43 protein-coding genes (1 of these 43 running past the window's edge) are annotated in these 57,671 nt (G+C 70.6%); 30 read left to right on the forward strand and 13 right to left on the reverse strand.

Annotated features, from left to right (window positions below):
• Window positions 1-105: 105 nt before the first annotated feature.
• Window positions 106-5,334, reverse strand: coding sequence for a hypothetical protein (locus M2283_RS45920; protein WP_280882557.1), 5,229 nt, complete (start codon window positions 5,332-5,334; stop codon window positions 106-108).
• Window positions 5,335-5,530: 196 nt separating this feature from the next.
• On the opposite strand from M2283_RS45920, the gene M2283_RS45925 reads away from it, so the two are divergent.
• From M2283_RS45925 to M2283_RS45945, 5 genes are all read left to right on the forward strand, one after another.
• Window positions 5,531-5,869 (forward strand): sortase-dependent protein, encoded by a 339-nt coding sequence (locus M2283_RS45925; RefSeq protein WP_280882558.1) that lies wholly within the window; start codon window positions 5,531-5,533, stop codon window positions 5,867-5,869.
• A complete protein-coding gene (locus M2283_RS45930) occupies window positions 5,866-6,474 on the forward strand; it encodes a class F sortase (protein ID WP_280882559.1) in 609 nt (202 codons plus the stop codon). The genes M2283_RS45925 and M2283_RS45930 overlap by 4 nt, the downstream gene beginning before the upstream one ends.
• Window positions 6,475-6,597: 123 nt before the next feature.
• On the forward strand, window positions 6,598-7,089 hold the full coding sequence (locus tag M2283_RS45935) for an RNA polymerase sigma factor (protein ID WP_280882560.1): 492 nt from the start codon (window positions 6,598-6,600) through the stop codon (window positions 7,087-7,089).
• Window positions 7,073-7,588 (forward strand): hypothetical protein, encoded by a 516-nt coding sequence (locus tag M2283_RS45940; protein ID WP_280882561.1) that lies wholly within the window; start codon window positions 7,073-7,075, stop codon window positions 7,586-7,588. The genes M2283_RS45935 and M2283_RS45940 overlap by 17 nt, the downstream gene beginning before the upstream one ends.
• A 53-nt stretch (window positions 7,589-7,641) precedes the next feature.
• Window positions 7,642-8,163 carry a hypothetical protein gene (locus M2283_RS45945; protein ID WP_280882562.1) on the forward strand — a complete coding sequence of 174 codons (522 nt, stop codon included), beginning with the start codon at window positions 7,642-7,644 and terminating at the stop codon, window positions 8,161-8,163.
• Here the strand turns inward: M2283_RS45945 and M2283_RS45950 are convergent.
• A complete protein-coding gene (locus M2283_RS45950) occupies window positions 8,156-9,331 on the reverse strand; it encodes a serine hydrolase domain-containing protein (protein WP_280882563.1) in 1,176 nt (391 codons plus the stop codon). The genes M2283_RS45945 and M2283_RS45950 overlap by 8 nt on opposite strands.
• Before the next feature lie 269 nt (window positions 9,332-9,600).
• On the opposite strand from M2283_RS45950, the gene M2283_RS45955 reads away from it, so the two are divergent.
• Entirely contained in the window at window positions 9,601-11,271 is a 1,671-nt protein-coding gene (locus M2283_RS45955) for an RNA polymerase sigma factor (protein ID WP_280882564.1), read from the forward strand.
• Between the two features lie 14 nt (window positions 11,272-11,285).
• Here M2283_RS45955 and M2283_RS45960 read toward each other — a convergent pair whose 3' ends face one another.
• Genes M2283_RS45960 through M2283_RS45970 form a run of 3 tightly spaced genes read right to left on the reverse strand, consistent with a single transcriptional unit; the run spans window position 11,286 to window position 13,323 of the window.
• Window positions 11,286-11,978, reverse strand: coding sequence for a glycerophosphodiester phosphodiesterase (locus M2283_RS45960; protein ID WP_280882565.1), 693 nt, complete (start codon window positions 11,976-11,978; stop codon window positions 11,286-11,288).
• A gap of 26 nt (window positions 11,979-12,004) precedes the next feature.
• The gene (locus M2283_RS45965) at window positions 12,005-13,066 is read right to left on the reverse strand and encodes an adenosine deaminase (protein ID WP_280882566.1); all 1,062 of its coding nucleotides are present in this window, start codon (window positions 13,064-13,066) and stop codon (window positions 12,005-12,007) included.
• Between the two features lie 41 nt (window positions 13,067-13,107).
• Entirely contained in the window at window positions 13,108-13,323 is a 216-nt protein-coding gene (locus M2283_RS45970; RefSeq protein WP_280882567.1) for a hypothetical protein, read from the reverse strand.
• Between M2283_RS45970 and M2283_RS45975 the strand changes: the two genes are divergently transcribed.
• Window positions 13,322-14,119 carry a DUF4190 domain-containing protein gene (locus tag M2283_RS45975; protein ID WP_280882568.1) on the forward strand — a complete coding sequence of 266 codons (798 nt, stop codon included), beginning with the start codon at window positions 13,322-13,324 and terminating at the stop codon, window positions 14,117-14,119. The two genes, M2283_RS45970 and M2283_RS45975, sit on opposite strands and share 2 nt — an antisense overlap.
• On the opposite strand, the gene M2283_RS45980 is transcribed toward M2283_RS45975, so the two are convergent.
• Window positions 14,071-14,706: an NADAR family protein gene (locus tag M2283_RS45980; RefSeq protein WP_280882569.1), complete on the reverse strand. Its 636-nt coding sequence runs from the start codon at window positions 14,704-14,706 to the stop codon at window positions 14,071-14,073. The two genes, M2283_RS45975 and M2283_RS45980, sit on opposite strands and share 49 nt — an antisense overlap.
• Before the next feature lie 210 nt (window positions 14,707-14,916).
• Between M2283_RS45980 and M2283_RS45985 the strand changes: the two genes are divergently transcribed.
• From M2283_RS45985 to M2283_RS46020, 8 genes are all read left to right on the forward strand, one after another.
• Window positions 14,917-16,455: a gamma-aminobutyraldehyde dehydrogenase gene (locus M2283_RS45985; RefSeq protein ID WP_280882570.1), complete on the forward strand. Its 1,539-nt coding sequence runs from the start codon at window positions 14,917-14,919 to the stop codon at window positions 16,453-16,455.
• Between the two features lie 83 nt (window positions 16,456-16,538).
• Window positions 16,539-17,786, forward strand: coding sequence for a polyamine ABC transporter substrate-binding protein (locus M2283_RS45990; protein ID WP_280882571.1), 1,248 nt, complete (start codon window positions 16,539-16,541; stop codon window positions 17,784-17,786).
• Window positions 17,783-18,943, forward strand: coding sequence for an ABC transporter ATP-binding protein (locus M2283_RS45995; protein WP_432423232.1), 1,161 nt, complete (start codon window positions 17,783-17,785; stop codon window positions 18,941-18,943). The genes M2283_RS45990 and M2283_RS45995 overlap by 4 nt, the downstream gene beginning before the upstream one ends.
• The gene (locus M2283_RS46000; RefSeq protein ID WP_280882573.1) at window positions 18,943-19,866 is read left to right on the forward strand and encodes an ABC transporter permease; all 924 of its coding nucleotides are present in this window, start codon (window positions 18,943-18,945) and stop codon (window positions 19,864-19,866) included. Before M2283_RS45995 ends, M2283_RS46000 begins: the two co-directional genes overlap by 1 nt.
• A complete protein-coding gene (locus tag M2283_RS46005) occupies window positions 19,866-20,666 on the forward strand; it encodes an ABC transporter permease (RefSeq protein ID WP_280882574.1) in 801 nt (266 codons plus the stop codon). The genes M2283_RS46000 and M2283_RS46005 overlap by 1 nt, the downstream gene beginning before the upstream one ends.
• Window positions 20,667-20,695: 29 nt before the next feature.
• Window positions 20,696-22,114 carry an NAD(P)/FAD-dependent oxidoreductase gene (locus M2283_RS46010; RefSeq protein ID WP_280882575.1) on the forward strand — a complete coding sequence of 473 codons (1,419 nt, stop codon included), beginning with the start codon at window positions 20,696-20,698 and terminating at the stop codon, window positions 22,112-22,114.
• 127 nt (window positions 22,115-22,241) lie between these two features.
• Entirely contained in the window at window positions 22,242-22,694 is a 453-nt protein-coding gene (locus tag M2283_RS46015; protein ID WP_280882576.1) for a hypothetical protein, read from the forward strand.
• A gap of 117 nt (window positions 22,695-22,811) precedes the next feature.
• On the forward strand, window positions 22,812-24,605 hold the full coding sequence (locus M2283_RS46020) for a chitinase (protein WP_280882577.1): 1,794 nt from the start codon (window positions 22,812-22,814) through the stop codon (window positions 24,603-24,605).
• On the opposite strand, the gene M2283_RS46025 is transcribed toward M2283_RS46020, so the two are convergent.
• A complete protein-coding gene (locus M2283_RS46025) occupies window positions 24,544-25,146 on the reverse strand; it encodes a phosphatase PAP2 family protein (protein WP_348538983.1) in 603 nt (200 codons plus the stop codon). The two genes, M2283_RS46020 and M2283_RS46025, sit on opposite strands and share 62 nt — an antisense overlap.
• Before the next feature lie 398 nt (window positions 25,147-25,544).
• Window positions 25,545-26,879, reverse strand: a complete 1,335-nt coding sequence (gabT, locus tag M2283_RS46030) for a 4-aminobutyrate--2-oxoglutarate transaminase (protein WP_280882579.1) — start codon at window positions 26,877-26,879, stop codon at window positions 25,545-25,547.
• 267 nt (window positions 26,880-27,146) lie between these two features.
• On the opposite strand from gabT, the gene M2283_RS46035 reads away from it, so the two are divergent.
• The 3 genes from M2283_RS46035 (at window position 27,147) to M2283_RS46045 (ending at window position 32,724) form a co-directional block, all read left to right on the forward strand.
• Window positions 27,147-29,264 carry an ATP-binding protein gene (locus M2283_RS46035; RefSeq protein ID WP_280882580.1) on the forward strand — a complete coding sequence of 706 codons (2,118 nt, stop codon included), beginning with the start codon at window positions 27,147-27,149 and terminating at the stop codon, window positions 29,262-29,264.
• Between the two features lie 134 nt (window positions 29,265-29,398).
• A complete protein-coding gene (locus tag M2283_RS46040) occupies window positions 29,399-30,994 on the forward strand; it encodes a PucR family transcriptional regulator (protein ID WP_280882581.1) in 1,596 nt (531 codons plus the stop codon).
• A 284-nt stretch (window positions 30,995-31,278) separates the two neighbouring features.
• A complete protein-coding gene (locus M2283_RS46045) occupies window positions 31,279-32,724 on the forward strand; it encodes an aldehyde dehydrogenase family protein (RefSeq protein ID WP_280882582.1) in 1,446 nt (481 codons plus the stop codon).
• Between the two features lie 109 nt (window positions 32,725-32,833).
• On the opposite strand, the gene M2283_RS46050 is transcribed toward M2283_RS46045, so the two are convergent.
• Complete coding sequence (locus tag M2283_RS46050) at window positions 32,834-35,686, reverse strand: glycoside hydrolase family 3 protein (RefSeq protein WP_280882583.1); 2,853 nt, start codon at window positions 35,684-35,686, stop codon at window positions 32,834-32,836.
• A 290-nt stretch (window positions 35,687-35,976) separates the two neighbouring features.
• Here M2283_RS46050 and M2283_RS46055 point away from each other — a divergent pair, with 290 nt between their 5' ends.
• The 7 genes from M2283_RS46055 (at window position 35,977) to M2283_RS46085 (ending at window position 47,039) form a co-directional block, all read left to right on the forward strand.
• Window positions 35,977-37,662, forward strand: a complete 1,686-nt coding sequence (locus tag M2283_RS46055) for an extracellular solute-binding protein (RefSeq protein WP_280882584.1) — start codon at window positions 35,977-35,979, stop codon at window positions 37,660-37,662.
• 27 nt (window positions 37,663-37,689) lie between these two features.
• Window positions 37,690-38,724: an ABC transporter permease gene (locus M2283_RS46060; RefSeq protein WP_280882585.1), complete on the forward strand. Its 1,035-nt coding sequence runs from the start codon at window positions 37,690-37,692 to the stop codon at window positions 38,722-38,724.
• Window positions 38,721-39,674 carry a carbohydrate ABC transporter permease gene (locus tag M2283_RS46065; protein WP_280882586.1) on the forward strand — a complete coding sequence of 318 codons (954 nt, stop codon included), beginning with the start codon at window positions 38,721-38,723 and terminating at the stop codon, window positions 39,672-39,674. The genes M2283_RS46060 and M2283_RS46065 overlap by 4 nt, the downstream gene beginning before the upstream one ends.
• A gap of 129 nt (window positions 39,675-39,803) precedes the next feature.
• On the forward strand, window positions 39,804-42,020 hold the full coding sequence (locus tag M2283_RS46070; protein ID WP_280882587.1) for a sialidase family protein: 2,217 nt from the start codon (window positions 39,804-39,806) through the stop codon (window positions 42,018-42,020).
• Window positions 42,020-44,011, forward strand: a complete 1,992-nt coding sequence (locus tag M2283_RS46075) for a beta-galactosidase (protein WP_280882588.1) — start codon at window positions 42,020-42,022, stop codon at window positions 44,009-44,011. Before M2283_RS46070 ends, M2283_RS46075 begins: the two co-directional genes overlap by 1 nt.
• A complete protein-coding gene (locus M2283_RS46080) occupies window positions 44,008-46,290 on the forward strand; it encodes a glycosyl hydrolase family 95 catalytic domain-containing protein (protein WP_280882589.1) in 2,283 nt (760 codons plus the stop codon). The genes M2283_RS46075 and M2283_RS46080 overlap by 4 nt, the downstream gene beginning before the upstream one ends.
• A 35-nt stretch (window positions 46,291-46,325) precedes the next feature.
• Window positions 46,326-47,039 (forward strand): glycoside hydrolase family 12 protein, encoded by a 714-nt coding sequence (locus tag M2283_RS46085; RefSeq protein ID WP_280882590.1) that lies wholly within the window; start codon window positions 46,326-46,328, stop codon window positions 47,037-47,039.
• A gap of 52 nt (window positions 47,040-47,091) precedes the next feature.
• On the opposite strand, the gene M2283_RS46090 is transcribed toward M2283_RS46085, so the two are convergent.
• The gene (locus M2283_RS46090; protein WP_280882591.1) at window positions 47,092-47,997 is read right to left on the reverse strand and encodes a hypothetical protein; all 906 of its coding nucleotides are present in this window, start codon (window positions 47,995-47,997) and stop codon (window positions 47,092-47,094) included.
• Between the two features lie 51 nt (window positions 47,998-48,048).
• Between M2283_RS46090 and M2283_RS46095 the strand changes: the two genes are divergently transcribed.
• Complete coding sequence (locus M2283_RS46095; RefSeq protein ID WP_348538984.1) at window positions 48,049-48,474, forward strand: MarR family winged helix-turn-helix transcriptional regulator; 426 nt, start codon at window positions 48,049-48,051, stop codon at window positions 48,472-48,474.
• Window positions 48,475-48,562: 88 nt separating this feature from the next.
• On the opposite strand, the gene M2283_RS46100 is transcribed toward M2283_RS46095, so the two are convergent.
• Together M2283_RS46100 and M2283_RS46105 are read right to left on the reverse strand one after the other, a co-directional pair.
• Entirely contained in the window at window positions 48,563-50,620 is a 2,058-nt protein-coding gene (locus M2283_RS46100) for a glycoside hydrolase family 31 protein (protein ID WP_280882592.1), read from the reverse strand.
• A 94-nt stretch (window positions 50,621-50,714) separates the two neighbouring features.
• Window positions 50,715-51,731: a LacI family DNA-binding transcriptional regulator gene (locus M2283_RS46105; RefSeq protein ID WP_280882593.1), complete on the reverse strand. Its 1,017-nt coding sequence runs from the start codon at window positions 51,729-51,731 to the stop codon at window positions 50,715-50,717.
• A 370-nt stretch (window positions 51,732-52,101) separates the two neighbouring features.
• Here M2283_RS46105 and M2283_RS46110 point away from each other — a divergent pair, with 370 nt between their 5' ends.
• Window positions 52,102-54,045, forward strand: coding sequence for an acyl-CoA dehydrogenase family protein (locus tag M2283_RS46110; protein ID WP_280882594.1), 1,944 nt, complete (start codon window positions 52,102-52,104; stop codon window positions 54,043-54,045).
• A 45-nt stretch (window positions 54,046-54,090) separates the two neighbouring features.
• On the opposite strand, the gene M2283_RS46115 is transcribed toward M2283_RS46110, so the two are convergent.
• On the reverse strand, window positions 54,091-54,540 hold the full coding sequence (locus M2283_RS46115) for a lamin tail domain-containing protein (RefSeq protein WP_280882595.1): 450 nt from the start codon (window positions 54,538-54,540) through the stop codon (window positions 54,091-54,093).
• 185 nt (window positions 54,541-54,725) lie between these two features.
• Here M2283_RS46115 and dxr point away from each other — a divergent pair, with 185 nt between their 5' ends.
• The 3 genes from dxr to ispG form a co-directional block, all read left to right on the forward strand.
• On the forward strand, window positions 54,726-55,988 hold the full coding sequence (dxr, locus tag M2283_RS46120) for a 1-deoxy-D-xylulose-5-phosphate reductoisomerase (protein ID WP_280882596.1): 1,263 nt from the start codon (window positions 54,726-54,728) through the stop codon (window positions 55,986-55,988).
• Between the two features lie 8 nt (window positions 55,989-55,996).
• A complete protein-coding gene (locus M2283_RS46125; RefSeq protein WP_280882630.1) occupies window positions 55,997-57,289 on the forward strand; it encodes a M50 family metallopeptidase in 1,293 nt (430 codons plus the stop codon).
• Window positions 57,290-57,458: 169 nt separating this feature from the next.
• Window positions 57,459-57,671 carry the 5' end (the start) of a flavodoxin-dependent (E)-4-hydroxy-3-methylbut-2-enyl-diphosphate synthase gene (ispG, locus tag M2283_RS46130; RefSeq protein ID WP_280882597.1) on the forward strand. 945 nt of this gene lie beyond the right edge of the window, so only the first 213 of its 1,158 coding nucleotides appear in the window; it begins with the start codon at window positions 57,459-57,461; the stop codon falls past the right edge of the window.

Below are 57,671 nucleotides of genomic sequence, written 5' to 3' on the forward strand. Positions count from 1 at the left end.
CGGGGACGGGCCCTGGACACTGGCCCGAAGTTCAGCCGATCGATACCTCCTTCACGTGGCTGTCCTTACTTACCTGGAGCGACTTCGTGTCGCACCCCGAGGGCTCTAGTTGCCGGACGGCGGTGGCGGGGGCGGAGCCACCGTCGCGCCGAGGCCCAGAAGGTTGTCCGGGTCCTGGAGCCCCGCCCCCTCCGCCAGCAGCATCCGGCGGACCATCGGCTCCGGCATCCGGATCACCACCGGCCGGGCGAGGGTCGTCTCGCGTTCCACCGTCTCGGTGCGGCCGGTGCGGACCCGGTTGGTCAGTTGGGCCACCACCCGGACGTCCAGCGTGAACTGGACCAGGACCGACTTCATCTTCGGTTTGTGCAGCGGCATCGAGCCCGCCGAGTTCGCCGTGGCGTCCGCCGCGCCGCCCGAGCCGCCGGTGTTGCCCATCAGCTGGTTGAGCCGGAACTCGTCGGCGTTGAGCAGCCCCGCGCCCCCCATCGGCCGGGCCGCCCTGCTCTTGTCGGTGGAGCTCTGGCCGTCCGTCTGGGTGGGGCGCGGCGCCTCCAGATGGCTCTGGCCCACCGTCTCGAAGGTCATCTTGTCGCCGACGCCCAGCACCCGCCCCTGGCGCAGCCGCGCGTGCAGCGAGGCCCGCAGGTCCTGCCCCTCCGCGCCGGAGGCGTGCACCGGCGGCAACTCGGCCCCGGCGGAGGTGAGCAGCGGCAGCGCGGCGATCATCCACTCGGTGGAGACCGCCTCGTTCAGCGCGTACGCGGCGGCCTGGCCCCTGTCCCGGAACCTGTCTCCGCCGCCCGCCTGCCGGACCGCGGAGTCCAGCAACCGCCGTACCTGCGTGACCCCTTGGAACCCGTTGACCTGCGCCTCCATCGGCAGCCGCACGCCGCCCGCGCGCCAGGCGCCGAGCCCGGCCGGGGCCCGCCCGGCAGCTGGCTGCCGCTGGGCCACGGGGGCGACCACCCGGTTCAGCGCCGCCAGGTCGTTCTTCAGGACGCGCTGGGTCAGCGACATCTTCTTGTCGCCGAGCTGGGCGAGCCCCAACCGCCGGTCGCCCTTGTACAGTTCGAGGCTCGCCCGGATCGGCACCCGCATCTTCGCCGACTGCGCGGCGCTCGCCTCGGCGACCGTCTTCATGCCGAGCTGGCCCCGGCCCGCGGTGCCGGTGCGGCGCGAGTCGCCGGACGCGTAGCCGAGGCCCACCGAGCCACCCGTGCTCTTCAACTGGCCGAGCCCGCCCTCGGGTTTGCCCGATCCCGCGACAATGCCCTCGACGCCGGTCATCGCGCCCTCGTCGTGGGAGCCGGCGCTCTGGGAGACGGCCGAGGTGATGTACTCCATGTCCCGGCCGTCGTCCACGTCACCCTCGTAGGTGCCGGGCCCGCTGCGGGTGATCTTGAACACCGCCCAGTAGGGCGTCCTGCGGCCGTCCAGCAGTTCGACGGTGACCCCGCCGTCCATGGCGCTCGACAGCAGCCCGGCGGATCCGTCCCGGTCCAGTACACGCAGCAGCCGCTGCACGTTGTCGTTGCGGTCCTTGGTCTGCTGCCGGGGCAGCACGGCGTCGGCGACCCCCTGCTGCCCGGCCGCCGCGAGGCTCGCCCGCAGCCGCGCCAACAGCGGCACGAAGTCCGGCAGATCCTCGATCGTGCCGAAGCCGAGCGCCGAGTCGACGCCGAGGGTCGGACCGGTGGCGCGCGTCGGAGCGGACCCGGACACCCCGGACGAGCCGCCCGCGTCCTTGGCCGCCGGATCCCCGACCTTCTGGTCCCGGGCCTCCTGTCCCTTGCCCGCAGGCTCCCCGACCTTCGGTTCCTCGACCGCCGGTTCCCGATCGGCCCGCTCCTGCGCCATCCGCGAGCTCTCCGCCGGACTCTCGCCCTGCACCCCCGACGACGCCGTGGTGGCCGTCGCGGTCTTCGTGTTGGGCGGCTCCGAGTCCAGCCCCAACTGCCGTCGTATGCGCGGCGGGAGCTGCGCCTCCGTCAGCCACACGCCCGCCGCGGCCGGCAGGGTCCGCGCGCCCTTGGTCACGTAGGGGCCGCCGCCGGTCACCTTGACCTCCGCGACCATGTTCACCAGCACATCGCACTGGACCAGGTACAGCGGGGCCTTCTTCGGCGTGTGGGTGTTGCGCTCGACCGTGCCGGACACGGCGGCGGCCTGCGTATCGCCCTCGCCCCAGGTGCGGTACCCCGACAGGCCTTGGCCGGTGCGCCACTCGGGAGCGTTCCCCGTGACCGTGGCGCCGATCTGCACCGTGTTGGTGGTGCCCTGGCCGACCTGCCCGGCCGACTGGTGGCCACCCAGCACGAAGGTCTCCGTACCCGGGCCCGAACCGGTGTGCAGGAACTTCGGGTTGGCGAGGGCGATACGGGTGCCGACCGCGCCGTTGAGAGCCGCGAGACGGCGCGGATAGCGGAGGTTCTTCACCACCCAGCCCGAGGACGCGGCCTGGCGCAGCGCGCCCTGGATCGACCGCTCGCCGAACCGCTCCTCCAGCGCCTGCCGGGGCGCGAGCCCCTCCGACTCCAGCGCGGTGTCCCGGCGCAGTCCCTTGTCGCGGGCGGCGGCCCGGGCGAGCAGCTCGTAGGCCAGGGCCCGCACGGGCTCCCCGTCGAGGCTCTCCACCAACTGCCAGTCCCGCAGCACCCGTCCGGCCGACGGCCTCGGGGTGACCGAGGCCAGGTCGCCGATGCCCTCGGCGGCGAAGCCGTAATCGGGCCTGGACGCCTGGGCCTTGCGGGCCTCGACCACGGCGTCGAGCCGCTCCTTGCCCTCCTGGTCCAGCGTGAACTCCGTGGGAGTGAGCAGCCGTACGTCCTGTTCCGGCAGGTGCAGCCCGCCCAGCGGCCGGGACGCGGGCCCGTCCTGGCCCGGGGAGCCGGGGGTGACGGTGCGGGCCAGCTTGCGCGGCCGGGACGTCATGGTGACGTCCACGTCCAGGCGCAGGGGCGCCGCGAAGGCGCTGGCCGACTCGGAGCCGTTGGCGACGATGTCCGAACGGCCGGTGGGACCGGCCTGGTTGCGCCGGTTGCCGGTGCTGTGTCGCTCGTAGCGGGCCGCGCCGGTCAGCACACCGGGGACCAGCCGGGCCTGGCCGAGCACCAGACCGCCGATCGAGCGCGAACTGCTGCGCCCGCTCTGCGAGTTGCTGGTGACCCCGGAGTGGGCGCGCACCAGCCAGTCCTTGATGTCGCCCTGGTAGGTGGTGTCGCCCAGGTCGCCCTTGACCCGCAGGTGCACGTCGTGGGCGTGCATGGTCGTCTTGCGGCGCAGCCGGACCGTGAGGCCGGTGGACAGCAACTGGTCTTTGTTGACACGGAGGTTGGTCTCCGAGAGGGCGGTCATCAGCTCGCGGTGGTTGCGCCGCTGGACCTCGGCCTCCTCCCTGCTGACGTGCGCGCCGGGCGGGCTGGTGCCGAACGCGGGGAGATAGCCGGCCAGTCGGGGATCGGTGGCGAACATCTCGCGCACGGCCCGCACCATGGGCCCGGTGTCGATCTGACTGAGCGCGACGTTGGATCCCTTGCCGCCGTAGGCGAGATGGCGCTCGACATCCACCTCGTCGCCGTTGTCGTCGGTCCGCTTCGGCTTCTCGACGAACTCCCCGGCCGCCATCCCCGGCGGCAGCGGCAGCCCGAGCGCCTGGGCCTCGTCGGCCCGCAGGCTCATCCACACCTTCATCGAGTGCGTGGCGACGCGGCGTTCGGGATGCAGGACCATCTCGGCCGACCGCGGACCCGTACCCTCCGCGCTGATCGTCACGGTCCCGAAGTAGAGCGCCTTCTCGCCCCGGACCTCCGCGCCCTGCCGGCTGGAGACGGTCTGTTCGGTCGTCGTGAAGCGCGCCTTTCGGGCGCCTCCGACCGGCATGGCCGTGGCCCGCACGACGGCCGCGCTGCCGGACAGACCGACACCGATCGCCGGGCCCGCGCCACCCGAGATCGCCCGTCCCTTGCCCGCGCTCTCCGCGACCGTGTCCTGCCCCTGCTGGTGGGTGCGCAGTTGGGTCTTGCCGGTGCCCCAGGCGGGGGAGAGGCCGGTGAGCACGGCGCGCAGTTGGTAACTGCCCGCCGTCTTCCCGTCCCTGGACCGCAGGTCCTCGCCGACCACGCCGTCCCGCAGCAGCCGCGGCATGTCCTCCAGGACGGTCGCCGTGGCGGTCGCCTCCTGCAGCCGGGCCCGGCCCGGCGCCCCGGACGCGGTGATCGAGGGGTGCAGGACGGAGGCGACCGCGTCGAAAAGACCGCCCCCGCCGCGCTGCGGGGCACCGGTCCCGACGACGGCCACGGGCGCCAGCGAGTCGGCCTGCGAGACCGAGTCGGCGAGCGCGGCGGCCCGCACCGGGTCCGCGTGCAGGGGCCGCGGCGGCACGGGATCGCCGGTGCCGCCCGGCACCAGATGCTCGGTCGGCACCCGCTGGGTGAGCGTGCCGGCGCCCTGGAAGGACTGCGCGTCCGCGGAGCCGTGCTGCTGCACCCGTACGTCGTAGAGCACCTTGCGGGTCACCTCGACCGAGCCCATGTCGCTGCGCAGGACGCGGGGTTCGGCCACGTTCTTCTGCCGGCGGGACTCCCTGGAGGACTGCCAGGGCTGCACGTTGCCGGTGGCGGCGCCGCCGAGGAAGAGCCCCGGCACCACGGGCGCGAGCCCGAAGCCCATACCGCCGACGCCCTTGCTGGACGAACTGCCCGCCGTACTGCTCACGGTGGCGCCGCTGTTGTGCTGGACGTCGACCTTGGTGTCCTTGCCCTCCGCGTCCTCCAACTCCGCCTGCGGCGCCGCGTCGGGGCCCGGCGCGGCCCCGGACACGTGCTCGGGGGGCTGGAAGACGGGCGGCCGGTCGTCGGGAGCCCGGCGGACGGCGACGGTGACGTCGAACCACTCCTTGCCACCGCGACCCTGGACGGCGAAGGCGCGGCCCTGCCCGAAGAAGCTCTCCGGCCGCCCGGCCAGTTCGGCGGCGATGTCACCGACGTCGCCGTCGCCGCGTCCGACGACCGCGGCCACCGCGTGCCGCACGAACTCGTGCCCGGTCAGACCGCAGGCCGTGGAGAGACCGGCCGCCTGCAAGTGCATCAGGTACGAAGGGAGTTCGAGCCCGGTCTCCTGGCCCTCGTCCACGCCCGCCAGCGCGGGCCGGGGGAGTCCGGCGCGGTTACGCCGTAGGGCCCGGGTGGTGGCCCTGTTCCCCGCGGAGTTCTGGACGCCGAGCAGGGGATGGGCGGCGGCGGTCGGCGCGGGTGGCCGGGCGGTGCGGGCCGACGGGGGCGCCTGCCGGGAGTCGCCGGTCCTGCCGTTCCCTGACTGCTGAGGTGTCCGCACGGCCTCAACGTAACCAGCGCCGTGCAGGTCGGAGGCCCCTCCGGCCACTCCCGCCACGTTCGCCGCTCCCGCTCAACCGGCATGCCAACTCCCGTACACCGCAAGGCCATTTATGACTTTGCCGGCTCTTTGCAACCCGCTTCGTCGCTGCCTCGTCTCTCCGCTCGATCTGTCACCCGATGAAAGAGAGCGATTCATGCGTCGAACCGGCCTCAGTGCCATGGCACTCGCCTGCGCCGCCGTGCTGGCGGGTGCGGTGCCCGCGTTCGCCGACGGGACCGCGTCCCCGACGCCCGTCCCCAGCCGGTCCGCCGAGCCGACCAAGGCACCGTCTCCCGCCACGAGCGCCGAGCCGACCCGGGCGCCGTCCGACGACCAGGTCTCCGTCCGGCCCAGCGGTGCGCCGAACACCGGCGAGGTCACTCCGTCCTCCGGCTCCGCCACGGGCGGCCTGATCGGCGGGGGCGCCGCCGCGGCGATCGCCCTCGGTGGCGGGGTCTTCCTCGTGCGCCGCCGCCGGGCGAACGGGGTATGAGCCCCCTCTCCAGGCGTGCCTTCGCCGGGGCGGCGCTGGCCTCGCTGCTCGTCGCCTGCGGCGGCCCCGGCACCACGACCGGAAGCTCCACGAGCCCACCGCCGTCGGTGTCCGAGGCCTCCGTCCCGCCGCCCGCCAAGTCGGTGGCCGCGCTGGGGCGTTCGGTCCCGGTCGGCCTGAAGATCCCGGCCATCGGGGTCGACACCTCGGTCATGCAGCTGGGGCTGGCCGCCGACGGCACCGTCGAGGTGCCGCCGATCGCCGCGCACGACCGGGCGGGCTGGTACCGGCACTCACCGACACCCGGCCAGACCGGACCGTCGGTGATCCTCGGCCATGTCACGGTCGGCTCCTACGGGGACGGCGTCTTCCGTCACCTCGGGGAGCTGAACCGGGGGGACAAGGTCGTGGCGCGCCTGGAGAACGGCAAGTCCGCGGTGTTCGCCGTCACGGCGGTGCAGACGGTAGCCAAGGCCGACTTCCCGACGGACGAGGTCTACGGCGACGTGGACCGGCCGGAGCTGCGGCTCATCACGTGCGGCGGACCCCGTACCGGTGACGGCTACCAGGACAACGTGATCGTCTTCGCGACGCTGAGCACCTAGGGCCTGCCCGGCCACCGCGAGCCCCTGACGGCGTCCCGGATCCCGGATCCCGGACCGTCGGAACCCACACCGACGGTCCGGGGTCTTCCAGTGCGAAGCCACCATCCCCCCACCTGGAGAACGTTGAAACGGTCCAGCGAGAAGGCCGCGTCGGAGCTGTTCGCCGCCCTCTACCCGCGCCTCGCCGGCTGGTGCCGCCGGCTCGTCGACGACGACGAGACGGCCCACGAGATCGCCTCCGAGGCGTTCACCAGGCTGTGGGCGCGCTGGACGACCGTGTCGGAACCGCGCGGATTCCTCTACGTCACCGCCGCCAACCTGGTCCGGGACCACTGGCGCAAGCTGGAGCGCGAGCGCCGGGCCGTGCGCCGCGCCACCGACGAGGCGGCCGTGCGCCCGCAGCCGGAACAGGAAGACCCCTCGGTACGGCTCCTGGTCCAGTCCCTGCCCGAACGGCTGCGCGTGCCGATCCTGCTGCACTACTACGCTGACATGCCGATCCGGGAGGTGTCCGCGCTGACCGGACGCAAGGAAGGAACCGTCAAGGCCGACCTCCACGCGGCCCGCGAACTGCTCCGCGCCCAGCTGAGGAGAAGCCTTGATCACACACTCTGACGACGGCCCGGACTTCGACCCCGAGGACGAACTCACCGTCCTGCTGCGCCCCTCCAGCGAATACCTCGGCCCGCCGACCGGCCGTTACGAGGCGATCCGCCGTGGCGCGGCCCGCCGCAAGCTGTTCAAGGCCGCCGTCGGCGCCGCCCTGACCTGCGGTGTCGCCGCCCTCGTCGTCCTGCCCCTGCGCCTGACCGCCACCGACTCCCCGTCCTCCCCGACGGTCCCCCTGGCCCCGCCCCCGGCGAGCAGCCCTTCGACCGGCCCTTCGACCGGCCCGTCGACCGGCCCGTCGAACGGTCCGTCGACCGGCTCTGACCCGACGAAGGCGGCTCCCACCGCCGAGACCCCCGTCCCCAGCCGCATCCCGTCCAGCACCCCGCCCAGGCAGCGCGCCACGGCGTCCCCCACCTCGGCACCGTCGACGGCACCGACGGACGTACGGGACACGACCTCCGTGACGCCGTCGCCGACCCGCACCCCCTCCTCGCGTGGCTGACACCACTCACCGATAGTTTTGAACATGTTCAACTACGGGCGTACGCTGCCGTCATGAGCGACAGAGCCGCCCTTCTCAAGGGCATCCGCGCCTGGTTGGTCCTCTTCGTCGTCTGTCTGGTGCTCAGCGGCGCCACGGCCTTCCCGCTGGTCCACGAACTGCGCTGGACCGAGGACGTCCTGCGCTCCCTGTCCGTGCCGCAGCACCTCCCCGCGCTCATGGAGTGGATCGAGCACGTCCGGCGCGGACTCGACACCGCCGACGCCGACTACCCCTTCGTCCTCTACGGCACGGACTGGCTGGCGTTCGCCCATCTCGTCATCGCGGTGGCCTTCTACGGTCCCTACCGCGACCCCGTCCGCAACATCTGGGTCGTCGAGTTCGCGATGATCGCCTGCGCCGGAATCATCCCGCTGGCCCTGATCTGCGGGCCGATCCGCGGAATCCCCTTCTGGTGGACGGTGATTGACATGTCCTTCGGCGTCATCGGGATCCTCCCGCTGTACGTCGTACGCCAGAAGATCAAGCGGCTGGCCGCCCTCACCCCGAACTCCGCCCCGGTGTTCGCTACTTGAGCGCCGCCAGCGCGATCCGCTGTGCCACGGCGTTCATTTCCTCGCCCTTCGCGTCCGTCGCGCCCACCGAGTAGACGAGCGTGCGGCTCAGATCGCGGGTCGCGGCGATCACCGCGCTGTAGCCGTACCGGGAGCCCGACTTGACCCAGTACGTGCGACCGTCGACCACGAACCGCTGGAGCCCGGCGCTGTAACTGGCGCCCTCGATCCCCGCGGGCACGGTGAACATCTCCCGCAGCTGCGGCCCGTGCACGATCCGGCCCCGGAAGAGAGAGGTGACCAGCTGTTCCAGGTCCGCGGTCGTGGAGATCATGTCACCGGCCGCGAACCGGTCCGCTTGGTTCCAGTCGGTCACGTCGACGAACTCCGTTGTCCCGTCGGCCTGTTCGACCGCCTGGTAGCCGTGGTTGTGCGGTCCGCGGATCCGGGGATCGGTCCCGGGGAAGTACGTGTCCCGCATCCCGGCGGGGCGCAGCACGAGCCGGGTGGCCTCGTCGGCGTACGAGTGCCCCGTCACCTTCTCGATCAGCATCCCGAGGACCGTGTAGTTGATGTTGAGGTAGTGCTGCTGCCGGCCAGGGCGGAACTCCGGCCCCTTCGCCACCGCCGACGCCACCACCTGCTCCGGCGTGAGCGTGTCGAAGCGGTGCGCGTACTGGTCCTCGAAGTCGCCCCACCCGTCGCCGGCCTGGACACCGCTGGTGTGGTTCAGCAACTGCCGTACGGTGATCGGCTCGAAGCGCGAGGTCAGCAGCCCGGGGAGATAGCGCTGGACGGGCGTGCCCAGGTCGATCCGGCCCTGTGCGGCCAGCTTCAGCACGGCCGCCGCGGTGACCACCTTCGTCGTCGAACCGGCCCGGAAACGGGCGTCCGGATCCGCCGCCCGCCCGCTCACCAGATCGCGCACGCCCGCGCTGCCCCGCCAACTCCCGTCACTGCCCCCGACCCGCACGAGAGCCGCCGTCGCGTCGGCGTCCGGCAGACCGGAGATCGCGGCCTGGAGGGCGACGGCGTCCGGTGCGGTGCCAGGGTCGGTGACCGGGCGCGCGGACGCGGTTGAGGCGGAGGCGGCCGGGGCGGGTGCCGCCGAGGCCGGCGCGGCCAGCGGGCCCGCCGCCGTGAGGGCGAGGACGAATGAGGCGGCGAGAATGGAAGGTCGGGGGCGCATCGGCTGCTCCAGGGGGCTGCGGCGATTGCTGTCGTCGATCAGCCTCCGGTGCGGGCCCCACCCCGCGGATCGTCGGCGGGGAGGGGGCCGGCCCCTGACCGGACCCCGAGTAACTCCCTTACCCGGCAAGGGCGTTGTGGGGGATGACCCCTACGGGTGAAAAAGTGTTATCCCGCCCGCTCCCACCGCGTCTCCTCTCGCACCCGCCGTCCCCCACACCCCGGGAACCACCACCAAGAGCGCGGCTGAGAAGGTGCGGTCGGAGGGCGGTGACCTTGGAGAGGACGGACGTGGACGGGCGGCAGTGGCGTTCCACCATCGCGGCGGCGCAGGCCGGTGACCGGCAGGCGCTGGACGACCTGGTCGCCGGCTGGCTGCCGTTGGTCTACAACGTCGTCGGCCGCGCCCTGAACGGTCACGCCGACGTGGACGACGTCGTCCAGGAGACGATGCTGCGCGCCGTCGACAACCTCGGTTCCCTGCGCGACCCGGACAGCTTCCGGTCCTGGCTGATGGCGATCGCCATGCGGCAGATACGGGACCGGGCGCGTCGCAGGTCCACCGAGAAACTGGACGAGTCGGCCGCCCGCGAGGCCACCGACTTCGCCGAACTCACCGTGCTGCGGCTCCAGTTGGAGGGCCAGCGGCGCGAGGTCGCCGAGGCGGTGCGCTGGCTGGACGACGAGGACCGGCAGTTGCTGTCGCTGTGGTGGCTGGAGGTCGCGGGGGAGCTGAGCCGACGCGAGCTGGCGGCCGCCGTCGGCATCAGCCGGCAGCACGCGGCCGTGCGCGTCCAGCGGATGAAGGAGCGGCTGGAGACCGCGCGCGGCATCGTGCGGGCGCTGGACGGCGCCTGCCCGGAACTGCGCGAGCTGACCGCCCGCTGGACCGGACGGCCCGACTCGGTCTGGCGCAAACGCCTGGCCCGGCACATCAGGGGCTGCGCCTACTGCTCGGACACGCACGAGTCCGTCGTACCCGCCGAACGCCTGCTCGTCGGTATCGCCCTCGTCCCGCTCCCCGTCGGCTTCACCCTGTCCCTGGCCTTCGGCGGCAAGACGGCGGCGGCCGCCACCTCGGCCGGCTGGTCCGCCAAGCTGCTCGGCGCCCTGACCAAGCCGGCCGTCGCCGTGACGGCGAGCGCGACCATCGTCGCGGGCGGCGCGTACGTGGGCACGCGCCCGGCCGACACCCCGCCCCCACGCGCGGCGACCACTCCCACCGCCAGCTACCGCTCCCCGTCCCCCAGCAGCACGCCCTCCTCGTCGCCGTCACCTACCCCGTCCTCCTCACCCACGAAGAAGACGACCGCCCAGTACGGCAGCGTCGTGGACGCCGTCGACTCCGCCCCGGACCCCGACACCCCGCCCGCCGCCCTCCCGCACCGCCCCGGGTCCGGCGTCACCAGCACCGGCGGCGCGCACGCCACCATGAACCACCGCGGGGACGCCGTGACGCTCAGCGGCCGGGGCTATGTCCTGGTCCGCTGGCAGATCTCGCCGCAGTACCGGGCCGGCAGCCTGGTCATGCCGAGCTGGACCGGCCTGAAGGGCAAGCTCTTCCACGTCGCCTCGGGCGGCGGCAAACGCATGGACGACCCGGTCGGCACGACCGGCAACTCCGCCACCGGCATGGGCAGTTCGGCCACCGGCTACGCGGTCCTGCCCACCGGCACCCAGCAGATGTGGCAGAACGAGTACTTCTACGTCGACGGCACCGTCACCCTCACCGTGAACGAACGCGGCGCCGACTACGGCCTGAACGTCTTCCCCACCACCTGGGACGCGGTCGAGAAGGACGTCACCACCGGCCCCGCCCAGGGCGCGATCCGCTACGGCCTGGTCCGCGACACCGGCAGGGACGACACCCCCGTACCGCAGTACGCCACCCGCGCGACCCCTGCCGACCCGGCGACGGTGGCCCAGCGCTCGCGTCTGTAGCAGCCGCGCGCGGCTCAGTCGCCGTCGCTGTCACGCAGGGCGTGCAGGAGGTCGACGCGGTTGGTCGTGATGGAGTCGACGCCGAAGTCGAGCAGGCGGCGCATCGAGCGGCGGGTGTCGGGGGTCCAGACGGAGAGCAGATAGCCGGAGCGGTGGACGTAGGTCGCGAGGTCCCGGTCGACCAGCGCGAAGCGGTAGTTGAGCCAGCGCGGGCGCACCGCGTCCAGCAGCGCGGGCCGCGGTGGTGCCAGCGACTTCCAGGTCAGCGCGATCTCGGCGGACGGGTCGGCGGCCCGGACGGCGAGCATGGCGGGGGCGTCCGCGGTGTAGTACGCGCGGTCGGCCGCGCCGCTGTCGCGCACGACCTCCATGATCCGCTGGACCGTACGCAGCTCCGGGTCGCCGGGCAGGTCGACCATGACCCGGCGGCCCTCGGTCGCGGCCAGCGCCTCCGCGAGGGTCGGCACCCCGCCGTCCGTGAGCCCGCGCACCTCGTCGGCCGACAGGGACCTGAGCGGCCGGTCGTGCTCCCACAGCCGCTTCAGCGTGTCGTCGTGCAACAGCACGGGGACGTCGTCCTTGGTCAGCCGCACATCGAACTCGACTGCGTCCGCGCCCTTTCGGAGCGCGGAACGCAGTGAGTCGGTGGTGTTCTCACGGACGCGGTAGGGGTCGCCGCGATGGGCGACTGCGGTCACCTTCTGCATGGACCCCATTGTGGTGACTCCGTGACTCAGGGGGCGAGCCACGCCGTGGTGAAGGTGTCGATCTCGTCGCGGATCCGTGCCTTGCCCGCGACGTCCAGGAAGGAGGCGTCGACCGCGTTCTTCGCCAGCTCCGCGAGCCCCCGCTCGTCGAGGTCGAGCAGCCGGGCGGCGACCGCGTACTCGTTGTCGAGGTCGGTGCCGAACATCGGCGGGTCGTCGGAGTTGATCGTGACGATGACCCCGGCCCGCACGAACTCCTTGATCGGGTGCTCGCCGAGGGTGCGGACCGCGCGCGTGGCGATGTTGGAGGTCGGGCAGACCTCCAACGCGATCCGCTGCTCGGCCAGATGCGCGAGCAGCTTCGGGTCCTGGGCGGAGCTCGTCCCGTGCCCGATGCGCTCGGCGCGCAGATACGTCAGGGCGTCCCACACCGTCTCCGGTCCCGTGGTCTCCCCGGCGTGCGGCACCGAATGCAGCCCGGCGGCGATCGCCCGGTCGAAGTAGGGCTTGAACTGCGGCCGCGGTACGCCGATCTCGGGCCCGCCGAGCCCGAACGAGACCAGCCCCTCCGGGCGCAGCCGGTCGTCGGTGGCCAGCCGCGTGGTCTCCTCGGCGGCCTCCAGACCCGCCTCGCCGGGAATGTCGAAGCACCAGCGCAGCACGGTCCCGAACTCCGCCTCGGCCGCCTTGCGCGCGTCCTCGATCGCGTCCATGAAGGCCCGCTCGTCGATCCCGCGCCGGGTCGAGGAGAACGGCGTGATGGTCAGCTCGGCGTACCGCACCTGCTGCCGGGCCAGCTCCCGGGCCACCTCGTACGTCAGCAGCCGCACGTCCTCGGGGGTGCGGATCAGGTCGACGACGGACAGGTACACGTCGATGAAGTGCGCGAAGTCCGTGAACGTGAAGTAGTCGACGAGGGCCTCGGGGTCGGTGGGCACCTTGGAGTCGGGGTGCCGGGCGGCCAGTTCCGAGACGATGCGCGGGGAGGCGGAGCCGACGTGATGCACGTGCAGTTCGGCCTTGGGCAGTGCGGCGATGAAGGCGTGCAGCTCGCGCGGGGCGACGGACGCGTCGAGGTGGTCGGTCAAGGGGGTTCCTCCCCGGAACGGCGCCCCGGGGCGGCTCGGCCTCACGGGACGCGGGTGATCGGCTGATCGATGACTCGAGGATCATCGTAGGCGGGGGTTGGACGGCGGGTGAGGTCGGTGGGCGCGCGGGCGACAAACCGGACGACGGGCCGGGCGGGGAATCGGTCCATGAACCGGTCCATGAACCGGTCCATGAACCGGTCGGTGGACTGGTCGGCGAACCGGGCGGTGAGCAGTTCAAGGTGAGGCTTTACCATGGCGAGGCGATCGATCGAGGGGGACGGGAACGTGGTGGACGGGACACAGCCGGCCGGGGGAGCGGGAGCGGAACGCGACCCGTGGGCACCGCCGCCCGAGGAGAAGACGTCGCTGGACAAGGGCGCCCGCCCGGGTCCCGGTGAGCAGCCCCAGCCGCCCTCGTATCAGCCGCCTCCGGCGTACCCGCAGCCGCCGTCCGTGCACGACCAGGCGACGATGGCGGCCCTGCCGTCCGACGGCTTCGCCCCGCCCGGTCAGGGCACCCCCGGCTTCGGCGCCCCCACCTACGGCGCCCCCGGCACGCCCCCGCCCGGCTGGTCCGACTCCGCCGTTCCGCCCCCGCCGTTCGCGCCCACCGGCCCCGGCCCCGGTCAGCAGGGCCCGCCGGCCCCCGGCGGCTACGGCTACCCCGCCTACCCGCAGGGCTACGGCTGGCCCGGTATGCAGCCGCCCCCGCAGAACGGCATGGGCACCGCGGCCATGGTGCTGGGCATCCTGTCCTGCTGCCTGTTCTGCATCTACGGCGTCGTCTCCCTCATCCTCGGCGTCCTCGCCGTGATCTTCGCCATCAAGGGCAAGCGACGGGCCGACCGCGGTGAGGCCACCAACCGCGGCCAGGCGCAGTCGGGCCTGATCACGGGCATCATCGGGATCGTCCTGGGCCTCGCCACGATCGCCCTGCTGATCGTCGGCATCGCGATCGCCGTGAACAATGACAACGACAGCGGCACCGACGACGGCTCGTACTACGACTCGGCCCCCGGCGTCTCCGCCCCGCTGCTGGCCCAGGGCTGATCCTCACCGGTCCCACTGTCCTCACCCCGAAGCCGCGCCCGCGCCTCCATCAGTGCGAACCCGAGCAGATTCGGCCCCCGCCACCGCCCCGGATCCTCCGCGGCGGGGTCGTCCGCCGCGAGGCCGATGCCCCACACCCGGTCCACGGGACTGGCCTCGACCAGCACACGTGTGCCTGTCGTCAGCAGGAACTCCCGCAGCTCCGCGTGTGCCGCGAACTTGTGGACGCTGCCCTCGACCACGATCCCGAAGCGCTCCCGCTCCCAGGTCGCCTCGTCGAAGCCGCGCACCAGCCGCCCCGCCTTCTTGGCCTGGGAGGGATGGTCCGCCGCCAGGACGCGCCGCTCCGCCTCCGCGTCCCCGAACAGCCGCGCTTTCCGCGCCATCATCCAGTGCTCGGCGGTGCCGTACACCACCCCGTCCACCGTGAACGGCGCCGGCCACCACTGGCTCAGACAGCTCGACCCCACCTGACCGTCCGCCCGCGCCCGGTGCCCCCAGAAGTGCAGGTACTTCACCTTCGCCCCCGCGCGGACCGCCTTGACCAGCGCTTCCTGTGAATCGATCGTCCCCGTGATCCGTCCCATGCACGCGAGTCTGGCAGCCACCACTGACATTCCGTCCGCCCTTTCCCGCGGTCACTCGACACCTGGTCGACAGATTCCGTCGTGTAACCAAAAGGCAACAACGGAATCACTTGTTGGATGCCCTTTGCTCTGTCAGGATCGGCACTCAAATCGAGCTGGAGCTACGCCACCCGCCCCCGCGACCGAGGGGCTCCGGCGGAGGAGAGCGACATGCACAACCCGGGCAATACCACCCCGGAACGATTCCCGGCGCAGCACCGCTTCGCGGACGGCGCGCAGTACATCGCCGGCCGCCTGGCCAAGGGCACCTCCGGCCGTACGCACGCGGTCGTCGACCCGTCGACCGGCGAGGAGGTCCTCACCTACGAGCTGGCCGGCCCCGACGACGTGGACGCGGCCGTCGCGGCCGCCTGCGAGGCGTTCCCCGGCTGGTCCGCCGCCACCCCCGGCGACCGCTCCGACGCGCTGCACCGGCTCGCCGCCGTGCTCGCCGACCGCGCCGAGGACTTCGCCCGCGCCGAGTCCCTCCAGTGCGGCAAGCCGCTGAAACTGACCCGCGAGTTCGACGTGCCGGGGACCGTCGACAACACCGCCTTCTTCGCCGGCGCCGCCCGGCATCTGCAGGGGCAGTCCGCCGGCGAGTACTCCGGCGACCACACCTCGTACGTGCGCCGCGAGCCCATCGGTGTCGTCGGCTCCATCGCGCCCTGGAACTACCCCCTCCAGATGGCCGCCTGGAAGATCCTCCCGGCCATCGCCGCGGGCAACACGATCGTGCTCAAACCGGCCGAGCTGACCCCGCTCACCTCGCTGCTGTTCGCCCAGGCCGTCACCGACGCCGGGATCCCGGACGGTGTCGTCAACATCGTCACCGGCACGGGCAGGGAGGCGGGCGAGCACCTGGTCGGCCACCCCGACGTGGTGATGACGTCCTTCACCGGCTCCACCGCCGTCGGCAAGCGCGTCGCCGAGATCGCCACCGCCACCGTCAAGCGCCTTCACCTGGAGCTCGGCGGCAAGGCGCCCTTCGTCGTGTTCGACGACGCCGACCTGGAGGCCGCCGCCAACGGCGCGGTCGCGGGCGCGCTGATCAACACCGGCCAGGACTGCACCGCCGCCACGCGCGCGTACGTGCAGCGCCCGCTCTACGAGGCCTTCGTCGAGAAGACGGCCGCCCTGATGGAGACCGTCCGGCTGGGCGACCCCTTCGCCGCGGGCACCGACCTCGGCCCGCTGATCTCACACGTCCAGCGCGACCGCGTCGCCGGTTTCGTCGACCGGGCGCGTGCCTACGCGCGCGTGGTGACCGGCGGCGAGGCTCCCGGGGGAGAGCTGGAGAAGGGCGCCTACTACCGGCCCACCCTGATCGCCGACGCGGCCCAGGACAGCGAGGTCGTCCAGTCCGAGATCTTCGGCCCGGTCCTGGTGGTCCTGCCCTTCGACAGCGACGACGAGGGCATCGCGCTCGCCAACGACACCCCGTACGGACTCGCCGCCTCCGCCTGGAGCCGCGACGTCTACCGCGCCAATCGCGCCACCCGCGACATCAAGGCGGGCTGCGTGTGGATCAACGACCACATCCCGATCATCAGCGAGATGCCGCACGGCGGATACAAGGCCTCCGGCTTCGGCAAGGACATGTCGGCGTACTCCTTCGAGGAGTACACCCAGATCAAGCACGTCATGTTCGACAACACGGCGGTGGCCAGGAAGGACTGGCACCGCACCATCTTCGGGGACCGGCTGTAGTTCGACTCCGGCTACCGCCGGGCGGGAAGACCGGCCGCCGACCACGGCCTCAACCTCGTCCCTCCTGAAAGGGCAGCAAGCGCATGGAGCAGTACGAGCCCGAACGCCTCTCCCCGGCCCAGGTGGCCGCCATGCGGCGCAGCTTCCGCAATGGGAGGGCCGCCCTCACCCGCCGTTCGCTGCTGCGCGCCTCCGCGGGCGGCGCACTCGCGCTCGGCGGCGTCGGGGCACTGAGCGCCTGCGGGATCCCCGCGGCCGGCAAGACCCAGGGCGGCGTGTCCGCCGACGACCACTCGGCCACGGAGAAGACCGTCAACTTCTCCAACTGGACCGAGTACATCGACGTGGACGACAGCGGAAAGCACCACCCGACGCTGGACGCGTTCCGCGAACGAACCGGCATCACGGTCAAGTACACCGAGGACATCAACGACAACAACGAGTTCTTCGGCAAGATCAAGCCGCAGCTCGCCGCCGGCCAGGACACCGGCCGCGACATCATCGTCCTCACCGACTGGCTGGCCGCCCGCCTGATCCGCCTGGGCTGGGTCCAGAAACTGGACCCGTCCCACATGCCGCACGCCTACGCCAACCTGTCGGCCCAGTTCCGCAACCCGGACTGGGACCCCGGCCGCGCCTACTCCTACGTATGGCAGGGCATCTCGACCGTCATTGCCTACAACAAGAAGGCGCTCGACGGCGTCGAGGTGAAGTCGGTCTCCGACCTGCTCGACAACCCCAAGCTCAAGGGCCGGGTCGGCTTCCTGTCGGAGATGCGCGACAGCATCGGCATGACGCTGCTCGACATGGGCAAGGACCCGGCGAAGTTCACCGACGACGACTTCGACGCGGTGGTCGCCCGCATCCAGAAGGCCGTCGACAAGGGCCAGATCCGCCGCTTCACGGGCAACGACTACACGTCCGACCTCACCAAGGGCGACTTCGCGGCCTGTATCGCCTGGGCCGGCGACGTCGTCCAGCTCAAGGCGGACAGCCCGGACGTCGACTTCGTCATCCCGGACAGCGGCTACATGACGTCGACCGACAACATGCTGATCCCCAACAAGGCGCGCCACAAGACGAACGCCGAGCGGCTCATGGACTTCTACTACGAGCCCGAGCCGGCCGCCGCCCTCGCCGCCTACATCAACTACGTGACGCCCGTCGACGGCGTGAAGCCCTATCTGGCGAAGATCGACAAGTCGGCGGCCGAGAACCCGCTGATCATTCCCGACCAGGCCATGGCCGCCAGGTCCCATGCCTTCCGCTCGCTGAGCGCGAAGGAAGAGACGGCCTACGAAGAGAAGTTCGCGAAGCTCACAGGGGCGTGACGACCATGAACACCACGGACAACAGCGGCGACGTCCGCCTCTCCGGAATCAGCAAGACCTACGGCGCCTTCACCGCCGTACACCCACTGGACCTGACCGTGCCGCAGGGCTCCTTCTTCGCCCTGCTCGGCGCGTCCGGCTGCGGCAAGACCACCACCCTGCGGATGATCGCGGGCCTGGAGGAGCCGAGCGGCGGGACCGTGTTCCTGGGCGACCAGGAGGTGACCCATCTGCCGCCCTACAAGCGGCCGGTGAACACCGTCTTCCAGTCCTACGCCCTCTTCCCGCACCTCGACATCTTCGAGAACGTCGCCTTCGGCCTGCGCCGGCGCGGCATCAAGTCGGTGAAGAAGCAGGTCGTGGACATGCTCGACCTGGTGCAACTGGGCGAGCAGGCGCGCAAGAAGCCGCACCAGCTCTCCGGCGGCCAGCAGCAGCGCGTCGCGGTGGCCCGCGCGCTGATCAACACCCCGAAGGTGCTCCTGCTCGACGAGCCCCTCGGCGCCCTCGACCTGAAGCTGCGCCGCCAGATGCAGTTGGAGCTCAAGCGCATCCAGACCGAGGTCGGCATCACCTTCGTGCACGTCACGCACGACCAGGAGGAGGCCATGACCATGGCCGACACGGTCGCCGTGATGAACGCGGGCCGCGTCGAGCAGCTCGGCTCGCCGACCGACCTCTACGAGAACCCCAACACCACGTTCGTCGCCAACTTCCTCGGCACCTCCAACCTGATCGAGGCCGAGGTCGACACCAAGAGCGGCGACGACATCGTCCTCAAGGCGGGCGGCGGCAAGCTGGTCCTGCCCGAGGCGCGCTGTTCGGCGCCGACCACGACCGGCGGCAAGGTGCTGGTCGGCGTGCGCCCCGAGAAGATCTCCCTCACGCACGCGGACGACGCGGGCGAGATTCCCGAGGGCCGCAACCGCATCACCGGCAAGATCGCCGACTCCAGCTTCATCGGCGTCTCCACGCAGTACGTCATCGACTGCCCGGTCTGTCCCGAGTTCGAGGTCTACGCCCAGAACATCGACCGCGACGCCCGCCTCGTGCCCGGCGCCGAGGTCGTCCTGCACTGGAACCCGGCCCACACCTTCGGCCTCGACGCGGCGCAGGACATCGACGCCGGCGTCGACATCGAGGAGGAGGCCGCCTGATGGCCACAGCCACCGAGGCGCCACCCCTGGCGCCGGCCCCCGACAAGAAGCCACCGCGCAAACGGGGCCGCTGGACGCCGTACTGGCTCCTGCTGCCCGGTCTGCTCTGGCTGGTGGTCTTCTTCGCGCTGCCGATGATCTACCAGGCCTCCACCTCCGTGCAGACGGGCTCCCTGGAGGACGGATACAAGGTCACCTGGCACTTCGCGACCTACTGGGACGCGCTGAGCGAGTACTGGCCGCAGTTCCTGCGCTCGGTCCTCTACGCCGCCGCCGCGACCGTGCTGTGTCTGCTGCTGGGTTACCCGCTGGCGTATCTGATCGCCTTCCGCGCGGGCCGCTGGCGGAACCTGATCATGATCCTGGTGATCGCGCCCTTCTTCACCAGCTTCCTGATCCGCACGCTCGCGTGGAAGACGATCCTCGCGGACAGCGGCCCGGTCGTCGGCGCCCTCAACGCGCTGCACGTCCTGGACGTCACCAGCTGGCTCGGCTGGACCTCCGGCGACCGCGTGCTGGCCACACCACTCGCGGTGGTCTGCGGACTGACGTACAACTTCCTGCCGTTCATGGTGCTGCCGCTCTACACCTCGCTTGAGCGCATCGACGGGCGGCTGCACGAGGCGGCGGGCGATCTGTACGCGAAGCCCTTCACGACCTTCCGCAAGGTCACCTTCCCGCTGTCGATGCCGGGCGTGGTCTCCGGGACGCTGCTGACCTTCATCCCGGCGGCCGGCGACTACGTGAACGCCGAACTCCTCGGCTCCACCGACACCCGCATGATCGGAAACGTCATCCAGACGCAGTTCCTGAGAATTCTTGACTATCCGACGGCGGCTGCCCTTTCCTTCATTCTGATGGCCGCGATTCTCCTCATGGTCACCATCTACATCCGCAGGTCGGGGACGGAGGATCTGGTCTGATGCCCGTCGTCACCTGGTTAAAGCGCCATCTCGTCGTCATCGGGGGACTTCTGACACTCGGCTATCTCCTGCTGCCGAACGTCGTCGTCACGGTGTTCTCCTTCAACAAACCGAAGGGGCGCTTCAACTACGAATGGCAGCAGTTCTCCTTCGACGCCTGGAAAGACCCGTGCGGGGTCGCCGACATGTGCGGCTCGCTCTCGCTCAGCCTCCAGATCGCCTTCTGGGCGACCGTCGGCGCGACCGTTCTCGGCACGATGATCGCCTTCGCGCTGGTCCGCTACCGCTTCCGCGCGCGCGGCTCCGTGAACTCGCTGATCTTCCTGCCGATGGCGATGCCCGAGGTCGTCATGGCCGCCTCGCTGCTCACCCTGTTCCTCAACCTCGGTGCGCCGCTGGGCTTCTGGACGATCCTGATCGCGCACATCATGTTCTGCCTCAGCTTCGTCGTCGTCGCCGTCAAGGCGCGCGTGATGTCGATGGACCCGCGTCTGGAACAGGCCGCCCAGGACCTCTACGCCGGACCGGCGCAGACCTTCCTGCGCGTCACCCTGCCCATCGCGGCCCCCGGAATCGCCGCGGGTGCGCTGCTTTCCTTCGCGCTCTCCTTCGACGATTTCATCATCACCAATTTCAACGCGGGCTCGACCGTCACCTTCCCCATGTTCGTCTGGGGTTCGGCACAGCGCGGAACACCCGTCCAGATCAATGTCATCGGTACGGCCATGTTCCTGGTCGCCGTACTGTTGGTCCTGTTCTCCATGGTTCTCGGAAATCGCCGCAACAGGCAAAAGGCGTAAGCGCAAAGCCCTTGTAGGGAGTTGAAATCATGGCCCCAAGCGCCATGAGCAGTTGGACGAAGTCACTCTCCGACGCACAGCCGGTCCCGTACTGGCTCGAAGATCCCGGCAAGCCCCACCCCGAGCCCGCGCTCACCGGCGCCGAGACCTGCGATCTGCTGGTCGTCGGCGGCGGTTACAGCGGACTGTGGACCGCGCTCATCGCCAAGGAGCGCGACCCGCGACGGGATGTCGTCCTGCTGGAAGGCCGCGAGGTGGGCTGGGCCGCCTCCGGCCGCAACGGCGGCTTCTGCGCCGCCTCCCTCACCCACGGCCTGCCCAACGGCCTCGCCCGCTGGCCCGAGGAGATCCACAAGCTGGAGGAGCTGGGCGCCCGCAACCTCGACGAGATCGAGGCCGCGGTCGCCCGGCACGGCATCGACTGCGACTTCGAGCGCACCGGCGAGATCGACGTAGCGACCGAGCCGTACCAGGCGGCCGAACTGCGCGACTGGTACGAGGAGATGGACCGCGCCGGCCTCGCCGAGGGCGTCGAGTTCCTGGACGCCGAAGCGGTACGGCAACAAGTCGACTCACCGACCTTCCAGGCCGGCCTGTGGGACCGCGGGGGCGTGGCCATGCTGCACCCCGCCAAGCTCGCCTGGGGCCTGAAGCAGGCCTGCGTCCGACTCGGCGTCCGCGTCTACGAGCACACTCCCGCCCTGGCCCTGAAGCCGGTCGGCGCCGGCATGGCCGTACGCACCCCCTACGGCTCGGTCCGCGCCCGCAAGGTCGCGCTCGGCACCAACATCTTCCCCAACCTGGTCAAGCGCGTGCGGGCGTACACCGTCCCGGTCTACGACTACGCGCTGATGACCGAACCGCTGAGCGACGACCACCTCGCGTCGATCGGCTGGAAGAACCGCCAGGGACTCGGCGACAGCGCCAACCAGTTCCACTACTTCCGGCTGTCGGCCGACAACCGGATCCTGTGGGGCGGCTACGACGCGATCTACCCGTACGGCGGCCGGGTGCGCCGTGAGTACGACGACCGCCCGGAGACGTACGCGAAGCTCGCGGGGCATTTCTTCGACTGCTTCCCGCAGTTGGAGGGCGTCCGCTTCACGCACGCGTGGGGCGGCGCGATCGACACCTGCTCGCGCTTCTCGGCGTTCTTCGGCACCGCGCACCGGGGGAACGTGGCGTACGCGGCCGGGTACACGGGCCTCGGCGTCGGCGCCACCCGCTTCGGGGCCGACGTGATGCTGGACCTGCTGGACGGCGAGGACACCGAGCGCACCCGCCTGGAGATGGTCCGCAAGAAGCCGCTGCCCTTCCCGCCGGAGCCGTTCGCCTGGACCGGCATCGCCCTCACCAAGTGGTCGCTGGCCCGCGCGGACACGCACAACGGGCGGCGCAACCTGTGGCTGCGGACCATGGACCGGTTGGGCCTGGGCTTCGACAGCTGAACGCGGCGTTCGCGGGTGTGATCCGGTTCACTCCAACGGGGTGTCGGAACCCGCGTAATGCTCCCCGGACGACCTCCCTCTCTCTCGTGACGCGACCAGCGTCCACGACACAGAGGGAGGTCGTCTCATGACTGGGGCGAAGACGGCGGTCGACTGGCTGGCATCGGTGGCACCCGATCCCGAGGCATGCCGCTGGGAATGGGAACGCAATCCGCTGGGGGTGGCCCTGCTGCCCGCCGGCAAGGCGTGGGACGTGCTGATCCTGCCGGGCGAACTCGGCTATCCCACGCTCGACGTGCTCACCCGGGTGCTGGACCAACCCGGGCCGGTGCTCGTCGACTTCGGCGACAACCGGATGGGCTTCTTCGTGCCGCCCGGCACGGCCGCCCGCTGGCTCGGCACCGGCATCCGCACGGCGGGCGCCGGCACCTGGATCGTCGTGCCGTACCCGGGCCGCGCCACCGGCGGGGTCCGCTGGCTGGTCCCACCGGACGGCTCCGGCACCCTCACCGACCCGGCGCTGCTCGAACTGGCCATGCACGAGGCGGCGGCCGGACTGGCCACCGACGACAACGGGTGAGGCGGGTGACGGCGGGCGATGAGGACGGGTAGCGGCAGGAGGTCTTGACAACAGGATTGGTCTGGACCAAATTGAGCGCGCTCCACCCCTCCAATTCCCCCATGCCCGGAGGCACTTGTGGACCGCTTCAGACCCTTCCTCGCCCTGCTCACGGCCACCCTGCTGGCCGTGCCCGGTGTCACCGCGCTCTCGTCGGCCGCCCGTGCGGCCGACGCGGACCTGGCGAAGAACGGAGGCTTCGAGTCCGGCCTCGACAGCTGGACCTGTTCGGCCGCTACTACGGTGAACTCGCCCGTGCACAGCGGGAGTTCCGCGCTGCAGGCAACCCCGGCCGGCAGCGACTACGCCCAGTGTGCGCAGACGGTGACCGTCCAGCCGAACTCCCAGTACACGCTGAGCGGTTACGTCCGCGGCTCCTACGTCTACCTCGGCGCGAACGGCACCGGCACCACCGACGTCTCCACCTGGACCCAGTCCGCCCCCGACTGGCAGAAGCTCACCACCACCTTCACCACCGGCGCCGCCACCACCAAGGTCACCCTCTACACCCACGGCTGGTACGGCACCGGCGCCTACTACGCCGACGACATCTCCCTCATCGGCCCCGGCGGCAGCGCCGGCCAGCCCCCCACCGCCCCGACCGGCCTGAAGACCGGCACGATCACCTCGTCCTCCGTCGCCCTGTCCTGGACGGCGGTCACCGGCGCGACCGGCTACGCGATCTACCGGGGCGGCACCAAGGTGCAGACGGCGACCGGCACTTCGGCCACCGTGACCGGCCTGACGGCGGCCACGGCGTACAGCTTCCAGGTCACCGCGAGCAACGACGCCGGCGAGTCCGCGAAGTCGGCGGCGGTCACCGCCACGACCAGTACGGGCTCCGGCGGCACCCCAGGTATGCCCACCCACGCCCTGGTCGGCTATCTCCACGCGAGCTTCGCCAACGGCGCCGGCTACACGCGCCTGGCCGACGTCCCCGACAGCTGGGACGTCATCGACCTGGCCTTCGGCGAGCCGACCTCCACCACCTCGGGCGACATCCGCTTCAACCGCTGCCCGGTGACGGAGTGCGCGAACGTCGAGTCGGACGCCGACTTCAAGGCGGCGATCAAGGCCAAGCAGGCGGCGGGCAAGAAGGTGCTGATCTCGATCGGCGGCGCCAACGGCCAGGTCCAACTGGCCACCACGGCGGCCAGAGACACCTTCGTGTCATCGGTCTCGAACATCATCGACACCTACGGCCTGGACGGCCTGGACATCGACTTCGAGGGCCACTCGCTGTCCCTGAACACGAACGACACGGACTTCAAGAACCCGACAACTCCCGTGATCGTCAACCTGATCTCGGCCCTGAAGACCCTGAAGGCCAAGTACGGCACCAAGTTCGTGCTGAGCATGGCGCCCGAGACCTTCTTCGTGCAGATGGGCTACCAGTTCTACGGCACCGGCAAGTTCGGCGGCCAGGACCCGCGCTGCGGCGCCTACCTTCCGGTCATCTACGCCCTGCGCGACGACCTCACCCTGCTCCACGTCCAGGACTACAACTCCGGCCCCATCATGGGTCTGGACAACCAGTACCACTCGATGGGCGGCGCCGACTTCCACATCGCCATGACCGACATGCTGCTCACGGGCTTCCCGGTGGCCGGTGACGCGAACAACGTCTTCCCGGCCCTGCGCCCCGACCAGATAGCCATCGGCATGCCGGCGTCGACGAACGCGGGCAACGGCTACGTCTCCCCGTCCGAGGTCGACAAGTCCCTGGACTGCCTGACGAAGAGGACGAGCTGCGGTTCATACACCACCCACGGCACCTGGCCCGCCCTGCGCGGCCTGATGACCTGGTCGGTCAACTGGGACCGGTACTCGAACTGGGAGTTCCAGAAGAACTTCGACGCGTACTTCGGCTGAGCGGACCGAGCGGTCCGAGTACGAGGGTCAGCGCGGTCAGCAGCACCGTGCCGAGGCACCAACTGGCCACGACGTCCAGTGGCCAGTGGTAGCCCCGGCGGACCAGACCGAAGGCGACGGCGAGGTTGACGACGGCACAGGCGATGACCACCTCGCGGCGGGCGTAGGCCGTGCGGAGCCAAGGGAGGAGGAGCAGGGTCGCGGTGCCGTAGGCGACCATCGCCGTCGCGGTGTGCCCGGAGGGGTAGTAGCCGGTGGCGGGCGGCACGGCCGGGGTCCCGGGGCGGTCGATCAGTTCCTTGAGGGGCACGACCAGCACCGGGACCAGCACCATCAATACGGCCCCGGCGAGCGGCGGCAGCCACCAGCGGTCCGTGCCCGCGGCTCGGCCGCGCCGGGCGACGTAGACCAGGGCGACGGTGAGCACGGGGACCGCGATCTGGAAGTTGCCGAGGTCGGCGAGAAGCTCGGAGACGCGGTCCGGATGTACGAGGGCCCGGCTGATCCGTTCGTCCGCGCGCAGCAGGGGACCGTCGGCCACGACCTGCCAGGTGATCAGCGCGAAGAGGAGGGCGGGAAGCCCGAGAAGCCAGAGGCTGAGAGGGAGTGAGAGAGAGGAGGTCGGCCGCCCCGGAACAGGGGGGGTGGTTCCGGGGCGGCCGACCGGATCGGATCGACGCCCACCCCGGGGGGTTTGGGGCGGGCGACTGTCCGATCGGTGAGGAGATCCGGAGCCGGAGGCTCCGGGTGTGTGCGCGAGGGCACGACCAGGTCGAAGCTGGGGAGGCCTCGGCCTGAAATCGCCCACAGTCCCCTGTGGGCGGGGTGTATCTCTCATCTGAAATGAACCTACGGCAGTGGAGTGAGTGAAGACAGGCGGAATCGAGTCCCGCCATGCACCTCGCACACCTTCTTCACACGCTCTGCCGGTGGCCCTCCTCAGACGCGGGCGAAGGCCTGCTCGATGATGTCGAGACCCTCGTTCAGGAGGTCCTCGCCGATGACCAGCGGGGGCAGGAAGCGGAGGACGTTGCCGTAGGTGCCGCAGGTCAGGACCAGCAGGCCCTCCTGGTGGCAGGCCTTGGCCAGGGCCGCGGTCGCCTCCGGGTTCGGCTCCTTGGTGGCGCGGTCCTTGACCAGCTCGACGGCGATCATCGCGCCGCGCCCGCGCACGTCACCGATGATGTCGAACTTCTCGGCCATGGCGGCCAGGCGGGGCTTCATGACCGCCTCGATGTGCTGGGCGCGGGCGTTGAGGTCCAGCTCCTTCATCGTTTCGATGGCGCCGAGCGCACCGGCGCAGGCCACCGGGTTGCCGCCGTAGGTGCCGCCGAGGCCGCCGGAGTGCGCGGCATCCATGATCTCGGCGCGGCCGGTCACGGCGGCGAGCGGGAGCCCGCCGGCGATGCCCTTCGCCGTGGTGATCAGGTCGGGGACGATGCCCTCGTCCTCGCAGGCGAACCACTGGCCGGTGCGGCAGAAGCCGGACTGGATCTCGTCGGCGACGAAGACGATGCCGTTGTCCTTCGCGAACCGGCTGAGCGCCGGCAGGAAGCCCTTGGCCGGCTCGATGAAGCCGCCCTCGCCGAGCACCGGCTCGATGATGATCGCGGCCACGTTGTCCGCGCCGACCTGCTTGCTGATCTGGTCGATGGCCTGCGCGGCGGCCTCGGCACCGGCGTTCTCGGCACCGGTCGGCCAGCGGTAGCCGTACGCCACCGGCACCCGGTAGACCTCGGGCGCGAACGGCCCGAAGCCGTTCTTGTACGGCATGTTCTTCGAGGTCAGCGCCATCGTCAGGTTCGTACGCCCGTGGTACCCGTGGTCGAACACCACCACGGCCTGTCGCTTGGTGTACGCCCGCGCGATCTTGACGGCGTTCTCGACGGCCTCGGCGCCGGAGTTGAACAGCGCAGACTTCTTGGCGTGGTCACCCGGCGTCAGCTCGGCCAGCGCCTCCGCGACCTCCACGTAGCCCTCGTAGGGCGTGACCATGAAACAGGTGTGGGTGAAGTCGGCCAGCTGCGCGCTCGCCCGCCGCACGACGGCCTCGGCGGAGGCGCCGACGGACGTCACCGCGATGCCGGAACCGAAGTCGATCAGCCGGTTCCCGTCGACGTCCTCGATGATCCCGCCGCCGGCCCGCACGGTGAAGACGGGCAGCACCGAGCCCACGCCCTGCGCGACCGCGGCGAGACGGCGGGCCTGCAGCTCCTGCGACTTCGGGCCGGGGATGGCGGTGACTACGCGGCGCTCCTGCGGAAGTGCGGTCATGAGGGGCTCCTGGGGTTGTGCGGCCTTACGGACTGTGGTGGCCCGTTACGGACTCTTGTCTCTGTCTTTTCTCGCAGGCTAGGACGGGTCGGGAGAGGTGGGCATGCTCCATGTGGGCGGTGTCGTCGCCTCCGATTGTCCGCCGTGGACATGGCCGGGCCCAGAGGTACTGGGGCGGCCCGGCCCCGCAATCGGTGAACTCCCTTTGCGGGCGCGTTAGATTGACCGCTGAAGGTGGACGGAACGGCTGGTCGGGAAGCGAGAGCGATGGACAGCGACGGGACGCAGGACACGCGGGGTACGCAGGCGAATCCCGTGCCTCGCCCGGCGGGGCCGCCCCGGATCCCGCCGCGGCCGGCCGACGCCCCCGGCACGCCGCCGCGCCCGGACGGCTCGGCCTTCCTGACCTGGCTGCGGACCGCGCGCCCCGAGGCGCTGCCCGGGGTGTGGCGGTTCGGCCACCGGCCGCGGCCCGAGGAGGAGCCCGAGCGCATCCCGGGCCGCCAGCTCATCAGCGGCGCGCTGATCGCCTTCCTGGTCGGCTGGCTGATCTGGTCGCTGCTGTGGAACGGCTACGTGGGCGGCTGGTGGCTGCTCCCGCTCTACGCGATGATCCCGGACTCCTGGGCCTCGCCCCACAGCTTCGCCTCCGTCGTGGTCGTCTACGCCTACTACGTGCTGATCGCCCTGATCATCATGATCGGCGTCGGCCGGCTCGGCCGCTGGGCCGAGATCTGGCGCCGCTACGGCCCGCCCGCCTGGAACCGCCAGGCAGCGCCCCGCACCGAACGCCCCCCCACCCCCGACCAGGACCCCGCCGAATGGCCCCAGCTGCGGGCCGCCGGGGCCGTGGACGCCGCCGAGCGGCTTACGAGCGAGGCGCGGTCGGGGCTGATGCGGGACGTCGACCACGCCCGGATCAGCCGGGCCTGGCAGGGCGTGCGCAGCGGCCGCCACACCCTCGCCGCGTTCACCGGCGCCGTACTGAAGGACGGCTCCGCCGCCTGTCTGCACCCCTCCGGCGCACGCGACCTGCCGGCCCGGCTGGCCCGCCACGACCTCCTCACCGGACAGGTACGGCTCGGCACCACCGCCGACGACCCCCGCAACCCCTACGCCTACCGCGGCGCGGGCCTCGGCCTCGACCCCGACCTGCTCGGCACCTCCCTGCTCGCCGTCGGACCGGCCGGCTCCGGCAAGACCGGGACCCTGGTCCGCCCGCTCGCCGAGTCGCTGTGCCTGCACGCGCTGGCCGGCCGTGCCGCGGTGGTCGTGGTCGGCGCGGCGGGCGCGGGGCTCGGACCGGTCGACGCGTACGACGTCGTCGTACGGATCGGGAATCCGGAATCCGTCTACGACCTGGACTTGTACGGCGGCACCGCGGATCCGGACGAGGCCGCGGCCGTGCTCGCCGAGGCGCTGGTCGGGGACCTCGCCGATCCGCACCCGGGCAACGACAGTCGACGTTCCACGACCGTCCTGGCCCAGCTCCTCGGACCCTTCCGGGCCGTCCACGGCCGCTTCCCCTCCGTACCGGAGCTGCGGCAGCTGCTGGACGGCGCGCCCGGCCCGCTGGACACGCTGCGCAAGGCGCTGCAGGGCTCGGGGCAGGAGTCGCTGATCCGTGAACTGGACTCGCGGGAGCGGCAGTTGGCGCATCCGGGAGATGTGGCGCCGGTGCTCGCGGACCGGGTGGCGCTGCTGGACCGGCCCGCCTTCGCGGGGTTCTTCGACACGTCCGGGCAGTCGCGGCCGTTCTCGCTCAAGGCGCTCGACCACCCCGTGCGGGTCCGCATCGACCTGCCCGAGCGCGGGCACGCGGACGCCTCGCGGATGCTGGCGCGGCTGGTGCTCGCACAGTTCACGGCGAGCGTGTCGGCGCGGGAGGACCGGTCGCTGTTCGCCTGTCTGGTGCTGGACGACGCGTCGGGCGTGGTCACCCCGGAGGCCGTGCGCGGCATCCAGCGGCTGCGGTCGGCGAACGCCGGCGTCGTCCTCACCCTGCGCACCCTGGACGACGTACCCAGGCCCCTGCGCGGACCGCTGCTCGGCGCCGCCGGCTGCCGCATGGCCCTCTCCGGGCTCACTCCGTGGGACGGCCAGGACTTCGCCGAGGTCTGGGGCAAGGAGTGGACCGAGGCACGCGACGTCACCGACCGCCAGATCATCGCCGAGACCCCCGCGGGCAAGGCCCTGCACATGGTCCGCCGCGTGATCACCGGCAAGGCCCCGACCCAGCGCGCGGTCACCGTCCGCCAGGTCGAGCGGGAGCGCTGGTCGGCATCCGAACTTGCCCACGGGCTGCCGGCGGGCCACGCGGTCCTGTCCCTGACCAACGTGAAGGGCGAACACGCACCGCCGCTCCTGGTGGACCTGCGGAGCTGAGGCACGCTGCGGGACCTTACGGTGAGGCAGAATCGGTAGAGGTCGTTCATACGAAGCGGCCAAATGATCACCCCGGTCATCCGATCTCTCAGCCCTCAGCCCTCCGCACTCCTGCCCCCTGACCTGAAGGCCCCATGCGCCCCACCCTCGCCTCGCTCGTCCACCACTCCGCGCTGAAGCTGACCGTGCGCGCGGGCGAGGACCGCCTGGACGTACCGGTCCGGTGGGCGCACGTCAGCGAGCTGGCCGACCCGGTGCCCTACATGGAGGGCGGGGAGCTCCTGCTGATCACCGCGCTGAAGCTGGACGCGGAGGAGCCGGAGGCGATGCGGCGGTATGTGAAGCGGCTGGCGGAGGCGGGCGTGGTCGGACTCGGCTTCGCCGTGGGCGTCAACTACGAGGACATCCCCAAGGCACTCGTCGACGCGGCCGAGCAGGAGGGCCTGCCGCTCCTGGAGGTCCCGCGCCGCACCCCTTTCCTCGCCATCAGCAAGGCGGTCTCCGCGGCCATCGCGGCCGACCAGTACCGCGCGGTGACGGCCGGCTTCGCCGCCCAGCGCGAACTGACCAGACAGACCCTGACCAACGGCCCCGAGGGCCTGCTCGCCGCACTCGCCACCCAGGTCGACGGCTGGGCGGCGCTCTACGACGCCTCGGGCGCCGTGGTCGCCACGGCACCGGAGTGGGCGGGCCGCCGGGCCGCACGCCTCACGCCCGACGTGGAGCGGCTGCGCGAACGCCCGGCCCCCGCGTCCTCGGTGGTGGGCGGCCCGGAGAACGAGGACCGCGTCGAACTGCACTCCCTGGGCACGGGCCGCAGACCACGAGCGGCCCTCGCCGTTGGCACGGCAGCCGCCCTGGGCACGGCCGAGCGCTACGCAGTCCACTCGGCCATCGCCCTCCTCACCCTCACCACAGAACGCTCCCGCTCCCTCCAGGACGCCGAACAGCGCATCGACGCGGCGGTCCTGCGCATGCTCCTGGCCGGCGAACCGGACCACGCCCGCATGGTGGCCGGAGACCTCTACGGCGCCCTCCTGGACGCTCCTTTCCGCATCGTCGTAGCCGAATCGACCTCGACCTCGACCTCGACCTCGACCTCGGCGTTGGCCGCGCTCGCCGAGATCGTGGAGTCAGCCGCCGCCCGCGCAGGGGAGGCGGTGCTGGTGGTGCCCGAGGGGGCGCAGCTGGTCGTACTGGCCGCGGACGAGGGCGCCGCGATCGCCGCGTGCGGGGAGTACATGGGCGCACTGGAGGCGGCGCGCACCGGATCGGTGGCCGAGCAGCAGGGCGGCGGTGACGAGAACGGACTGGTCGTGGGCCTGTCGGCACCGGTGGGCCCGATCGCGGCGGCAGCGGCGTACAAACAGGCCGAGCAGGCCCTGTCGGTAGCCAGACGCCGGGGCAGGGTTTTCGTGGAGCACGAACAACTGGCGGCGGGCTCCGTCCTCCCCCTGCTCGCGGACGACGCGGTGAGGGCCTTCGCCGACGGCCTCCTCCGCCCCCTCCAGGAACACGACGCGACCGGCCGAGGCGACCTGGTCGCCTCCCTGCGCGCCTGGCTCTCCCGCCACGGCCAGTGGGACGCGGCCGCAGCCGACCTCGGCGTCCACCGCCACACGCTGCGCTACCGGATGCGGAGAGTGGAGGAAATCCTGGGCCGCTCACTGGACGACCCGGACGTGAGGATGGAGCTGTGGCTGGCACTGAAGACGACGCAGACCGACTAGCCACGTCAAGCCCCGCACCTCTTAGCTCCGCACCCCTCAACCCCGCATCTCTTAGCCCCTCCGGCGTTTGAGGAGCGGGGTCTGGGGCGGAGCCCCAGAAGGATGGGACGGGTAGGGGCGGCGGGGGCGAAAAAACCTTCCCCACCCCACTAGGCCAATCCGGCGCAAGCCCACCCCCCACCCCTACACCCCGGACAACCACACCCCCGCCCCCACCCACCTACCGTGGACCCGAATCACCCGCGCACCCCCATACACCCCCAACGGAAGGGCCGGACCCCGCAATGACTTCCCCCACCGCCTTCTGGCTCGCCGGCCGCCAGGTCACCGGCGATGACACCTTCGACGTGACCTCCCCCTGGGACGGCCGCCTGGTAGCGAAGGTCACCATCCCGACGGACGCCCAGGTAGAAGAGGCCGTCTCCGCCGCGCACGCGATCCGCGAGGACTTCGCCGCAACCCCCGCCCACATCCGTGCCGCCGCCCTGGACCACGTAAGCCGCCGCCTGGCAGACCGCACGGAAGAGATCGCCCAGTTGATCTCCGCCGAGAACGGCAAGCCGATCAAGTGGGCCCGCGGCGAAGTCGGCCGCGCGGTCTCGGTGTTCCGTTTCGCCGCCGAAGAAGCCCGCCGCTTCAACGCCGGCGAGGCCCAGCGCCTGGACACGGACGCCGGCGGCCAGGGCCGCCTCGCCCTCACCCGCCGCTTCCCGAAGGGCGTCGTCCTCGGCATCGCGCCCTTCAACTTCCCCCTGAACCTGTGCGCCCACAAGATCGCCCCGGCGATCGCGGCCGGCGTGCCGATCATCCTCAAGCCGGCCCCGGCCACCCCGCTCGCCGGACTGATCATCGGCGACCTGCTCGCCGAGACCGAACTGCCCGCCGGTTCCTGGTCGATCCTCCCGGTCGCCAACGACAAGATGCCCGCCCTGGTCCAGGACGAGCGTCTGCCGGTCATCTCCTTCACCGGTTCGGAGAAGGTCGGTTACGCGATCATGGACTCGGTGCCGCGCAAGCACTGCACCCTGGAGCTGGGCGGCAACGGCGCGGCCGTCGTCCTCGCCGACTACGCGAGCGACGCCGACCTCGACTGGGCCGCGACCCGCATCGCGACCTTCTCCAACTACCAGGGCGGCCAGTCCTGCATCTCGGTGCAGCGGGTCATCGCGGACACCGCCGTCTACGACCGGCTGCTGCCGCGCATCGTCGCCGCCGTCGAGGCCCAGGTCACCGGCGACCCCGCCGACGACAAGACCGACGTCGGCCCGCTGGTCAGCGAGGACGCCGCGAAGCGCGTCGAGTCCTGGGTCGACGAGGCCGTCACGGCCGGCGCCACCCTGCTCACCGGCGGCAAGCGCGACGGCGCCTCCTACGCGCCGACCGTGCTGACCGACGTACCGGCCGACACGACGATCTCCTGCGAGGAGGTCTTCGGACCGGTGCTGACCGTCACGAAGGTGGACGGCGAGGCCGCCGCCTTCGCCGCCGCCAACGACTCCAAGTACGGCCTCCAGGCAGGGGTGTTCACCCACGACCTCCAGGTCGCCTTCCGCGCCCACCGCGCGCTGGAGGTCGGCGGCGTGGTCATCGGCGACGTCCCGTCCTACCGCGCCGACCAGATGCCGTACGGCGGCGCCAAGCAGTCCGGCGTCGGTCGCGAGGGCGTGAAGTTCGCTATGGACGACTACACGTACGAGCGGGTACTGGTCCTCACCGGCCTCGCGCTCTGACCACCCCTCTGGCTAATGGGAACCATTTTCATATAGGCTCCCCGAAGGGGTCCGGCACCGATGCCTTCCGGTGCCGGGCCCCTTCTCCGCGTCGGCATGCTCCGGACCCTCAACCGGAGAAGCCGACGTGCGCGAGCCGCAGTGGGCCGCGCAGTCTCAGGTGCACGTCGTGCACACCCTCGGCGACGATCCCGGCACCGAGGATCGTGTAGTCGTACGGCCCCGACGTGGGCGTGGGCAAGGCGAGTTCGGCGAGTGCCGGACCACCGTCGAGTGACAGCTCGACCGTCCCCTCGCCCGCCACCCGCACGGTCACCTCCGTGACGCCGTCCCCGAAGTCGCAGTCCCGGTAGACCAGTTCACCGGCCCCGCCGCCCGCCGGCGTCACCGCGTCCCCCGACACCCTCGCGCGGTCGACGATCGCGATCCCGCTCTGCTCGTCGAAGTCGGCGGCCGGCAGGCCCCGTTGGAGCATGCGGCGCGGGCCGCCCGGGTCGCCGTCCAGGAGGACCGTCGTGCGGAGGCGGACGTCCTCGCTGGAGGCGCCGGCCAACACGTCGTACGGGCCCGGTTCCAGGCGCCACCCGCTACCCGTCACGTCCCAGAACTCGAAGGCGGTGAGCGGGACTTCGAAGGACAGGTCCGCCCGTGCACCCGGTGCCAGCGTGATCCGGCGGTGCGCGAGCAGCTCGCGGCGCGGGCGCGGGACCGACGGCTCCACGGCCCGCGTGTAGAGCTGGGCGACCTCGTCGGCGGTGACGTCACCGGTGTTGGTGACCGTGAAGGAGACGTGCGCCGACCCGTCCTCGACCCGCACGGCGAGGTCGGCGTAGGAGAAGGAGGCGTACGACAGTCCATGGCCGAAGGGGAACAGGGGTGTCCCCTCGAAGTAGAGGTAGGTCTGCCGGCCGCCGATCACGTCGTAGTCGAGCAGGTCGGGCAGGTCGCCGTCGTTCGCGTACCAGGTCTGCGGGAGGCGGCCGGCGGGGGAGACCTCGCCGGACAGGACGCGGGCCAGCGCGGTGCCGGCCGCCTGGCCGCCGTGGGCCGTCCACAGCACCGCCGGCAGGGCCGCGGTCCCGACGGCGTACGGGTACGCGGAGACCAGCGCCAGCACCGTGCGCGGGTTGGTGGCGCGGGCCGCGCGCAGCAGGCGCTCCTGCTGGGCGGGCAGGCGGAGTGTCGTACGGTCCTCGGTCTCGCGGCCGTTGATGTGCGGGTCGTTGCCCGCCACGACCACGACGACGTCGGCCTGCTCGGCGACCCGCCGCACCGCCTCCTCGCCGCGCTCCGCGAAGACCAGCTCGAAGGGTTCCGGGCGCTCGGCCCGCTCGTCGTTCTCGTCGGCAACCTTCACGCCGTCGGCGGCGACAGAGATGTGGCGACCCGTACCGACGTGCCGGAGGAGGTGACCGTCCTCGTGGGGTTCGAGCCGGAACGTCTCCTGGACGACCCAGCCGCCCGGCTGGTCGGCGGAGGCGCGTACGTAACCGTCCTCGGCGACCGAGAGGTAGCGGCCGTCGGGGGCGCGCAGGGTCAACAGGCCCTCGCCCCAGTCGATCAGGGCGAGTTCGGTGCCGGTGGGGTCGGTGGTGAGCGGGGGCATGTCGGTGCGGCCGGCCAGCAGAGCCGGGTCCAACGCGCCCTCCGCGCCGCGCACCTCGTCGGCCACCTCCACCAACGGCACGTGCAGGAAGGCGCCTTGGGAAGTCCTCAGCCGCACCCGGTCCACGCCCTCCGCGAACTCCACCCGCTCGGCGCCGAATTGCTCGTACAGCCCCTCCAGCGGAGTGGAGCGGTGGATGAGGGTGCCGCTGTACCAGTCGAGCTTGCACTCGTCGGCGAGCAGGCCGACGACCGCGATCCGGGTGTCGGGGGCGAGCGGCAGCAGGCCGTCGTTCTTCAGCAGCACGATTGCCTGCTCGGCGGCCTCCTGGGCGAGGGCGCGGTGCGCGGGGGTGTCGAAGTCGCCGGTGCCGGCGTACGGGTCGTAGCGCGGGTCGAACTCGCCGAGCCGGAAGCGTACGGAGAGCTGGCGGCGGACGGCGGTGTCGATGTCGGCCTCCGTCAACAGGCCTTGCTCGTAAGCCCTCTTGAGCCGTCCGACGATCTGCGAGGCGTCCGTCCCGTGGTCGGTGAAGCTGTCGACACCGGCGCTCAGCGCGGCGGCCGTCGCCTCCTCGTGGGTGTCGAAGTAGTGCTCGGAATCGACCAGGTTGGAGGGCGCGCCCGCGTCCGAGCAGACCAGCAGATCCTCGTCGGTCCAGGCGCGCAGGTGCTCGCGCAGGTACGGGGAGACGTGGTTGGGGCGGCCGTTGACCAGGTTGTACGCCGGCATCACCCCGGCGACCGCGCCCGCCTCGACCGTCTCGCGGAAGGCGCGCAGGTCGTACTCGTGCAGGACGCGGGGGCGGACCGAGGACGATGTGACGTCGCGGCCCGTCTCGTTGTTGTGGGCGAGCCAGTGCTTGAGGACGGGCGCCGTGCGCCAGTACGTCGGGTGGTCGCCGCGCAGACCGCGCGTGTACGCGGTGGCGATCGCCGAAGTGAGCTTCGGATCCTCCGAGTAGCCCTCCTCGTTACGGCCCCACAGCGGATGGCGCAGCAGATTCACCGTCGGCGCCCAGACGTTGAGGCCGACGCGGTCGTCGTGGGCACGCATGGCCCGCGCCTCCTTGGAGACAGCCTCGCCAACTCGGCGCACCAGCTCCGGGTTCCAGGTCGCGCCGAGGCCCACGGCCTGTGGGAACACCGTCGCCGGGCCCATCCACGCCACCCCGTGCAGCGCCTCCTGGCCGGTGCGGAACGCGGCGATGCCCAGACGCTCGACGGCGGGCGCGTACTGGTGCAGGAAGGAGATCCTCTCGTCCGGCGTCAGCCGCTCCAACAGGTCGTCGATGCGCTTCGCGAACGGCAGCTGCGGATCGCGGAACGGCGGCGTGGGCGGCGTCTGTTCGGTCACGTGGGGTTCCCCTTGCGATGGAGCGACGGAGCGCTTTCGAAGCGCTTCGATGCTCATTCGACGGACGGGTGGGTGTCAAGAGAACCTCACCGCAATTTCAAGCAGCACCTAAGAAGAGGTCACCTCTGACACCTCGGAGGAATCTTGGGAGCGACCCTTGTGCACCCCGGGGCGTTCACTTAACCTCGCAGCAACATCGAAGCGCTTCGACTAATTGCTCTGTTCACTCAAGACACCGCAGCCGACGGCCCACCGCCGGGTGTCCTGGTGCGCCATGAAGGGTTGACGCAATGACGCCGAATGCCGCCTCCGCCCCCAGCCGGAGAAGTTTCCTCGCCTCCACGGCGGTCGCCGCCGCAGCGGTGGCCGGAGGAATGCCGCTGCTCGCCGCGTGCGGTGGTTCGGACAGCGGGTCGAACGGGGGTTCCTCGTCGGGCAAGGGCGTCAAGAAGCTGCTGCCCGCCTACGTGGCCGGCGACGTGGTGACCCCCGACATCCCCGCGAAGAACGGCTCCGCGCTCGGCTTCACCGGCAAGCTCGACCTCGCCACCCTGAAGACCTCGGTCCCCAAGAAGCTCGGCAAGGGCGGCAAGGTCTCCGTCATGTCGCCGTTCTGGGGCTCCCCGCCGAAGTCGGACAACGCCTACTACAAGGCGATGAACGCCCTGATCGGCGTCGACGTCGAGTGGCAGAACCAGGACGGCAACACCTACGACCAGAAGCTCGGCGCGGTCCTGGCCTCCAGCGACATCCCCGACGTCGTGGTCATCCCCGGCTGGAACATGGGCGGCAAGATACCCAGCGCGATCGTCGGCAAGTTCGCCGATCTGGGCCCCTACCTCTCCGGGGACAAGATCAAGGAGTATCCGAACCTCGCGGCGATCCCCTCGGACGCCTGGCAGCGCTCGATCTTCGGCGGCAAGCTGCGCGGCCTGCCGCAGCCGTCCCCGTACGTCACCGGCATCGTGCCCCTGTACCGCAAGGACATCTTCGACAAGGAGGGGTACGAAGTCCCCACCTCCGCCGACGAGTTCATGGCGCTGTGCAAGGAGATCACCAACGCCAAGGCCAAGCGCTGGGCCTGCCTGGACATGAAGTGGACCGCCTTCCAGGCCTTCGGTGTCCTCTCGGGCAGCGAGAAGCCGCTCGGCTGGAACCTCGTCGACGGCAAGCTGGTCTACCGCATCGAGACCGAGGAGTACCTCGAAGCGCTGGAGTGGACCCGCAAGCTCTTCGCCGCCGGATACGTCCACCCGGACGCCAAGCTGGGCAAGAGCGCGGCCACCGACCCGGGCCCCAAGTTCGCGGCGGGCGAGTTCCTCATCTACGCCCAGAACATCACGCAGTGGTGGAGCCGCACCGCCGAACAGGCCACCCAGAACCCGGAGTACAAGATCTGGGGCATGGACATCTTCGGCCACGACGGCGGCGACCCGACCCTCTGGGCCGAACAGCCCGCCGGCATCTTCGCCTTCGTCAGCAAGAAGGCCTCCGAGTCCGTGATCCGTGACGTGCTGGCCGTCGCCAACGTCACCGCCGCGCCGTACGGCACCAAGGAGTACATGCTCACCAACTACGGCGTGGAGGGCACGCATTACACCGTCAAGGACGGTGTGCCCACCAAGACCGATCAAGGCAACAACGAGGTCATCAACGCCTACGTCATGGTCGCGAGCCCCGCCGCCACCATCGCCCACCCCGACTTCCCCGAGGTCGCCAAGGCGCAGGTCGAGTGGCAGCAGCGGATGGGCGCCTTCACCAAGAAGTCGACCTTCTACGGTCAGCAGATCACCGAGCCCAGCCGGTACACCAACCTCTCCAACGACTTCGAGCAGTTGGAGGACGACATCGCGCGCGGCCGCAAGAAGGTCAGCGACATGCAGCAGGCCGTCTCCGACTGGAAGAGCAAGGGCGGCGACAGACTCCGCGACTGGTACCAGAAGTTGCTCGACGACAACGGCACTTCGGCGAGCTGACCAGGCACTGAGGCAAGGAGAACGGCCGTGTCCCACAGCACGGTGCCTCGGAGCAGGACCGAGGCCGACACGACGGGGAAGACCCCGGTGGCGTCCGGCGGCACCACCGGCGCCCGGCAGAAACGTCCCGGCAAGAAGGTGAGCCTGCGGCTCAGGTTCCGACGCGACCGCGTCCTGCTCCTGATGACGCTCCCGGCGCTCCTGCTGATCCTGGTCTTCAACTACCTGCCGATCCTCGGCAACATCGTCGCCTTCCAGGACTACGACCCCTACGTCAGCGACAACGGCATCGTCTCGATGCTGCACAGCCCCTGGGTCGGCCTCGCGAACTTCCAGCAGATCTTCCAGGACTCGGCCTTCTGGAACGCCGTACAGAACACACTCGTCCTGTTCTTCCTCCAGCTGATCCTGTTCTTCCCGATCCCGATCATGCTCGCGCTGCTCATCAACAGCGTGGTCAGGCCCCGGGTCCGGGCGCTCTCACAGGCCATCCTCTACCTGCCGCACTTCTTCTCCTGGGTGCTGGTCATCGCCGTCTTCCAGCAACTCCTCGGCGGGGCAGGGCTGTTCTCGCAACTCCTGCGCCAACACGGCTATGACGGCCTCGACATCATGACCGACCCCAACACGTTCAAGTTCCTGATCACCGCGCAGAGCGTGTGGAAGGACGCCGGCTGGGGGATCATCGTCTTCCTCGCGGCGCTGTCCTCGGTCAGCCCGGATCTGTACGAGGCCGCCGCGATGGACGGCGCCGGGCGCTGGCGCCGCATGTGGCACGTCACGCTGCCCGCGCTGCGCCCGGTGATCGCGCTGCTGCTGGTGCTGCGCGTGGGTGACGCGCTCACCGTCGGCTTCGAGCAGATCCTGCTCCAACGCGACGCCGTGGGACCGGGAGCGGCGGAGGTCCTCGACACCTTCGTCTGGTGGAATGGCGTCCGCAACCAGGACTTCGGCTACGCGGCAGCCGCCGGACTCGTCAAGGGCGTGATCAGCCTCGGCCTGGTCCTCGCCGCGAACAAGGTGGCCCATCTCATGGGCGAGCAGGGGGTGTACAAGAAATGACCGCCGTCATCGACAAGGCCGTGGATCCGGTCAAGTCCGTACGACAGCCCGGCCGTTGGGCCGCGCCGCCCCGGCCGACCTGGGAGGAGGAGCCCAGCAGGGCCGGCCTCGCCGGCAAGGGACTCGTCCTCACCCTCGCCTGCCTCGGCATCCTCTTCCCGCTCTGGATCGTCCTCGTCACCAGCCTCTCCTCGCGCAAGACCATCGACCAGGCGGGCGGCCTGGTCATGGTGCCCAAGGGCATCACCTTCATCGCCTACAAGGAACTCCTCAGCGGCGGCCAGGTCACCCGCGCCGCGATCATCAGCATCCTCGTCACGCTCGTCGGCACGCTGTTCTCGATGGCGGTGTCGGTGTTGTGTGCGTACGGACTCTCGCGGATCGGGTCCCTCGGGCACCGCTGGCTGCTGATGATCCTGCTCGCCACGATGTTCTTCAGCGCCGGTCTGATTCCGACGTACCTGCTGGTGCAGTCCCTCGGCCTGACCGACAGCTATCTCGCGCTGATCCTGCCGAGTGCGCTCAGCGTGTTCAACATCCTTGTTCTGCGCGGGTTCTTCATGGGGATCTCACCGGAACTCATCGACAGTGCGCGGATCGACGGGGCCGGGGATTTCTGGATCCTGTGGAAGATCGTGATGCCGTTGTCCCGTGCGGTGCTTGCGGTCATCACGCTGTTCTACGCCGTCGGGTACTGGAGCGCCTGGTTCAACGCGTCCCTGTATCTCAACGATCAGGACATGATGCCGCTGCAGAACGTCATGATCCAGCTGGTGCAAAAGCAGGAGGCGCCGGTGGGGTTGGGGCAGGCGATCAAGACCGGTGAACTGTCCGGGCTCGCTGTTCAGATGGCGGTGATGGTGATGGCCCTGTTGCCGGTGGCTGTGCTCTCTCCCTTCGTCCAGAAGCACTTCAAGAAGGGCATGTTGACCGGAGCGGTGAAGGGGTGACGGTTCGCCCAATGGGCGGGGCGCCTTCTGTTCGGTGGCGGCTGCGGGTCTGTGGTGGCTTGTCGCGCAGTTCCCCGCGCCCCTTTCGGTAGCTCCCCGAATGTCAATTTCTCTAGCGAGGTATGTGTCATGCCTACGTCGAAACCGAGTCGGCGGGTCGTTCTTGGCGGAGCCGCCGCCGCGCTGGCCACCGTGCCGTTTCTTCCCGAATCCGCGCATGCCGCCGCCCCCGCCCCCGTCAGCCCTTCCTACCGCTGGCGCAACGCCACCATCGGCGGCACCGGATTCGTGACCGGCGTCCTCTTCCACCCCTCCGTGCGCGGGCTCGCCTACGCCCGCACCGACATCGGCGGGGCTTACCGCTGGGACGAACGGGCCGCCCGCTGGACCCCGTTGACCGACCAGCTCGGCTGGGACGACTGGAACCTCCTGGGCGTGGAGGCGATGGCGATCGACCCCGTCCACCCGAACCGGCTCTACCTCGCCCTCGGCACCTACGCCCAGTCCTGGGCCGGCAACGGAGCCGTCCTGTGCTCCGACGACCGCGGCGCCACCTGGACCCGTACCGACCTGGCCGTGAAGCTCGGCGGCAACGAGGACGGGCGGGGCGCGGGGGAGCGGTTGCTCGTGGACCCGCGTGACAGCGACACCCTGTGGCTGGGGACCAGACACGACGGGCTGCTCAAGTCGACCGACCGGGGCGCCACTTGGGCAGGCGTCAGTGCCTTCCCGGCCACCCCGAGCGCGACCGGCCAAGGCGTCACCCTCCTCGTCGCCGCCGGCCGCACCCTCTACGCCGGCTGGGGCGACGGCGACGGCACCGCCGCCACGAGCAACCTGTACCGCACCACCGACGGCACCACCTGGGAAGCCGTCCCCGGGCAGCCCACGGGCACCTCCGCCAAGGTGCCGATCCGGGCCGCGTACGACGCGCACACCCACGAGCTGTACGTGTCCTACGCCGACGCACCCGGGCCCAACGGGCAGGCCGACGGGAGCCTGCACAAGCTGGCCACGGGCAGGGGCAAGTGGGCCGACGTGACGCCGGTGCGGCCGGGTGGGACCACGAGTGACGGGTCCGTCGACAGCTTCGGCTATGGCGGCGTCGCCGTCGACGCCCGTCGCCCCGGCACCGTCGTCGTGTCCACCAACAACCGTTGGGCTGCCGTCGACACGCTGTACCGGACGGCCGACGGTGGTCGCACCTGGACGTCCCTCAAGGACGCTGCTGTCTTCGACGTGTCCGAGACTCCTTTCCTCAAGTGGGGTGCTGAGCAGCCCAAGTTCGGCTGGTGGATCCAGGCCGTCGCCGTCGACCCGTACGACTCCCGGCACGTGGTGTACGGCACCGGGGCCACGCTCTACGGCACGCGAGACCTGAGGCACTGGGCCCCGCAGGTCCGTGGTCTGGAGGAGGCGTCCGTGACGCAGCTGGTGTCGCCCCCGGTCGGGGAGGCGCACCTGCTGAGCGGCTCGGGGGACATCGGCGTGCTGTACCACGAGCGGCTCACGGCCTCGCCCTCCCGCGGCATGGCGGCGAACCCCGTGTTCGGGTCGGCGACGGGACTCGCACAGGCCGCGGGCAGGCCGGCGTACGTCGTGCGCACCGGCTGGGGCGACAACGGCAACGGCGCCTTCTCGGGCGACGGCGGCCGGACCTGGGCGCCCTTCGCTGCCCAGCCCTCCCTCGCCCATGACGCACCGGGGCCGATCGCCACCAACGCCGACGGCAGCGTGCTGCTGTGGTCCTTCGTGCACTGGGACGGCACGAAGTACGCAGCTCACCGCTCGGCCGACAACGGCACGACCTGGACCGAGATCTCCTCCTTCCCGAAGGGCGCCACGCCGGTCGCCGACCCGGCCGACCCGACGCTCTTCTACGCGTACGACACCGATACAGGAACGCTACTTGCCAGCACTGACAGTGGCCTCTCGTTCACCGGGCGTGCGGGTGGGCTGCCCGCCGGGGACAGCCAGTTCCAGCTGGTCGCGGCGCCGGAGCGGTCCGGCGACCTGTGGTTGAGCGTCAAGTGGAACGGCCTGTACCGGTCCATCGACGGTGGTGTGAGCTTCGCCAAGGTGGCCAGCTGCTGGGCTTCGTACACCCTGGGCTTCGGGAAGGCCGCCGACGGTGCGGGCTATCCGGCGATCTATCAAGTCGGCTCGACCGAGACCATCACCGCTGTCTATCGCTCCGACGACGAGGCGAAGACCTGGGTGCGTCTCAATGACGATGCTCACCAGTGGGGCTGGACCGGGCAGGCCATCACCGGTGATCCGCGCGTGTACGGGCGGGTCTTCCTGGCGACCAACGGACGTGGGATCCAGTACGGGGAGCCGGTCTGATGCCCGCGCCGGAGCAGTCGAAGGCACCCGCCCTCGCCGACGTCACCCGTGGCCGCATCCTCTTCGGCGGTGACTACAACCCCGAGCAGTGGCCCGAGGAGACCTGGCCCGAGGACGTCCGGCTGATGAAGGACGCCGGCGTCAACTCCGTGACCCTTGGTGTCTTCTCGTGGGCGAAGCTCGAACCCCGGCCGGGGGAGCGGGACTTCGGCTGGCTGGACCGGCTGATGGACCTGATGCACGACAACGGCATCGGTGTGGTCCTCGCCACCCCCACCTCCTCACCGCCCCCGTGGCTGGGCCGCCTTCACCCGGAGACCTTGCCCCGCGACGAGGACGGCCGCACCGAATGGTGGGGTGGCCGCCAGCACTTCTCGCACTCCAGCGCCGCCTACCGCAGCTGGGCCGCCGCCATCACCGAGGATCTCGCGGCCCGTTACGCCGACCACCCCGCCCTCACCCTGTGGCACATCAACAACGAGTACTGCACCTACGACTGGGGCGACGAGGCCGCGGCCCGTTTCCGAGACTGGCTGCGGGAGAGGTACGGCAGCCTCGACGTCCTCAACTCCGCCTGGGGCACGGCATTTTGGAGCCAGGGCTACGGCGACTGGGCGGAGGCCCTGCCACCCCGGCACGCGCACTACCTCAAGAACCCCACGCAGGTGCTGGACTTCAAACGGTTCACGTCCGACATGCTCCTGGAGTGCTACGTCGCCGAAAGGGACATCGTGCGGCGCCACACCCCGCACATCCCGGTCACCACCAACTTCATGCCGCTGTGGGCCGGGCAGGACGCGTGGCGGTGGGCGGGAGAGGAGGACGTCGTCTCCGCCGACCTCTATCCCGACCCGCGTGACCCGTTCGGCGCCCAACACGCGGCCCTCGTCCAGGACATGACCCGCTCCCAGGCGCGCGGCCCCTGGATGCTGATGGAGCAGGCGGCAGGGCCGGTCAACTGGCGGGGCGTCAACCACCCCAAGCCGCGTGGCCTCAACCGTCTCTGGTCCCTCCAGGCAGTCGCCCGCGGCGCCGACGCCGTCTGCTACTTCCAGTGGCGCCAGTCCCGGCAGGGCGCGGAGAAGTTCCACTCCGGGATGGTCAGCCACGCGGGGGAGGAGGGCCGCACCTTCCAGGAGGTCAAGCGGCTCGGCGCCGAACTCGCCGCGATCGGCTCCGCGGTGACGGACAGTCACCTCACCGCCGACATCGCCGTCCTGCACGACTGGCACTCCTGGTGGGCCGGCGCCCACGAAGGCCGCCTCTCCACCCGCGTCGACTACACCGACGTCCTCACCTCCTGGCACCGCGCCCTGTGGCGGTCCCACCTCACCACCGACTTCGCCCACCCCGAACACGACTTGAGCCCTTACAAGCTGGTCGTCGTCCCGCAGCTCTACGCCCTCACGGACACGGCGATCGACAACCTCTTCTCCTACGTGCGCGACGGCGGCACTCTGGTCTGCGGCTTCCTGACCGGCGTCGCCGACCAGGACGACCGAGTGCGCCCCGGCGGCATGGACCCCCGGCTGCGCGAGCTGTTCGGCATCCACACCCTGCACGAGTGGTGGCCCCTGGACGAGGGAGAGTGGGCGGAGACGGACCGTTTCCGGGGCACCCTGTGGTCGGAGGAAATCGAGGCGGCTGGTGGCGTCACGGCCGAGGCCACCTACAACGGTGGCGAACTCGACGGACTCCCCGCCGTCCTCCGCAACGGCTGTGCCTGGTACGTCTCCACGCTCCCCGAACCCGACGCACTGCGCGCACTCCTCGCCCGGATCGCGGCCGACGCCGGCGCCCGCCCCGTCCTCGACGGGCTGCCCGACCAGGTCGAGGCCGTGCGCCGCGGTGACCTGCTCTTCCTCCTCCACCATGGCCGCGAGTCCGTGACCGTCAAACTCCCGGGCACCCATCACGACCTGCTCACGGGCGCGGCTGTCGCGGACGAACTCACCCTCGGGCGCTACGGAGTGGCGGTGCTGCGCTCATGACGCTCACCCACGGCACCTGGGAGCCCAGGCCCGCCGCCCGTTGGGAGGACGGCTACCTGAGCGGAAACGGCCACCACGGCACTCTCGTGTTCGGTGATCCGAACGACGAGCGGGTCATCGTCACCCACCACACCCTCGTCCGCCCCAACGGCGCCGAACACGCCCGCCCGCCCAGCCTCGCCGCCCAACTCCCCGCCCTCCAGGAGAGGTTGCTCGCAGGCGACCTCCACGCGGCCGAGACCTTCACCGACGGGCGCGAGTTGCAGTGGGTGCAGCCCTTCCATCCGGCCTTCCAGATACGGCTGCGCGGCACGCCGGCCGCGTCCGGCACCCCGGCCACGCCAACCAAGCCCGCCTCACCCGGCGCCGAACCGCCCCCCTACCGCCGCTCCCTCGACTTCGCCACCGGCGTCGCCGAGACCCTCCACGAGGGCCACCACAGCCGCGTCTTCGTGTCCCGCGCCGACGACGTGATCGTCCAACACGTCATCGCGCCCGCCCTCGACATCACCCTCGACCACCGCCTCCCCGGCGCACCCGCCGGGCTCGCCGTCGGTGACGGCGCGGTCCTCACCCCCGAGGGCGCCCTGCTCACCCTGCGCGTCCGCTACCCCGGCAGTGAGAAGGCGTACACCGGAGCGACCCTGGTCGTGGTCACCGGCGGCCGAACCAAGCTCATCCCGCCCGGAGTTCGGGTCACCGGCGCGGAGTCGGTGCTGCTGCTGACGCGCGTGCTGCGGCACACCGGCGAGCCGGACACCGAGCCCGTCACCGACGCCCTGCGTGCCCTGCTCCCCGGCGACAAGAACCCGGACGCCAACGACCCGCACGCCAAGAACTCGTACGCCGAGGACCTCTACACCCATCTCCTGGACCGCCACACCGCCCTGCACCGCACCGCCTACGACCGCGTCACCCTCGACCTCCACGCCGACCCCGCCGAACGCGCCCGGCCCGGCTCGGAGTTGCTCGCCCTCCCTGACAGCCCCGCCCTCCTGGAACGCCTCTTCGCCGCAGGCCGCTACCACCTGCTCTCCGCGAGCGGCCTCTTCCCGCCCCGCCTGACCGGCCTGTGGACCGGTGACTGGGACACGGCCTGGTCCGGCGCCTTCACCAACGACGCCAACCTCAACCTCCAGACCGCCTCCGCGGCGACCGCGGCCCTCCCGGAAGTGACCGAGGCCCACGCCTCCCTGATCCACAGTCAGCTCGACGACTGGGCTGAGAACGCCCGCACGGTCTTCGGGGCCCGAGGCGTCGTCGCCCCCGCCCACACCGACGGCGAGTCCGGGCTGTCGTACCACTTCAGCCGCGAATACCCCCTCCACCTGTGGACCGCCGGCGCCGACTGGCTGCTCAAGCCGCTCGTCGACCACGACGAGACACGCGGCGCCCGTGACCCGCGTACCGCCGCCGCGCTCGCCGAAGTCGCCTGGTTCTACGAGGACTTCCTCAATCGGACGGACAGCCACGGGCGGCTGGTCGTCGTCCCGTCCTACTCGCCCGAGAACCGGCCCGCGAACGGGAGTTGGGGTGCGATCAACGCGGCCATGGACCTGTCGGCAGCCCGACACGCCCTGCTGACCGCGGCCGACTACCACCCGGGACCCGACGCCGAGCGCTGGCGGGCGCTCGCCGACCGTCTCCCGCCGCACCGCGTCAACTCCGATGGCGCCCTTGCCGAATGGGCCCTCCCGGGCCTCGACGACAACTACGACCACCGGCACCTCAGCCACCTCTACGGCGTCTGGCCGCTCGACGAGATCACGCCGTACGACACCCCCGACCTCGCCTCCGCCGCCCACCGCGCCCTCGAACTGCGGGGCGCCGAGAACGACTCCGCGCACGGGCATCTGCATCACGCTCTGATCGCCGCTCGATTGCGTGACGGCGACCGGGTCGCGCACGCGCTCGGGCAGGTCCTCAAGGGCGACTTCTTCCACAACTCCCTGATGAGCGCGCACTACCCGAACCGGGACGTCTACAACGCCGACGCCGCGCACACCCTGCCCGCGGTGCTCGTCGAGACGTTGGTGCAGTCGACGCCGGACCGGCTGGTCCTGCTGCCCGCGCTCCCGGCGACGTACCCGAACGGTGAACTCCTGGGCGTGCGTACCCGGTTCGGGGCCGTGCTCGATCTGGCCTGGAGCCCGCACGAAGCGACCGTGCGGCTGCGCCCCACCCGCAGCCGTCGTGTCGAACTCCGGACTTCCTCCGGCGTGGAGCCGCTCGATCTCGTCGCCGGAGAAGACCGCGTCCTCACCCTGGGGACGTGGTGATCCCCGCAGTTCCCCCCACCCATGGAAGGGACACCATGGCAACACGCACGCTGAGCAGGATCACCATGGTCCTGCTGGCCCCGGCGCTCGCACTCGGGGCCACCGTCGGCCTGGCCTCCGCCCCCGCCTCGGCCGCCGTCTGGAGCTCCTGCGACCAGTGGGGCAACACCTCGCTGAACGGCTACACGCTCTACAACAACATCTGGGGCTCCGGCGCCGGCAGCCAGTGCATCTGGGCCAACTCCGGTACCAACTGGGGCGTCAACGCCAACCACCCCAACACCGGCGGCATCAAGTCCTACCCGAACGCCAAGAAGGTGATCAACAAGTCGATCACCTCGCTCGGTTCGCTGTCCAGCAGCTACAACGTCTCCGTCCCGTCGTCCGGCGCGTACAACACGTCGTACGACATCTGGGACACCAACTACGACTACGAGATCATGCTCTGGATGAACAAGACCGGAGCCGTCGGCCCGCTCGGCACCTCACAGGGCACCCTCACGCTGGGCGGTCACACCTGGACCGTCTACAAGGGCAACAACGGCGCCAACGACGTGTTCTCGTTCATCCGCACCTCGAACTCCAGCTCCGGCACGGTCAACGTCCTGCCGATCCTGAAGTGGATCAAGGACACCAAGGGCTGGTTCGGCAACGTGACCATCGGGGACCTGCAGTTCGGCTTCGAGATCACGTCCTCGTCCGGCGGCCTCAACTTCACCGTCAACAGCGAGAGCGTCACCAGTAGTTGACCGGCTCGACCGGCCGGCCCTCGCCCTGTGCGGGGGTCGGCCCGTGCGGGCGTCAGGGCTCGATCGTCGTCGCGAGCATGCGCCGGATGTCGGCGTCACTCACGAAGGAGCCGTCACAGACGGTGGTCAGCCGCTGGATCGATCCCTGGTGGTCGAGTTCGACGGCGATGATGTCGCGGTCGACCTGCGCACCGGGATTGCTCCGTTCAAGCGCGCCGCCCTGTTCGCTTCCCACGGTGTGCCGTACCGAGGTCTGCTGGGTGCACGGCAGCATCCGGAGCACGTCGGCGAGCGAGCGCCTGATGGCCAACGGGCCTGCCACGGACAGATGGAGCGTCCGGTCCTCGTAGATCCCCTCCGTTGTGAACAGTCTGGCCACGGCGTCGGCCTCGGCGGCCGTCAGCGCGTCGTGCAGAGCCGTCAGTGTGCGGGTGAGTAGACGAGGCGGGGTGGAGTGGACGAACTGTTCGCCCCACTGGGCTGGCAGGGGAGTGGGATTGCGGTATGCCGCGGCCGCGGCCACGCCGTAGTGCCTTCCGTCGGAGTAGTCGATCTGGCGTGTGACCTTTCCGTCGACGAAGTCCATGGCCGCGATGACGCGCATCTCGTTGCCGAACATCCCGGGTGTGTCGGTGAACATGACGACGGCGCTGCGGCTGTCGCCGATGATCCGGGTGGGATAGGACACCGCGCTCGCCGGCCAGGTCGGCATCACGTACGCGAAGTAGTCGTGGTAGGGCTGCCAGGACGGGGAGTAGCCGTTGAAGGCGGCGTCGATGTACGTCAGGCGCGGACGGTGGAAGTGGGACGTGGTGGCCTCGACATCGTGCCGGGACTTCGCCGCGTAGAGGCCGACCAGCCTCCGGACGACTCCGTCGGTCGTGTGGGACCGGTCCAGCGGTGGGTTCGCCGGCGACAACGCGCCCGCCGCCTGCGCCGATGTGCCGCTGCTGAGCACCGGGCCTGCCGCGGCGCCACGCTCGCCGCGCCCAGCAAGGACCTTCGACTCATGTTCATGATTCCGGAAGAGCCCAAGGGGCTGGACGCTGACGAGAGCGGCACCTGGCTGGAGGTCGCCGCCCTGATGACCCGGCTGCCGGCCGCTCTCGACGCGCAGCTTCAGCGTGATGCGGGGAGGAGTCATTCCGAGTACATGATCCTTGCCGGACTGTCCATGTCGACCGACCGCCGCCGGCGGATGAGCGAGCTCGCCGACTTCGTGGCGATCTCGCTCTCCAGGCTCTCCCACACCGCCAAACGCCTTGAGAAACAAGGCTGGTTGTACCGCATCCCCGACCCTGTGAACGGGCGCTTCACCCTGGCCGTGCTCACGGACGCCGGATGGGAGAAGGTCACCGCCGTCGCTCCCACCCATGCCGCCGAAGTCCGGCGACTGGTCTTCGATCCCCTCACCAAGTCCAGCAGCGGCACCTGAAGGAAGCCGGTCGCCGGATCAACCTGGCCATCGGCGAAACGACGGTCGGCTTCCCCGAGTAACACCCCTCGTCCCGCCCGCGAAACGGCTACTCCGCCACCGGCAGCCGCGCCCCGTCCCGCAGGAACAGCGGGATACGGTCCAGGGGCGCCTCGACCGTCACGGCCGCACCGCCCTCGTACGTCTCACCGGTCCACGCGTCCGTCCAGGTCGCGCCCGCCGGGAGGTAGGCCGTGCGGGCCGTGGCGCCGGCGGTCAGGACCGGGGCGACCAGCAGGTCCCGGCCGAAGAGATAGGCGTCGTCCACCGTCCACGTCGCCCGGTCGTCCGGGAACTCCAGGAACAGCGGGCGCATCGGCGGCAGCCCCTCCTCGTGGGCCTCCCGCATCACGTCCAGGACGTACGGCCTCAGGCGTTCGCGCAGGCGCAGGTACTTCGCCAGGATCGGGGCGGCCTCCTCACCGTACGACCAGACCTCGTTGGGGCCGCCGGTCATGTCGGGGCCCAGCGGCATGCCGGGGTCGCGGAAGCCGTGCAGGCGCATCAGCGGGGACAGGGCGCCGAACTGGAACCAGCGGACGATGACTTCGCGGTACGCGGGGTCGTCCGGGTCGCCGCCGTGGAAGCCGCCGATGTCCGTGTTCCACCAAGGGATGCCGGACAGCGCGGTGTTGAGCCCGGCCGCGATCTGGCGGCGCAGCGTCGGGAAGTCGGTGCCGATGTCGCCGGACCACAGGGCGGCGCCGTAGCGCTGACTGCCCGCCCAGGCCGAGCGGTTGAGGGTGATGACCTCGTCGTCTCCGGAACCCGAGGCGAGCAACCCCTCATAGAACGTGCGGGAGTTCTCGGCGGGATAGCTGTTGCCGACCTCCAGGCCCGGGCCCGTCCAGTACCGCAGGTTCTCCTGGAAGCCGGGCTTCAGCTCCGGTTCGCAGGCGTCCAGCCAGAAGGCCGTGATGCCGTACGGGTCCAGGTAGTTCTCCTTCACCTTCGCCCACACGAACTCCCGGGCCTCCGGGTTCGTGGCGTCGTAGAAGGCGACCTGGACGGTGGAGGCGACCCCCTTGTCGGGCCAGTCCGCGTGCGCCATCGGGCCGTACTGCGTGCCGATGAGATAGCCGCGCTGCTCCATCACCGGGTGGTTCTCCGACAGCGGCGACACCGACGGCCAGACGCTGACCACCAACTTGATGCCCAGTTCGGCGAGTTCACTGACCATCGCGCCCGGGTCGGGCCACTCCGCCAGGTCGAACTTCCACTCGCCCAGATGCGTCCAGTGGAAGAAGTCGCAGACGATCGCCGAGATCGGCAGCCCGCGCCGCTTGTACTCCCTTGCCACGGCGAGGAGTTCGTCCTGAGTCCGGTAGCGCAGTTTGCACTGCCAGAAGCCGGCCGCCCACTCCGGCAGCATCGGCGTACGGCCCGTCACCGCGCTGTAGCGGCGCTGGCCGTCAGCCGGGGTGCCCGCGGTGATCCAGTAGTCGATCTGCCGGGCCGAATCGGCCACCCACCGCGTGCCGTTGCGGGCCAGCTCCACACGGCCGATCGCCGGGTTGTTCCACAGCAGGGTGTAGCCGCGGCTGGAGGAGAGCACGGGTATGGAGACCTCGGCGTTGCGCTGCACCAGATCGAGGACCAGGCCCTTCTGGTCCAACTGCCCGTGCTGGTGCTGCCCGAGGCCGAACAGCTTCTCGTCGTCGTAGGCCGCGAAGCGCTGCTCCAGACGGTGGTGTCCGTTGCCGACGGCCGTGTAGAGGCGCGAGCCCGGCCACCAGAAGTGCGCCCGCTCCTCGGCGAGGATCTCCACGCGGTCGTCCGTGCGCAGGAAGCGGATCAGCCCCTCGGCGTCCACCTCGACGGTGAGCGCGCCGACGGTCAACTGCCCCTGCCCGCCCTCGATCTTGACGGTGTACGAGGCCGGCGGGGCGTCCGCGAGCAGCGCGCCTGGCAGTCCGTCGAGGACGGGACCGCCGAGCCGGGCCCGGACCCGGACGGCGTCAGGACCCCACGGTTCGATGCGCAGCGTCTCCTGACGGCCGCTCCACTCCAGCGCGCCGTCCCGCTCGCGCAAGGTGCCGACGGTGGGGGACGACTGCGCGAGGCTCACCGCGCCGGTCGGGGGCTGGTTTTCGGCAGGCAGATTCACGAGGGGTGCTCCCGAAAGGACATGAGGGTGCCGCGGAGGGCACGAATGCTGGGTCAGGAGAGGTGCGGTGCGGAACAGTGCGGGGAGGTGCGGGTCAGGAAGCGGCCGACGGGGCCGGACCCGTACTGGACCGCACCGTCAACTCCGGTGCGATCAGCACGACTTCGTCCTTGCCACGGCCGTCGAGCTTGGCGACCAGGTGGTCCACGGCGTGCCGGCCCATCTCCTGCGCGGGGATGGCGACGGACGTCAGCCGCACCGAGGCCTGCACGGCGACCTGCTCCGGGCAGATCGCCACCACCGACACGTCCTCGGGCACGGCACGGCCCTGTCCGCGCAGCAGGGCGAGCAGCGGCTCCACCGCCGACTCGTTCTGCACGACGAAGCCCGTGGTGCCCGGGCGCTCGTCGAGGATGCGGGCGAGGGTGAGCGCCATCGCGTCGTACCCGCCCTCGCACGGCCGGTGCAGCAGCCGTACGCCCAACTCCTGGGCCCGCGACCGCAGTCCGTCGAGGGTACGCTCGGCGAAGCCGGTGTGCCGCTCGTAGACCGCGGGGGCCTCGCCGATGACAGCGATGTCGCGGTGGCCGAGCATCGCCAGATGCTCGACGCACAGCGCGCCCGTCGCCTTGAAGTCGAGGTCCACACAGGTCAGTTCGGAGGTGTCGGCGGGCAGCCCGATCAGCACGGACGGCTGGTCCGTGCCGCGCAGCAACGGCAGCCGCTCGTCGTCGAGTTCGACGTCCATCAGGATCATCGCGTCGGCGAGCCCGCTGCCGGTGACCCGGCGCACCGCGTCCGGGCCCTCCTCGCCGGTGAGCAGCAGGACGTCGTAGCCGTGCGTACGGGCCGTGGTGGCGACCGCGATGGCGATCTCCATCATCACCGGCACGTACATGTCGGTGCGCAGCGGGATCATCAGCGCGATGATGTTCGACTTGTTGCTGGCCAGGGCTCGCGCGCCCGCGTTCGGGTGGTACCCCAGCTCGCGGATGCTCTGCTCGACCCGCAGCCGGGTGGTCACGGAGATGGACCGCTTCCCGCTGAGGACATAGCTCACCGTGCTCGCCGAGACTCCGGCGTGCTGGGCGACCTCGGCGAGGGTGACCATCCAGCTCTCCAAGCGGTGTGAAGCGCTTCGACAGTGCGCATTACGAACAAGGGCGGGTGAGGATGGTTCGACACTAGCTCTGGCGCGGGGTGGGTGTCCATAGGTTGTCGAAGCGCTTCGACAACACTTTTCCCGGTCCAGCCTCGACCTGGCCTCGGACCGGCCCGGCGGCGGCTGCGGGGTCGTAGCCCAACCGTCCGCGGGTCGTACCCGAACCGTCCCCCGGACGGCCCCCCGACGCAACACCCCATTCCGTCGGACGGCTGCGCGAAGGGTGGTGGGGTCGCCCGGGATCGGGTACTAACGATCGGGTAGCACCCGTCGGTAACCAAACTGGTCCGAGGTCCCGATTCGCGGCGAGGTGACCCTCATGTCCGCACCATCCAGCGATTCCCCCGTCAAAGCCACGGTCTCCGAACGCGAGGCCCGCCAGGTGGCGGAGGCCGCCCGCGAGCAGGAGTGGCGCAGGCCCAGCTTCGCCAAGGAACTCTTCCTCGGCCGCTTCCGGCTCGACCTGGTCCATCCGCACCCCACCCCAGCCCCGGACGACGCCCAGCGCGGGGAGGAGTTCCTCGCCGCGCTCCGCGACTTCTGCGAGACGAAGGTCGACGCGGCGCTCATCGAACGCGAGGCCAGAATCCCCGACGAGGTCATCAACGGTCTCAAGGAACTCGGCGCCCTCGGGATGAAGATCGACACCAAGTACGGCGGGCTCGGTCTCACCCAGGTGTACTACAACAAGGCGCTGGCCCTGGCCGGCTCGGCCTGCCCCGCGATCGGCGTGCTGCTGTCGGCACACCAGTCGATCGGCGTACCGCAGCCGCTGAAGATGTTCGGCACGGACGAGCAGAAGGAGGCCTTCCTCCCGCGCTGCGCCCGCACCGACATCAGCGCCTTCCTGCTCACCGAGCCCGACGTCGGCTCCGACCCGGCCCGCCTCGCCACCAGCGCGGTGCCCGAGGGGGACGACTACCTCCTCGACGGCGTGAAGCTGTGGACCACCAACGGGGTCGTCGCCGACCTGCTCGTCGTGATGGCCCGGGTGCCCAAGAGCGAGGGCCACAAGGGCGGCATCACCGCCTTCGTCGTGGAGAGCGACTCGCCCGGCATCACCGTCGAGAACCGCAACGCCTTCATGGGCCTGCGCGGCATCGAGAACGGCGTCACCCGCTTCCACCAGGTCCGGGTGCCCGCCGCCAACCGCATCGGCCCCGAGGGTGCGGGCCTGAAGATCGCCCTCACCACCCTCAACACCGGCCGCCTCTCGCTGCCCGCGTCCTGCGTCGCGGCCGGCAAGTGGTGCCTGAAGATCGCCCGTGAGTGGTCCGCGGCCCGCGAGCAGTGGGGCAAGCCGATCGCCGACCACGAGGCCGTCGGCGCGAAGATCTCCTTCATCGCGGCGACCACCTTCGCACTGGAGGCGGTCCTCGACCTGTCCTCGCAGATGGCCGACGAGGACCGCAACGACATCCGCATCGAGGGCGCGCTCGCCAAGCTCTACGCCTCCGAGATGGGCTGGCTCATCGCCGACGAACTCGTCCAGATCCGCGGCGGCCGCGGCTTCGAGACGGCGGCCTCCCTCGCGGCCCGCGGCGAGCGGGCGGTCCCGGCCGAACAGGTGCTGCGCGACCTGCGTATCAACCGCATCTTCGAGGGCTCGACCGAGATCATGCACCTGCTGATCGCACGCGAGGCGGTCGACGCCCACCTCTCCGTGGCCGGGGACCTCATCGACCCCGACAAGTCCCTGTCGGACAAGGCGAAGGCGGGCGCGAACGCGGGTGTCTTCTACGCCAAGTGGCTGCCGAAGCTGGTCGCCGGACCGGGTCAACTGCCCGGCTCGTACGGCGAGTTCAAGCGGGAGGTGGATCTCTCCCCGCATCTGCGGTACGTGGAGCGCACCGCCCGCAAACTCGCCCGCTCCACCTTCTACGCCATGTCCCGCTGGCAGGGCCGGATGGAGACCAAGCAGAGCTTCCTGGGCCGGATCGTCGACATCGGCGCGGAACTGTTCGCGATGAGCGCGGCCTGCGTACGGGCCGAACTCCTGCGCAGCCAGGGCGAGAACGGCCGCGAGGCCTACCAACTCGCCGACGCCTTCTGCCGCCAGTCCAGGCTGCGTGTCGAGGAACTCTTCGGCCGCCTGTGGAGCAACACCGACGCCATCGACCGCAAGGTCGTCAAGGGCGTCATGGCGGGCACGTACGCGTGGCTGGAGCAGGGGATCGTCGACCCGTCGGGCGAGGGCCCGTGGATCGCGGACGCGACCCCCGGACCCTCGAAGACCGAGAACGTGCACCGGCCCATCGGGTGAGGTGAGCCGAGAGGTCCTGACCGGTCCTCGGCAACACCCTTTGGTTCAGCAGTACTTGTCGCTCGGATCCCGCGTAGTCCAGGAGCAGGAGTCGACCTTGGTGCCGGTCGCCTTGGTCAGCGTGGCGGTGTCGCTGGTGTTGTTCCAGACGTACGCGGCGCGGCCCTGGTACTTGTTCGACGCGGTGTCCGAGCCCTTGCCGGTGTGCACCTTCATGTACTTGCCGGCGCCGATCTTGATGTTCTTGAAGACGTACTTGTGGTTCGAGGTGTCCTTCAGGATCCAGCCCTTGAGCGAGATCGCCGAGCGACTGGTGTTCTTGATCTGCACCCACTCGCCGTTCAGGCTCGTGTTGGAACGGTTGTCCGAGCCCGGGCTGTCGAACCAGGCCCGGTAGACGATCACCCCGCCGGCGGCCTCGGCGGGTGAGCTGAGCAGGGTGCCGGTCAGTACGGCGGCGCCCGCGAGCGCGGGCAGGGCGGCGCGTATCCGCATGGAAATCCCCCAAGAATTTCGTCCCCCCGACCGAACCTCCCCGGTCGGTAGTGAAGTGTTATCACACGATCTTCACTCAGACTTCACAAAGGGGGTTTCTGCTTCATTCGGCACAGGAAGCGACAAGCCACCCGCGCGAGGGACGCGCTGTCCTCCTTGCGGTCGGATGCGGCAACAATGGAGGGATGAGCGACAGTCCAGCCCCCCTCGCCGACCCGCACCTCGTCTATGACCCGGTCGCGGGCGGCGGTCCGAAGGACGTGGTGATCCTCGGATCCACGGGGTCGATCGGCACCCAGGCCATCGACCTAGTACTGCGCAACCCCGACCGCTTCCGGGTCACCGGCCTGTCCGCCAACGGCGGCCGGGTCGCCCTCCTCGCCGAGCAGGCGCACCGGCTGCGGGTGCGGACCGTCGCGGTGGCCCGAGAGGACGTCGTACCGTCCCTGCGCGAGGCGCTGACCGGCCGCTACGGCGCGGGCGAGCCGCTCCCCGAGATCCTCGCGGGACCTGAGGCGGCCACCCACCTCGCCGCCTCCGACTGCCACACGGTCCTCAACGGCATCACGGGCTCCATCGGCCTCGCCCCGACCCTCGCCGCCCTGGAGGCGGGCCGCGCGCTCGCGCTCGCCAACAAGGAATCGCTCATCGTCGGCGGCCCGCTGGTCAAGGCGCTGGCCAAGCCCGGGCAGATCATCCCGGTCGACTCCGAGCACGCGGCCCTGTTCCAGGCGCTGGCGGCCGGCACCCGGTCCGACGTGCGCAAGCTCGTCGTCACCGCGTCCGGCGGCCCCTTCCGCGGCCGGACGAAGGCCGAACTGGCGGGCGTCAGCGTCGAGGACGCCCTGGCGCACCCCACCTGGGCGATGGGTCCGGTGATCACGATCAACTCGGCGACCCTGGTCAACAAGGGACTGGAGGTCATCGAGGCGCACCTCCTCTACGACATTCCCTTCGACCGCATTGAGGTCGTCGTGCACCCCCAGTCGTATGTCCACTCGATGATTGAGTTCACGGACGGTTCGACGATCGCCCAGGCGACGCCCCCCGACATGCGCGGGCCGATCGCCATCGGGCTCGGCTGGCCGGAGCGGATTCCGGACGCGGCGCCCGCCTTCGACTGGAGCAGGGCCTCGACGTGGGAGTTCTTCCCACTGGACAATGAGGCGTTCCCCTCGGTGAACCTCGCCCGACACGTGGGTGAGCTCGCGGGCACCGCCCCGGCGGTGTTCAATGCGGCCAACGAGGAGTGCGTGGAGGCGTTCCGCGGCGGCGCATTGCCGTTCAACGGGATCATGGAGACCGTGACAAGAGTGGTCGAGGAGCACGGCACACCCGGCGCGGGAACTTCACTCACCGTGTCGGACGTCCTCGAAGCGGAGACCTGGGCACGGGCCCGGGCCCGGGAACTGACAGCGCAGACGGCGACCGCGGAGGCGCGTGCATGACGAGCTTGATGATGATCCTCGGCATAGTCGTCTTCGCGTTCGGCCTGTTGGTCTCGATCGCGTGGCACGAACTGGGGCACCTGTCCACGGCCAAGATGTTCGGCATCAGGGTGCCGCAGTACATGGTCGGCTTCGGGCCGACCCTGTTCTCGCGCAAGCGGGGCGACACCGAGTACGGGTTCAAGGCCATCCCGTTCGGCGGCTACATCCGCATGATCGGCATGTTCCCGCCAGGACCCGACGGCCGCCTGGAGGCCCGCTCCACCTCGCCCTGGCGCGGCATGATCGAGGACGCCCGCTCGGCGGCCTTCGAGGAGCTGCGGCCCGGCGACGAGAGCCGGCTCTTCTACACGCGTGCCCCGTGGAAGCGGGTCATCGTGATGTTCGCGGGCCCGTTCATGAACCTGATCCTGGCGGTGGCGCTCTTCCTCACCGTCCTGATGGGCTTCGGCATCGCCCAGCAGACCACCACGGTCAGCTCGGTCTCCCAGTGCGTGATCGCGCAGAGCGAGAACCGCGACAACTGCACGAAGAAGGACGCGGCCTCCCCGGCCGCGGCGGCGGGCCTCAAGCCCGGCGACAAGATCGTCTCCTTCGCCGGGGTGCGGACGGACGACTGGAACAGGCTCTCCGACCTGATCCGCGCGAACCCCGGCAAGGACGTCCCGATCGTGGTCTCGCGCGACGGCAAGGAGGTCGCCCTCCACGCGACGATCGCCACCAACCAGGTCGCCAAGAAGGACTCCAGCGGCCAGATCGTCCAGGGCAAGTACGTCAACGCCGGCTTCCTCGGCTTCAGCGCCGCCACCGGCGTCGTCAAGCAGGACTTCGGCGACTCGGTGACCTGGATGGGCGACCGGGTCGGTGACGCGGTCGACTCCATCGTCGCGCTGCCGGGCAAGATCCCCGGCCTGTGGGACGCGGCCTTCGGCGACGGAAAGCGCGCCGACGACTCCCCGATGGGCGTGGTCGGCGCGGCCCGGGTGGGCGGCGAGATCTTCACCCTGGACATCCCGGCCAGCCAGCAACTGGCGATGTTCGTCATGCTGGTGGCCGGCTTCAACCTCTCCCTGTTCCTGTTCAACATGCTCCCGCTGCTGCCCCTGGACGGCGGCCATGTCGCGGGTGCCCTGTGGGAGTCCCTGCGCCGCCACACGGCCAAGCTGCTGCGCCGCCCGGACCCCGGTCCGTTCGACGTCGCCAAGCTGATGCCGGTGGCCTACGTGGTGGCGGGCATCTTCGTCTGCTTCACGCTGCTGGTGCTGGTGGCGGACGTGGTTAACCCGGTGAAAATCTCCTAGCCACTCCTGGTTCGCGACGGCCCGGCATCCTTCCTGCCGGGCCGTTCTCCATTGAGTGGGTTTAACCAGTGGGATGTGCCCGGCCCCCCGCCGGTGACGTAATCTCGAAGCCTGGAGCCCGTTGTTCCGGGACCGGGGCCTTGATCCACGACTTGGGGTTGCACAGCAGATGACTGCGATTTCTCTCGGCATGCCGTCCGTACCGACCAGGCTCGCCGAGCGCCGCAAGAGCCGGCAGATCCAGGTCGGTACCGTGGCGGTCGGCGGCGACGCCCCCGTGTCGGTGCAGTCCATGACGACCACGCGTACGTCCGACATCGGCGCGACCCTCCAGCAGATCGCCGAGCTCACCGCGTCCGGCTGCCAGATCGTGCGCGTGGCC

The organism is Streptomyces pseudovenezuelae, from assembly GCF_029892565.1.
In the GTDB taxonomy this organism is placed as follows: domain Bacteria; phylum Actinomycetota; class Actinomycetes; order Streptomycetales; family Streptomycetaceae; genus Streptomyces; species Streptomyces pseudovenezuelae_A.

Coding starts and splice junctions, on each gene's coding strand:
- M2283_RS45925 (WP_280882558.1), top strand. CDS start 5,531: ATGCGTCGAACCGGCCTCAGTGCCATGGCACTCGCCTGCGCCGCCGTG.
- M2283_RS45930 (WP_280882559.1), top strand. CDS start 5,866: ATGAGCCCCCTCTCCAGGCGTGCCTTCGCCGGGGCGGCGCTGGCCTCG.
- M2283_RS45945 (WP_280882562.1), top strand. CDS start 7,642: ATGAGCGACAGAGCCGCCCTTCTCAAGGGCATCCGCGCCTGGTTGGTC.
- M2283_RS45950 (WP_280882563.1), bottom strand. CDS start 9,331: ATGCGCCCCCGACCTTCCATTCTCGCCGCCTCATTCGTCCTCGCCCTC.
- M2283_RS45960 (WP_280882565.1), bottom strand. CDS start 11,978: ATGCAGAAGGTGACCGCAGTCGCCCATCGCGGCGACCCCTACCGCGTC.
- M2283_RS45975 (WP_280882568.1), top strand. CDS start 13,322: ATGGCGAGGCGATCGATCGAGGGGGACGGGAACGTGGTGGACGGGACA.
- M2283_RS45970 (WP_280882567.1), bottom strand. CDS start 13,323: ATGGTAAAGCCTCACCTTGAACTGCTCACCGCCCGGTTCGCCGACCAG.
- M2283_RS45980 (WP_280882569.1), bottom strand. CDS start 14,706: ATGGGACGGATCACGGGGACGATCGATTCACAGGAAGCGCTGGTCAAG.
- M2283_RS45985 (WP_280882570.1), top strand. CDS start 14,917: ATGCACAACCCGGGCAATACCACCCCGGAACGATTCCCGGCGCAGCAC.
- M2283_RS45990 (WP_280882571.1), top strand. CDS start 16,539: ATGGAGCAGTACGAGCCCGAACGCCTCTCCCCGGCCCAGGTGGCCGCC.
- M2283_RS46000 (WP_280882573.1), top strand. CDS start 18,943: ATGGCCACAGCCACCGAGGCGCCACCCCTGGCGCCGGCCCCCGACAAG.
- M2283_RS46005 (WP_280882574.1), top strand. CDS start 19,866: ATGCCCGTCGTCACCTGGTTAAAGCGCCATCTCGTCGTCATCGGGGGA.
- M2283_RS46010 (WP_280882575.1), top strand. CDS start 20,696: ATGGCCCCAAGCGCCATGAGCAGTTGGACGAAGTCACTCTCCGACGCA.
- M2283_RS46015 (WP_280882576.1), top strand. CDS start 22,242: ATGACTGGGGCGAAGACGGCGGTCGACTGGCTGGCATCGGTGGCACCC.
- gabT (WP_280882579.1), bottom strand. CDS start 26,879: ATGACCGCACTTCCGCAGGAGCGCCGCGTAGTCACCGCCATCCCCGGC.
- M2283_RS46035 (WP_280882580.1), top strand. CDS start 27,147: ATGGACAGCGACGGGACGCAGGACACGCGGGGTACGCAGGCGAATCCC.
- M2283_RS46040 (WP_280882581.1), top strand. CDS start 29,399: ATGCGCCCCACCCTCGCCTCGCTCGTCCACCACTCCGCGCTGAAGCTG.
- M2283_RS46045 (WP_280882582.1), top strand. CDS start 31,279: ATGACTTCCCCCACCGCCTTCTGGCTCGCCGGCCGCCAGGTCACCGGC.
- M2283_RS46055 (WP_280882584.1), top strand. CDS start 35,977: ATGACGCCGAATGCCGCCTCCGCCCCCAGCCGGAGAAGTTTCCTCGCC.
- M2283_RS46065 (WP_280882586.1), top strand. CDS start 38,721: ATGACCGCCGTCATCGACAAGGCCGTGGATCCGGTCAAGTCCGTACGA.
- M2283_RS46070 (WP_280882587.1), top strand. CDS start 39,804: ATGCCTACGTCGAAACCGAGTCGGCGGGTCGTTCTTGGCGGAGCCGCC.
- M2283_RS46075 (WP_280882588.1), top strand. CDS start 42,020: ATGCCCGCGCCGGAGCAGTCGAAGGCACCCGCCCTCGCCGACGTCACC.
- M2283_RS46080 (WP_280882589.1), top strand. CDS start 44,008: ATGACGCTCACCCACGGCACCTGGGAGCCCAGGCCCGCCGCCCGTTGG.
- M2283_RS46085 (WP_280882590.1), top strand. CDS start 46,326: ATGGCAACACGCACGCTGAGCAGGATCACCATGGTCCTGCTGGCCCCG.
- M2283_RS46095 (WP_348538984.1), top strand. CDS start 48,049: ATGTTCATGATTCCGGAAGAGCCCAAGGGGCTGGACGCTGACGAGAGC.
- M2283_RS46105 (WP_280882593.1), bottom strand. CDS start 51,731: ATGGTCACCCTCGCCGAGGTCGCCCAGCACGCCGGAGTCTCGGCGAGC.
- M2283_RS46110 (WP_280882594.1), top strand. CDS start 52,102: ATGTCCGCACCATCCAGCGATTCCCCCGTCAAAGCCACGGTCTCCGAA.
- M2283_RS46115 (WP_280882595.1), bottom strand. CDS start 54,540: ATGCGGATACGCGCCGCCCTGCCCGCGCTCGCGGGCGCCGCCGTACTG.
- dxr (WP_280882596.1), top strand. CDS start 54,726: ATGAGCGACAGTCCAGCCCCCCTCGCCGACCCGCACCTCGTCTATGAC.
- M2283_RS46125 (WP_280882630.1), top strand. CDS start 55,997: ATGATGATCCTCGGCATAGTCGTCTTCGCGTTCGGCCTGTTGGTCTCG.